This is a genomic window from Parabacteroides sp. KHUB-03, assembly GCF_056640975.1.
Genome location: NZ_CM153257.1, coordinates 865,112 through 922,782, shown reverse-complemented (window position 1 = coordinate 922,782; position 57,671 = coordinate 865,112). Strand labels below are relative to the sequence as shown.

The 57,671-nt window shown below is 42.8% G+C and carries 47 protein-coding genes and 4 pseudogenes (1 of these 51 cut by a window edge); 20 read left to right on the top strand and 31 right to left on the bottom strand.

What is annotated here, in order from left to right; all coding sequences use genetic code 11:
* A protein-coding gene (locus ACYIB7_RS04005) for a S1 family peptidase (RefSeq protein ID WP_480338183.1) crosses the window boundary here: on the top strand, positions 1–1,801 show its 3' end. It extends 2,315 nt beyond the left edge of the window; only the last 1,801 of its 4,116 coding nucleotides appear in the window; the start codon falls outside the window, past its left edge; it ends in the stop codon at positions 1,799–1,801.
* Positions 1,802–1,981: 180 nt separating this feature from the next.
* Complete coding sequence (gene bamJ / locus ACYIB7_RS04000) at positions 1,982–2,380, top strand: BamJ family beta-barrel-assembly machinery protein (protein ID WP_480338182.1); 399 nt, start codon at positions 1,982–1,984, stop codon at positions 2,378–2,380.
* Between the two features lie 652 nt (positions 2,381–3,032).
* On the opposite strand, the gene ACYIB7_RS03995 is transcribed toward bamJ, so the two are convergent.
* The 5 genes from ACYIB7_RS03995 to ACYIB7_RS03975 form a co-directional block, all read right to left on the bottom strand.
* Positions 3,033–3,413, bottom strand: a complete 381-nt coding sequence (locus ACYIB7_RS03995; protein WP_212124428.1) for a single-stranded DNA-binding protein — start codon at positions 3,411–3,413, stop codon at positions 3,033–3,035.
* 796 nt (positions 3,414–4,209) lie between these two features.
* Positions 4,210–4,497 carry an LPD28 domain-containing protein gene (locus ACYIB7_RS03990; RefSeq protein WP_480338181.1) on the bottom strand — a complete coding sequence of 96 codons (288 nt, stop codon included), beginning with the start codon at positions 4,495–4,497 and terminating at the stop codon, positions 4,210–4,212.
* Positions 4,498–4,507: 10 nt separating this feature from the next.
* Positions 4,508–4,840 carry a molybdenum ABC transporter ATP-binding protein gene (locus tag ACYIB7_RS03985; protein ID WP_195628809.1) on the bottom strand — a complete coding sequence of 111 codons (333 nt, stop codon included), beginning with the start codon at positions 4,838–4,840 and terminating at the stop codon, positions 4,508–4,510.
* A gap of 17 nt (positions 4,841–4,857) precedes the next feature.
* On the bottom strand, positions 4,858–5,037 hold the full coding sequence (locus ACYIB7_RS03980; RefSeq protein WP_480338447.1) for a ribonuclease P: 180 nt from the start codon (positions 5,035–5,037) through the stop codon (positions 4,858–4,860).
* A gap of 20 nt (positions 5,038–5,057) precedes the next feature.
* The gene (locus ACYIB7_RS03975; protein WP_008771327.1) at positions 5,058–5,351 is read right to left on the bottom strand and encodes a hypothetical protein; all 294 of its coding nucleotides are present in this window, start codon (positions 5,349–5,351) and stop codon (positions 5,058–5,060) included.
* A 1,163-nt stretch (positions 5,352–6,514) separates the two neighbouring features.
* On the opposite strand from ACYIB7_RS03975, the pseudogene ACYIB7_RS03970 reads away from it, so the two are divergent.
* The 7 genes and pseudogenes from ACYIB7_RS03970 to ACYIB7_RS03940 all read left to right on the top strand — a co-directional run.
* Positions 6,515–7,234 (top strand): annotated as a pseudogene (locus ACYIB7_RS03970) (helix-turn-helix domain-containing protein); the annotation flags it as partial.
* 103 nt (positions 7,235–7,337) lie between these two features.
* On the top strand, positions 7,338–8,450 hold the full coding sequence (locus ACYIB7_RS03965; RefSeq protein WP_480338180.1) for a tyrosine-type recombinase/integrase: 1,113 nt from the start codon (positions 7,338–7,340) through the stop codon (positions 8,448–8,450).
* Positions 8,451–8,624: 174 nt separating this feature from the next.
* Complete coding sequence (locus tag ACYIB7_RS03960) at positions 8,625–9,446, top strand: hypothetical protein (RefSeq protein ID WP_480338179.1); 822 nt, start codon at positions 8,625–8,627, stop codon at positions 9,444–9,446.
* A 100-nt stretch (positions 9,447–9,546) separates the two neighbouring features.
* A complete protein-coding gene (locus ACYIB7_RS03955; protein WP_480338178.1) occupies positions 9,547–9,924 on the top strand; it encodes a helix-turn-helix domain-containing protein in 378 nt (125 codons plus the stop codon).
* Between the two features lie 2 nt (positions 9,925–9,926).
* A complete protein-coding gene (locus ACYIB7_RS03950) occupies positions 9,927–11,000 on the top strand; it encodes an AAA family ATPase (protein WP_480338177.1) in 1,074 nt (357 codons plus the stop codon).
* A gap of 408 nt (positions 11,001–11,408) precedes the next feature.
* The gene (locus tag ACYIB7_RS03945; RefSeq protein WP_480338176.1) at positions 11,409–12,170 is read left to right on the top strand and encodes a phage integrase SAM-like domain-containing protein; all 762 of its coding nucleotides are present in this window, start codon (positions 11,409–11,411) and stop codon (positions 12,168–12,170) included.
* Between the two features lie 39 nt (positions 12,171–12,209).
* The gene (locus tag ACYIB7_RS03940; RefSeq protein WP_480338175.1) at positions 12,210–12,491 is read left to right on the top strand and encodes a site-specific integrase; all 282 of its coding nucleotides are present in this window, start codon (positions 12,210–12,212) and stop codon (positions 12,489–12,491) included.
* 638 nt (positions 12,492–13,129) lie between these two features.
* Here the strand turns inward: ACYIB7_RS03940 and ACYIB7_RS03935 are convergent.
* Genes ACYIB7_RS03935 through ACYIB7_RS03915 form a run of 5 tightly spaced genes read right to left on the bottom strand, consistent with a single transcriptional unit; the run spans position 13,130 to position 22,331 of the window.
* Complete coding sequence (locus tag ACYIB7_RS03935; protein WP_480338174.1) at positions 13,130–14,455, bottom strand: sigma-54-dependent transcriptional regulator; 1,326 nt, start codon at positions 14,453–14,455, stop codon at positions 13,130–13,132.
* The gene (locus tag ACYIB7_RS03930) at positions 14,430–16,751 is read right to left on the bottom strand and encodes an ATP-binding response regulator (protein ID WP_480338173.1); all 2,322 of its coding nucleotides are present in this window, start codon (positions 16,749–16,751) and stop codon (positions 14,430–14,432) included. The genes ACYIB7_RS03935 and ACYIB7_RS03930 overlap by 26 nt, the downstream gene beginning before the upstream one ends.
* 40 nt (positions 16,752–16,791) lie before the next feature.
* Positions 16,792–18,111 carry a TolC family protein gene (locus ACYIB7_RS03925; RefSeq protein ID WP_480338172.1) on the bottom strand — a complete coding sequence of 440 codons (1,320 nt, stop codon included), beginning with the start codon at positions 18,109–18,111 and terminating at the stop codon, positions 16,792–16,794.
* Between the two features lie 12 nt (positions 18,112–18,123).
* Positions 18,124–21,270 carry an efflux RND transporter permease subunit gene (locus ACYIB7_RS03920; protein WP_480338171.1) on the bottom strand — a complete coding sequence of 1,049 codons (3,147 nt, stop codon included), beginning with the start codon at positions 21,268–21,270 and terminating at the stop codon, positions 18,124–18,126.
* Positions 21,270–22,331 carry an efflux RND transporter periplasmic adaptor subunit gene (locus tag ACYIB7_RS03915; protein WP_480338170.1) on the bottom strand — a complete coding sequence of 354 codons (1,062 nt, stop codon included), beginning with the start codon at positions 22,329–22,331 and terminating at the stop codon, positions 21,270–21,272. Before ACYIB7_RS03915 ends, ACYIB7_RS03920 begins: the two co-directional genes overlap by 1 nt.
* Positions 22,332–22,501: 170 nt before the next feature.
* Here ACYIB7_RS03915 and ACYIB7_RS03910 point away from each other — a divergent pair, with 170 nt between their 5' ends.
* The 4 genes from ACYIB7_RS03910 to ACYIB7_RS03895 all read left to right on the top strand — a co-directional run bounded on the left by ACYIB7_RS03910 (position 22,502) and on the right by ACYIB7_RS03895 (position 28,936).
* Positions 22,502–23,407 (top strand): AraC family transcriptional regulator, encoded by a 906-nt coding sequence (locus ACYIB7_RS03910; protein WP_480338169.1) that lies wholly within the window; start codon positions 22,502–22,504, stop codon positions 23,405–23,407.
* A gap of 599 nt (positions 23,408–24,006) precedes the next feature.
* Positions 24,007–24,477 carry a hypothetical protein gene (locus tag ACYIB7_RS03905; protein ID WP_480338168.1) on the top strand — a complete coding sequence of 157 codons (471 nt, stop codon included), beginning with the start codon at positions 24,007–24,009 and terminating at the stop codon, positions 24,475–24,477.
* A 15-nt stretch (positions 24,478–24,492) separates the two neighbouring features.
* Positions 24,493–25,776, top strand: coding sequence for an ATP-binding protein (locus ACYIB7_RS03900; protein ID WP_480338167.1), 1,284 nt, complete (start codon positions 24,493–24,495; stop codon positions 25,774–25,776).
* Positions 25,777–25,819: 43 nt separating this feature from the next.
* The gene (locus tag ACYIB7_RS03895; protein ID WP_480338166.1) at positions 25,820–28,936 is read left to right on the top strand and encodes an SIR2 family protein; all 3,117 of its coding nucleotides are present in this window, start codon (positions 25,820–25,822) and stop codon (positions 28,934–28,936) included.
* A gap of 366 nt (positions 28,937–29,302) precedes the next feature.
* Here ACYIB7_RS03895 and ACYIB7_RS03890 read toward each other — a convergent pair whose 3' ends face one another.
* Both ACYIB7_RS03890 and ACYIB7_RS03885 read right to left on the bottom strand, forming a co-directional pair.
* On the bottom strand, positions 29,303–30,547 hold the full coding sequence (locus tag ACYIB7_RS03890; protein ID WP_480338165.1) for a site-specific integrase: 1,245 nt from the start codon (positions 30,545–30,547) through the stop codon (positions 29,303–29,305).
* Positions 30,548–30,566: 19 nt separating this feature from the next.
* Positions 30,567–31,796: a tyrosine-type recombinase/integrase gene (locus tag ACYIB7_RS03885; RefSeq protein ID WP_480338164.1), complete on the bottom strand. Its 1,230-nt coding sequence runs from the start codon at positions 31,794–31,796 to the stop codon at positions 30,567–30,569.
* A gap of 288 nt (positions 31,797–32,084) precedes the next feature.
* Between ACYIB7_RS03885 and ACYIB7_RS03880 the strand changes: the two are divergent.
* The 6 genes and pseudogenes from ACYIB7_RS03880 to ACYIB7_RS03855 all read left to right on the top strand — a co-directional run.
* Positions 32,085–32,261 (top strand): annotated as a pseudogene (locus ACYIB7_RS03880) (tyrosine-type recombinase/integrase); the annotation flags it as partial.
* A 12-nt stretch (positions 32,262–32,273) separates the two neighbouring features.
* The gene (locus ACYIB7_RS03875) at positions 32,274–32,918 is read left to right on the top strand and encodes a hypothetical protein (protein ID WP_480338163.1); all 645 of its coding nucleotides are present in this window, start codon (positions 32,274–32,276) and stop codon (positions 32,916–32,918) included.
* 323 nt (positions 32,919–33,241) lie between these two features.
* Positions 33,242–33,490, top strand: a complete 249-nt coding sequence (locus tag ACYIB7_RS03870) for a helix-turn-helix domain-containing protein (RefSeq protein ID WP_480338162.1) — start codon at positions 33,242–33,244, stop codon at positions 33,488–33,490.
* Between the two features lie 172 nt (positions 33,491–33,662).
* Positions 33,663–34,046, top strand: a complete 384-nt coding sequence (locus ACYIB7_RS03865; RefSeq protein WP_480338161.1) for a MobC family plasmid mobilization relaxosome protein — start codon at positions 33,663–33,665, stop codon at positions 34,044–34,046.
* A 3-nt stretch (positions 34,047–34,049) separates the two neighbouring features.
* The gene (locus ACYIB7_RS03860) at positions 34,050–35,111 is read left to right on the top strand and encodes a relaxase/mobilization nuclease domain-containing protein (protein ID WP_480338160.1); all 1,062 of its coding nucleotides are present in this window, start codon (positions 34,050–34,052) and stop codon (positions 35,109–35,111) included.
* Between the two features lie 2 nt (positions 35,112–35,113).
* A complete protein-coding gene (locus ACYIB7_RS03855; RefSeq protein ID WP_480338159.1) occupies positions 35,114–35,818 on the top strand; it encodes a hypothetical protein in 705 nt (234 codons plus the stop codon).
* 88 nt (positions 35,819–35,906) lie between these two features.
* Here ACYIB7_RS03855 and ACYIB7_RS03850 read toward each other — a convergent pair whose 3' ends face one another.
* From ACYIB7_RS03850 to ACYIB7_RS03810, 9 genes and pseudogenes are all read right to left on the bottom strand, one after another.
* Positions 35,907–36,605 carry a hypothetical protein gene (locus ACYIB7_RS03850; RefSeq protein ID WP_480338446.1) on the bottom strand — a complete coding sequence of 233 codons (699 nt, stop codon included), beginning with the start codon at positions 36,603–36,605 and terminating at the stop codon, positions 35,907–35,909.
* A 106-nt stretch (positions 36,606–36,711) separates the two neighbouring features.
* Positions 36,712–37,656, bottom strand: coding sequence for an aldo/keto reductase (locus ACYIB7_RS03845; RefSeq protein WP_480338158.1), 945 nt, complete (start codon positions 37,654–37,656; stop codon positions 36,712–36,714).
* A gap of 72 nt (positions 37,657–37,728) precedes the next feature.
* Complete coding sequence (locus ACYIB7_RS03840; RefSeq protein WP_480338157.1) at positions 37,729–38,580, bottom strand: flavodoxin; 852 nt, start codon at positions 38,578–38,580, stop codon at positions 37,729–37,731.
* Between the two features lie 116 nt (positions 38,581–38,696).
* Positions 38,697–39,704, bottom strand: a complete 1,008-nt coding sequence (locus ACYIB7_RS03835; protein WP_480338156.1) for an aldo/keto reductase — start codon at positions 39,702–39,704, stop codon at positions 38,697–38,699.
* Between the two features lie 32 nt (positions 39,705–39,736).
* On the bottom strand, positions 39,737–40,369 hold the full coding sequence (locus tag ACYIB7_RS03830) for a flavodoxin family protein (RefSeq protein WP_480338155.1): 633 nt from the start codon (positions 40,367–40,369) through the stop codon (positions 39,737–39,739).
* Positions 40,370–40,396: 27 nt separating this feature from the next.
* A complete protein-coding gene (locus ACYIB7_RS03825; RefSeq protein ID WP_480338154.1) occupies positions 40,397–41,047 on the bottom strand; it encodes an NADPH-dependent F420 reductase in 651 nt (216 codons plus the stop codon).
* 2 nt (positions 41,048–41,049) lie between these two features.
* Positions 41,050–41,914, bottom strand: a pseudogene (locus tag ACYIB7_RS03820) (aldo/keto reductase).
* A gap of 61 nt (positions 41,915–41,975) precedes the next feature.
* Complete coding sequence (locus ACYIB7_RS03815; RefSeq protein WP_480338153.1) at positions 41,976–42,311, bottom strand: Dabb family protein; 336 nt, start codon at positions 42,309–42,311, stop codon at positions 41,976–41,978.
* A gap of 21 nt (positions 42,312–42,332) precedes the next feature.
* The gene (locus ACYIB7_RS03810) at positions 42,333–43,181 is read right to left on the bottom strand and encodes an aldo/keto reductase (RefSeq protein ID WP_480338152.1); all 849 of its coding nucleotides are present in this window, start codon (positions 43,179–43,181) and stop codon (positions 42,333–42,335) included.
* Positions 43,182–43,312: 131 nt separating this feature from the next.
* Between ACYIB7_RS03810 and ACYIB7_RS03805 the strand changes: the two genes are divergently transcribed.
* Positions 43,313–44,146 (top strand): AraC family transcriptional regulator, encoded by an 834-nt coding sequence (locus tag ACYIB7_RS03805; RefSeq protein ID WP_480338151.1) that lies wholly within the window; start codon positions 43,313–43,315, stop codon positions 44,144–44,146.
* 210 nt (positions 44,147–44,356) lie between these two features.
* On the opposite strand, the gene ACYIB7_RS03800 is transcribed toward ACYIB7_RS03805, so the two are convergent.
* The 10 genes and pseudogenes from ACYIB7_RS03800 to ACYIB7_RS03755 all read right to left on the bottom strand — a co-directional run bounded on the left by ACYIB7_RS03800 (position 44,357) and on the right by ACYIB7_RS03755 (position 57,642).
* The gene (locus tag ACYIB7_RS03800) at positions 44,357–44,809 is read right to left on the bottom strand and encodes a hypothetical protein (RefSeq protein WP_480338150.1); all 453 of its coding nucleotides are present in this window, start codon (positions 44,807–44,809) and stop codon (positions 44,357–44,359) included.
* A 648-nt stretch (positions 44,810–45,457) separates the two neighbouring features.
* Positions 45,458–46,480: pseudogene (locus ACYIB7_RS03795) on the bottom strand (virulence RhuM family protein).
* Positions 46,481–46,486: 6 nt separating this feature from the next.
* Positions 46,487–47,734, bottom strand: coding sequence for an AbiH family protein (locus ACYIB7_RS03790; RefSeq protein ID WP_480338149.1), 1,248 nt, complete (start codon positions 47,732–47,734; stop codon positions 46,487–46,489).
* Between the two features lie 9 nt (positions 47,735–47,743).
* Positions 47,744–48,454: a M48 family metallopeptidase gene (locus ACYIB7_RS03785; RefSeq protein ID WP_480338148.1), complete on the bottom strand. Its 711-nt coding sequence runs from the start codon at positions 48,452–48,454 to the stop codon at positions 47,744–47,746.
* A complete protein-coding gene (locus ACYIB7_RS03780; protein ID WP_480338147.1) occupies positions 48,454–51,648 on the bottom strand; it encodes a type I restriction endonuclease subunit R in 3,195 nt (1,064 codons plus the stop codon). The genes ACYIB7_RS03785 and ACYIB7_RS03780 overlap by 1 nt, the downstream gene beginning before the upstream one ends.
* The gene (locus ACYIB7_RS03775) at positions 51,645–52,835 is read right to left on the bottom strand and encodes a restriction endonuclease subunit S (RefSeq protein WP_480338146.1); all 1,191 of its coding nucleotides are present in this window, start codon (positions 52,833–52,835) and stop codon (positions 51,645–51,647) included. The genes ACYIB7_RS03780 and ACYIB7_RS03775 overlap by 4 nt, the downstream gene beginning before the upstream one ends.
* On the bottom strand, positions 52,832–55,438 hold the full coding sequence (locus tag ACYIB7_RS03770; RefSeq protein WP_480338145.1) for an N-6 DNA methylase: 2,607 nt from the start codon (positions 55,436–55,438) through the stop codon (positions 52,832–52,834). The genes ACYIB7_RS03775 and ACYIB7_RS03770 overlap by 4 nt, the downstream gene beginning before the upstream one ends.
* A 68-nt stretch (positions 55,439–55,506) precedes the next feature.
* Positions 55,507–55,728, bottom strand: a complete 222-nt coding sequence (locus ACYIB7_RS03765) for a helix-turn-helix domain-containing protein (RefSeq protein ID WP_480338144.1) — start codon at positions 55,726–55,728, stop codon at positions 55,507–55,509.
* A gap of 327 nt (positions 55,729–56,055) precedes the next feature.
* Positions 56,056–57,318, bottom strand: a complete 1,263-nt coding sequence (locus ACYIB7_RS03760) for a type II toxin-antitoxin system HipA family toxin (RefSeq protein WP_480338143.1) — start codon at positions 57,316–57,318, stop codon at positions 56,056–56,058.
* A gap of 3 nt (positions 57,319–57,321) precedes the next feature.
* The gene (locus tag ACYIB7_RS03755) at positions 57,322–57,642 is read right to left on the bottom strand and encodes a helix-turn-helix domain-containing protein (protein WP_100788733.1); all 321 of its coding nucleotides are present in this window, start codon (positions 57,640–57,642) and stop codon (positions 57,322–57,324) included.
* Between the last annotated feature and the right edge of the window lie 29 nt (positions 57,643–57,671).

Below are 57,671 nucleotides of genomic sequence, written 5' to 3'. Positions count from 1 at the left end.
AGATTTATTGTGGACACGTTATGTGAACCAAATATATGAGAAGTATGGTGATAATTATATCAAGGATGTATTTTTGAGATTTAATCCGACATTAGAGACAAATAACCAAGAACGGGAATATCTCATATGTATCAATTGGATGCTCAGCTCTTCGCATCCAAAGTTTAGAGCAATTATTATCCGCAAGCTTAGAAACATACTTCAAATCCGCCAAACTTTAATTTTATGGCTTATTAAAATGTTTGAAGATATCAATGATCCTTACGTATTGGCTGGACTTTATTGTGCAGTATGCGGTGTCGTGCTTACTTCCCGAGACAAAGAATTACCGTCTCAAATAGCCGGTCACATATATAAACATTATTATGAATCTTATGAAACTGTTCCACAAGACTTAATAGTTCGTCAGTGGACCTTGAAAATTATAGAATACGCATATCATCTTGACAAATCATGCGACTATTGGAAACGCATAAAAACGCCATTCAAAGCACAACCAATCGACGACAACGCTATCCCAGAATACGATTATATATCTAAAGGCTTTTTTGGTTTGCAACAGGGTTCTATTATGATGTATAATTCTATGTTTAGTTTTGAAGATTTCAATAGATATATCATTGGTACCAACAACAGAAATTTCAGCAATGATTATTTTCAACGAACAGAAGACGGAAAGTACCAGGGCGTTTCACTTAATAATATCATGGCTGAAATGACTTACTATATTGTAAATGTATTTTGCTGGAATGACAAATTAGGATATTTAGACAATGGCAAATATTCACGCAACAGATTTCACAATGAACTGGAAAGAATAGGTAAAAAATTCCAGTGGTTAGCATGGTATAGGGTTAATGCACATCTTATGGATACTTGTTATACATCAAAAAAACAATACTACTATAAAGACACAGCCGATGAGAAAGATATAACTTATAATCCATATCCGTGGAACAGTGCAGAAACGTCTCGTTTTGACCCTACTCTTGATATAAAACCAAAGTATTTCCCGACTACTAGATTATTTGGAATAGAAAAACAAACCATTAAATATAATCAAGACGAAGACTGGATTAACAAAAATAATATTTTACCAGAATTCAGATATGAAGCCACATTTCAGGATGGTTTTAAATATGTTATGCTAGTGGGGTATGACACTGCAAAAAAGGATGGGAAAGAAACATTTTTATTTAGCAACGCCTGTTTTGTTAAACAAAACGATTCAGAGCTTTTTGCTAATTGGGCAAAAAAACAAAATTTCTATGGGCGATGGATGCCTGAACATCGTGGAATGACGGGATTTTTATGGAATGATTATCCTTGGGCTGATGTATACAAATCCTCAATTGAACATGAAATCTGGTCTAAACCAAATGATTGTCCTTGTGATATACAGTTGTCATATGAAGCACAGTTGCAAGAAGATTGGGAAGGTATAGACGAGAATGACGAATTTTTAAGTACAGTATATATGCCATGCGCAGAAATGATGAACCAGATGGGGCTATATTGTTCTGAAATACGAGGCGTGATAAAATTAACTGATGGCAGTATTGCAGCATTGAATACAGACCATGAGAATTGCATAAATGGCCTCTTTGTACGAGAAGATATACTTAATGATTATTTGATACGCAATGGCTATATTATGTTCTATTATGTGTTGGGAGAAAAGGTTCTCAAAATAGGGGAAATGAACTCTAAGATGAAAGATCTTTCAGCAGCATATCAATATCAACATAATTGTAAGATTATAACAGTACAACCAATGAGAGTTATAGAAAGAGAGAGATAAAGATACTTAAATGAACCCTGAAACAAAGATTATGTAATAAGAATAATAATCGTGTAAAGTGTTTACCAAACAAGGAATGCCGCCATCTAAATAATATTCAATCTACGTACAATTGTTAGAAAATTCCATATATCAACATAATTGATTATCCAACAATTAAAGAACAATACGATGAAATTTATGAATAAGCGAGAATACGCGATAGTCAACAAGGATTGGCTGGAAGCGAAATCCAAAGAAGATGGAGTGAAGCCTCTCCCGAAAGGAATCTATTACAAGGTCATCAGCGAGGGAAAGAACAACGGCAGACATCCTACGTCCCGCAGTATCGTCACCACACACTACACGGGGTGGACTATAAACGGAAAGAAGTTCGACAGCAGTCGTGGTGGAATACCAATAGCATTCCGTTTGAACGAACTGATAGAGGGCTGGATTATCGCAATGCAACAGATGTGTATCGGGGACAAATGGGAGATTTACATCCCTGCCGAAATGGGATATGGCAAGTTCTCGCAACCCGGCATACCCGGTGGATCAACACTCATCTTCGAGATAGAACTTTTCGGAATTGCATAGGTCAAGAATAACCGTATATCTTCTCGAAAAAACGTTTCATCCTATTGATATTTAACATTATACGCTCGTTTATGTCGCGATTTTTTCGTATCTTTACGAGTAGTAATCAGAAATAAATCAGTGATATGGGAGACGTAATCATTACAGTATTGGGATTGTGGGTGTTCATCAAAATCGTGAAAGTGATATTCGGAGGCTGGAGCAAAAGCGACTACCAGCGGGACAGGTAAGATTCAACCAACAGAATGCAGCCTATGACAGTCGTTCATGTCTGGCATAGCGAGGGACTTAAAAATCAGTATTTAATTCTCCCTCTTGTCGAAAATATCAACCCAAGCAAAGGGCGGGCAGTAAACGAGTTTCTTCTGCAAGCCCGATAAATAACAAAATGTTTTGCCTACCGGGAGAAAACGAAGTCTTGGAGCGGTTGGCAAATCTTTTTGTATCGGGCGATTTCGGCAGAGTGTCTTGCGAAAGAGGAGCAACGTGCAACATTGCGCAGCCGAGCAAGTCTCTCGAAGAAAAATAGAAGAAGCCGTTTACGGGATGGGTGAAAACTTATAATGGGCAACCCATAGATGTATAACAGGTAAACATACGAGCAAAAACAAAAGCGACCGAAGCCGCTTTGTTTGTCGGAACGAGGCAGGAGTTATTTCTTGCCTTTTTTCGTTTTCTTTTCCGACTCCGCAGGAGTTTCTTCCTTGTCGGGTGTCTGGTAGAACTTGTTAGCGACCATGACGATGCGGTTGTGTTTCACGCCGTCCTTGTCAATCCATTCTTCGGGTTTGAAGTAGCCCTCCACTGTGAGCAGGGTACCCTTGGTGATTTGGGCAAGCGAATCGGTGTTGGCGTTGTTGCGCCAGGCTTCCACGTTGATGAAAGCGGACACACGTTTTGTTTCCTCGCCACTCTTCTCCTGACGGCTTACTGCCAATGAGAAGCGTGCCACGCTTGCGTTTGCGAACTGACGGATTTCTGCGTCCTTACCTACGAATCCTGATACTGCGAAATTGTTCTCAATCTGTTTCATGTTACAATGCTTTAAGTTGTTAATTAAATTATTTTTACGCTGCCAATATAAGTGAGTGCAGTTACAGGGTTGCGACAAGGTTAGCAATCAAATACTCTTTATTTTTGTCAGCGTAAGCCGTCAAAACCTCCGGCCCGATAAAGGAAGATTTGTGAAGTTACACCATTGACCAAGGCCTTCAGCCGTACCCGGCTGCATACTAACTTTGCAACGGAAAAATGAGGAATAACACGACCAAAAGCTGTAACGATATGGATTGGTGAATAAACAAGTGAGCGAGGTTCGCAGACAAAGGACAGTATCCGTCCGCAGACACGAAGTTTCAGGTACGCTTCGGCTGTAAATCCAAAAGAAGCAGAGTGATGAAGCGAGGAATCCAGTATGTCCTCTCAATGTGGATGCCGTAATACAGAATCCGTTATGACGCTGCAAGCCAAAGGTATTTTGCTATGGAAGGGATAGCCGAAGAACAGAATGGCACACGATGATCGCGGAAACCTGCATCAGAATAGCCGCGTTCTACCTTACCGACAGAACCGGAGAAATCAAGGCAAAGAAAACAAAGGCAAGAAGTCCGGTACTCGTTGAACAAAGCAGCCCGGTCGCCATTGCGAAATATGAAATGCCATATATACAAAAGGAGACTTGACTGTCAAAGATGAATATATAAGAGGAAGAACGGCTTGCCTTGCAAGCTCCAATTATAAAAGTTGATGCCATTGGATATGTATTTCCAAATGGCATGGACACAGCAATGTGGTGCATTGCCCCACATTGCCGTTCTGCCAGATGTCGGTCAGTTCAGGTATGACCATTCTTTTATCTCCAGTTCCTCGCCACAAGGGAAATCAATGATAGGGTCACAAATGAATGTACCACAGAAATTGACCACTACACAGCCATTTTTCAGAGAGGCTGGTTCACTCCAATCATTGTCCGTATGTCGGATATGATACCACAGTTTACCCTTGGGCAAGGTCTCGGTGGCAATCCGCAAATCAATAAATTCGCCCTCAATGGTCTTGCCATTCTCCAAAGTCAGAAGCATAGGCGATTTGCTTTCTTTTCTGTAATCGTACAGCATAATCTTTCTTTTAATCTGTTATCTCAATTATTTCATCAATCCGACCGCAAAGGAATGTCCGTAAAGCGGTCTTGTCCACAGCATAATATTCGGCTATATGTCCGTATTGCTTGACAAAGTAGCGTTTCAGTATGTCCGAGAAGTCAAAACGGTAGCCCATTAGCGGAACAGCCCTTTTGAAATAGGTGTTGCTGTTCACGTTGTCCGTAAGCCAATTCTTCTGTTGTCGGCTCATTGGCGTACCCTCATTGAGTTGCACTCTTAATTGATAGACCTTGCTGTCTTGCAGGGTTGAAAGTTCGGGAATATCCCAATCCACAAACCTTGTCGCTATCGGTGTCATCATAAAGCAATCCTCCATTAGTCATAGATTAGCACTTCATCCCGGTATTCCACCACCTCCTTGCCATTGGTGAGCCTTACCACTATCTCGTTGCCGTAGTCTCCCACGACTTCACCCTCTGTATGCCCCTTGTAAGGAGTCAGTAACGTGCATAAGCACCCGATAATGTCCGTATCTTGTTCGTTTTCGTAATACATAGTCAGTGAGTTTTTAAGGGTTATCGGTATGACCATTCTCCATTAGAGAACACTTGGAAGTTCACATATTCGTTACATAGTTCGTGTGTCAGCACTCGAATGTAGATTTTGTCTTTGTCCTCCAAAAGAGAAATCATCTTGTTTATTTCTTTTTCGGGATAGTCCCATTTTGACGAAAACTCGCCCTCGATACTGTCTTCCGACCTGTCAAGGTAACAGTCGCAAAATGTGTCTTCCAAAAAGTTCTCCACCTTATCAAGGTCTTTCTCGTTCTCCGTACTTGCGTAGAAGATGTTAGTCGCATAATTTGCCATAATCGCTTTTGATTTGATTTTTTACTTTTCCCTCTGTTAGCATCAACTACTTTCGGGTTTGATTAAAATTATGTCGCTTTGTAAGGTGTCCCGGCTCTTCCTGCAAGGCTTCACAGACAAAATACAACCTCAGTTGAAAACCGAGTGTGGAGATTTTGGCTTGAACCGATAGGCTTGACCTTGCAGGGAAGAAAGACGGGATATATACCTTTGCGACACAATTCTTATCTGCCAACCCGAAAGACGATGTGAAGACGAGAAAGGATAGTAAGTGTGCAACAGGAACACTATAAACGGCAAAACGCATTTCAAACAATAGCGAATAAAAAGAAGGATTTGCTGACGAAAAGAAAAAGCAATCAAGAGTTTAGAAATTGAGAAAATCAAGCAGTTTAGTTTAGAACTTGATTAGATATACAAAAACCAAACTAAACCTATTCCATTATTACTTTACTCACGTTATTGGAAACCGCATCAAACCTAACTTTCGTCCGAGGAACAGGCGAGGGACAAACAACAATACAACGAGGGACAAATTATGTCCCTTGCATTTCAGCATGGTTTTTCAGGAATGTTTTTATAGCTTTTTTCTTTTGGTATGCAAGATTACGGCTTTTAGTGTTTATGAAATAATACAGAATCTAACTCTACATCCGAGGGACAAGGAGAGACAAAGCAAAAATAATTGCGAGGGACAAACCGTATCTCTTGCAATTCAACACGGTTTTTGGGAAATGGTTTTATTGTTTTTCTTTCTTTTGGTATGCGAAATTTTGTCCCCCGTTTGTCCCCCAAAAATATTCTTCAAAAATTTATATATTGATATACAGCATTTTATATGGCAGAAATATAGTTTGCGTGGGCAAATAAACATTCTGCATCGGGAAATGATATATCGCAATTAACCGCAACGAATTAGAACCAACTATAATGAAGTCGCTGAAATTCAGTGGCTTTTTTATTTACCCCAAATCCAGTTCATAGCGATTGGATAGTGTTGTTCACCATATTTTTCTACCGTATTTCTACCGCGAAACAAATTGGGGTTTGTCCCCGATGTCACACTGAGGTAGTCAACAACATGTGTTGACAATGGTTTACATAGGTAGACAAAAAGCGAAATTAAAACTATATGGTTTCATTAAAAATATGGAGAAAACAACATGGAAGTAAAAAGAATTTGTCAATGGTGTGGCAAGCCATTCATTGCGAAGAAAACAACCACTAATTATTGTAGCCACCAATGTGCCAGTCAAGGCTACAAACACCGAATGAGAGAACGAAGACTCGAACTTCGTGAGTTACAGGATTTGATAGAAGTAAAAAGTAAACTTGACCATCAAGACTACTTTACTTTTGCACAAGCCGCACAGTTGATGGGTGTTTCTCGCCAATACATTTACAAGCTCGTAAAAGAGGATAAGTTGAGAGCTTCAAGAATCAGTGCAAGGATGTCAATCATTCGCAGAGCCGATATTGAGCTGATGCTTAAAACGCGCCCCTATGAACGAAGAAGAATTAAAGATGACCTTGATATAACTGAGTACTACACTGCCGAGCAAATTTCCGAAAAGTACAAAGTATCGCAAAAATGGATTTGGGCATATACAAGAGAGAACAATATCCCCAAAATCCGTATTCGCCAGTTCAACTATTACAGCAAAAAGCATATTGATACTGCGTTTGCCAAATACAAGACAGACGATGCACTGACCGAGTGGTACACTCCTGATGAGATTGAACAAAAGTATGGGATGAGTCGAGTTGCCATCCGCTCCCATGTCTATCGTAACAACATCCCGTCCAAAAAAGAACACGGTCAGATATTCTACTCAAAGCTACATTTTGATCTATCCAAGCAGACTGCCGAAGATAATTCTTCGGTTTAGGCAGACCAGAAAATGATTCTAAAAATGAGCATTGTCTGTGTCAAGCCATTACGGACATTTGCAGCAAATCAAGTATAAACTAATAATAATTGTAACTATGTTAGAATGTAAAACAGTAACATTGAGAACACGCCCTTTGAAACATGGGATGCTTTCTTTCTATCTGGATTATTATCCGGGGTATCGTGACCAGGAAACAATGAAAACCATCCGTCACGAAGGATTGAACATTTATATTTATGCCAATCCTAAGAATGAACGTGAACGCAACTTCAATGCAACTATGTCGGAAAAGGCGGAAGCCATCCGATGCCGACGCTTTGAATCTATCGTTAATGACAGGTATGATTTCTTTGACAGGCACAAACTCAAAGCGGATTTTCTGGAATACTACCGCAATCAGCTTCGCAAGCATGACCAAAAGTGGGAATTTGTGTACCACCATTTCTACAACTTCGTTCATGGCAAATGTACTTTTGAAGAAATTGATATTGACCTTTGTAATAAGTTTCGTGAGTATCTGCTAAATGCCAAGCAACTCAGGCGTGACGGTCGCATTTCAAAGAACTCTGCTTCCGGCTATTGGTCAACATTCAGGGGACTTTTGAAAATCCTTTATCGCAATCGGCTAATCAAGACCAATATCAATGACTTTTTGGATAAAATCGAAACAGAAGATACTCCAAAAGAGTATCTAAGTGTGGAAGAACTATACAAATTGGCAGAAACACCTTGCAAAAAGCCAATTCTGAAGACAGCAGCATTGTTCTCATGTTTGACCAGTCTCAGAATCAGCGATATACTATCGTTACAATGGCATGAAATCGTTGACTTTGCAGCCGGAGGAAAATGTGTCCATACAATTACCCAAAAGACCAAGACGGAGGACATCATTCCTATCAGTGACGAAGCCCTGCAATTAATCGGCTATTCTCCGGAAAAAACCGGATTAGTATTTAAAGGATTGAAACGAAGTTGGACACAGCAACCCATGAAAGAGTGGATTCGCGAAGCCGGTATTACCAAGAATATCACTTTCCACTCCTACCGAAGAACATACGCAACACTTCAAGGAGCAGCCGGCACAGACATACGTACCATTCAAAGTAACATGGCACATAAAAGTATTACCACGACACAACGGTACATGAAAGTTGTGGACAGCAACAAGCGTGAAGCCAGCAACAGAATCTCTTTAATCCGCAAGTAAGAATTAAGGTACAAATAATCTCGTTTTTATCGCTCAGAGTATGATATTTTGCATAAAATCATACTCTGAGCATATTTTTTCTTAAATTCTGAACGATTATCCATCGCAAACTGCAACTATTTGGAAATCTGCATATAAATTTGTCTTATTGTAAAACTCAAACAGTATCAGTTTATGACGAATAGTATTAAAATCTCTCCTCAAAGAACCAGTTTCATACTTTCAGTAAGTGTCATCCTTTACTGGGCAACAGACTCCTATTTATATCTTAGTTGCCATATCAACCTGATGGAATATTCCACTCCAGTTATTCTATATATTACGGCAATGATACTCGCCTGTGGAGTACTTAAGCATTTCTTCTTCCGATTCATTACAAAGAATGAATTGAGTTTGTCTTTTGGCAAGCAAGTAAAACCTCTTCCTGTTGAACTAACTGAACAAATTAAGGAGATTGAACCGGAGTGTCCAAACGACAAGGACATAAATCCGGTAAATTTAGTTGCAGAAAGTGTTGTAACACAAGATTATATGGATAATTATGAAGTACGTATGGCTGAAATTGAACGTAAAAAAGCCGAAAGGCAGGCGGACATTAAGCGTGTCATTCATGAATATACCACATTTGTAATGACGGAATTTCTCTCAAAAGAAGATCTTGAAATTATGCATGAAAACATAGAGTATTTTGCGCACGGACAGTCTGATTTATACAAGCCAATCCGTTCAAAAGTAGATAATTCCCTCCGTTCTATCGACCTAATGCATTTCGTATGGAATATCGGGGAGAGATTGAGCATTTCTCTTATAGACAGAGCAACATTCATACATACGATATTCCCACATGAACTAAAAGATGCTTCGATTAAATATCTGGCTAAAAATCTTCGGACAAGAGGAATTTGCAAAATAGCCCTTGATATTCCTAAAACCGGAAATTATCACTTCAAATGTATGAAGAATGACCCTGAATCGGACTTAGATTCAACCAATTAGGATTATTCAACGCAGATAGAAATATTATTGCTTTCTGAGGTTTGTCAGCGTTACATCATTGTGTTGGTTTGCAGCATGTTAAACAAAACAATGTTATATCATGCAAAGAAACAAATTAACCTTCAATGACCTACCGAAAGTGGTAGGCGAACTATGCGAGAGAATCTCAAGTATGGAAAACCTGCTGACAGAAAAACTTCATCAGCAGCATAACGAGGTAAAAAAGGACACTCATGTGCCTATGACCGTCGATGAAGTCTGCGAGTATCTGGGTATCTCAAAATCATCCTTTTATTACAAAGCCAAACATGGAGGTATTCCAATCATTAAACAAGGCAAGCACCTATTTGTCTATCGTGATGAATTGGACAAATGGTTGGAAAGCGGACGAAAAGGAGACACGCCTATAAGCATAGAGGAAGAACACGCCCGAATGCTTGCAGCTACACGGCACAAAGCCAATCCTAAAAACTGGTGAGTATGGAAACGATAGCACCCAATCAAGATCTCGCTCAGGTCGCCACAAAATGGCAAGACACCATGCTCAGTTTGGAAAAGGTGTACGAACAGGAGCCGGAAGTTCTGAAAATAGGCGGAGTGGCTATCGGGACATTGGGAAATTTCAGTGCATCCATTGGCAAGGCAAAAAGTAAAAAGACTTTTAATGTATCGGCAATGGTGGCAGCAGCTTTGTCCGGAAAGGAAGTCCTTAACTACACAACAGATTTTCCCGATGGAAAGAACCGCATCCTTTACATTGACACAGAACAGAGTCAAAACCACTGTATGATTGTGATGCATCACATCATGAAACTGGCAGAGTTGCCTGCCAATCAGGATTGTGACCGTTTCTATTTTCTCGCTTTACGCAAGTTCAATCCGAAGGAGCGTTTGGCCATTATAGACGATGCCATCAGTCAGATTGAGGGGCTCGGCTTTGTCGTGATTGACGGAATCCGCGACTTGGTTTATGACATCAATTCACCAAGTGAAGCCACCTGCGTAATATCCAAACTTATGCAATGGACTGACGAATACCAGATTCATCTTCACACCATTCTTCATCAGAACAAAAGTGATGAAAATGCACGAGGGCACATTGGCACGGAAATCAACAACAAAGCGGAAACGGTCATTCAAATCGAGAAAGACAAAGACAACAGCAACATCAGCAAAGTGGAAAATGTGCATACACGTTCCAAAGACTTCCTGCCATTCGCTTTTTGCATCAATGACCAATCACTTCCCGAACTTCTGCCGGACTATGTGCCGACAAAGAAGAGCGCAGGTCGTCCCAAGCAGGAACCATTCTCCCCTTATAAGAACATTCACGAATCCATCCATCGCAAGGCTCTCGAACTGGCTTTTGACGGAAAAGAAACTATTTCTGGATATAAGGTTTTGGAAGAAGAACTGACTACTGCCTACGAACTGGCAGGAACGAAATTGAATCACAACAAGATTGTGGAGCTAATAAAGTTTCTCACGAACAAACGGATGGTGGTTCAGGAAAGCCGTGGCATTTATCGGTTCATGCCGGATTACCACTATTGACGCTCCACTTGACTTTATTCTAAAAGTGTCCATTCGTATATAAGTCAAAGTCTAAGTGCAACGACTGGTTTCATGATAATCTACGGAACTGGTCGCTGCCATTTTATTTTGCAAATTTATTGTGGATAATTCCTTTGGAATAGGTTGTTTTTTAAAGCCACAGGCTTGCCCGTTGTACAGACATTATCTTGTATGGGGAGCCTAATTTCCGATGTATGAATTAAAATGAAAGAAAGAGTTAAGCAACTGCAAATATATTTCTTATTTTCAATGATTTATATCAAACAGTGTAATTCCCTTTAATTCTTGGAAAATCTCATTTTCGACGTATTTTTGTTACTCGTTTTTGTTTCTTGATTCGAGAAAACAGCCTATATTTGCAGTGCAATCAGATTCAGCAGCATTCGTATGAAAGACAAGAGAAACAAAGATACGCAAAAGTCACCTGTCAAGATCAGATTCAAGACAATGAAGAACGGGTATCAGTCCATCTATTTGGACTGTTACTCTGGCGGTCGCCGCAGTTACGAGTATCTGAAACTCTACATCGTGCCGGAAACCGATGACGAGGCAGTTCGTCAGAATGCCGCCGCCATGCGGAAAGCGGAAGCTGCACTCAAAAGACGGCTGCGCGAGTTGAAGAAAGGACCGTCCACAAGCAAGCGGCTTGTGCAGGAATGTACATCACCAAATGACATAACTCTCTCCGAGTGGATTGTCCGTTTCAAAGAGATACAGCAAAATCGCGGCGTAAAAGACTTATACGCAATAGAGCTACTCAGCAACATCATTTCAGGCATGAGACGCGGAGATGTCAAGGTTAAAGAGATTGACAAAGAGTTCTGTACGTTGTTCATCGAATACCTGACAAGCGAATACAAGACAGCAGACGGCAGGCCGCTTGCCTCGAAAACCGTATTCAACCGCCAATGCACATTGGTAACGGCTCTCAATGTCGCCGTCCGAGAGGGAATCATCCCGTCCAATCCGATGAACCGGCTGTCGCGTCACGAGCGTGTAAAGGCGAGCAGAGGGAAGAGGGATTACCTGACTATCGACGAGGTAAAAGCTCTGATTGTGACACCTTGCAAAAACGAGCTTGTCAAATGTGCCTATCTTTTCGCCTGCAACTGCGGTCTGCGGTTGGGTGATGTACGAAAACTGAAATAGGGCGATATTGCCGTCTCGGATGATAAATGGATGTTGTCGGTGATGATGAACAAAAGCGAGAAACCCGTACATATCCCATTGGGAATACAAGCCCGGCGATGGTTGCCGAAACCCGAGAAAGGAGAGAAACCGGACACAGACAGCCTTGTCTTCGAACGCCTGCCAAACGACACCCATATCAATGCCCATCTGAAAGCGTGGGCAGAAAAAGCCGGAATCGAAAAAACAGTGACCTATCACCTTTCAAGGCATTACAGTTTTTCTTATTCTTTGGAAATAAGCAAATTAAAAAGCTTTATCCTTAAACAGGTAACGATTTAGAAACGAGCAAAGTTCTCTTCTTTGTCCACTTTTGCATTTTAAAGAACACTTATGGATACAAAGATAATAGTTATATTCCATATTATAGAATATAAAGCAAAGAAATCTGATTCTGTTTAAGTTCTTATCCAACCTTTGAGCTACTCCTAATCCTCGTATCCGTCATACTTGTGGAAAGTTATATGTATGATAATAGTTAGACCATCCACGTTAAAGATTAAGAATAAACCTCCTATGAAATCTTTGCTTGTAATTCTTTGTTCAAATCAAACTTCGTCCATTTGGTGAATATATGCTTACGTTGCTTAGCAAAAGTAATAATACGTTTTTGAATATCATTTTTTCAATGGTCATTTCTTTCAAAAACGAAATCTTTTTACCTCTAACAAGATGTGGACAAAACATTAAATCAGGTGTCATAATATTCAGTGCTGCGTTTCGAAACCTTTTTGTAAAAGGCTACCTCTATATATACTCTTGAATTCTTTATAAATCAGATGGCTCCCATAATAGCATAATAAGACTTGGTACACAAGCACATTATATTAATACTCTTTCCAAGGTATTATTTTAGAATATCTGGGTGGAATTGGCATATTGCTTTTTAACAAAAAAATCCTTGTACAAATCGGTTGAAATCAGTTTCCAAAGTTTAATTTATATTTTTTTATTTTCCTGTACAATGTTGCTGGATTGATGTTTAACATTTTAGCAGCTTGTTCCCTATGTCCGTTACAAACTTTGAGGGCGCTAATGATACTCTCTTTTTCCAATGTTTCATCTTTTAGTGGCAAAACTATTGGTCTGAGAATTGAGGTATCTTCATGCTGGTTAATCTCAATATCCAAACCTTTTACATCCAATATCGGAGTTTCCGCAACAAGCACGGATCGTTTGATTCGATTCTGTAATTCACGTATGTTACCTGGCCATGAATAGAAAAGCATCTGTCGGATAGCATCATCTGTAAATCCTCGTGTTTCCCGCTTCAGTTCTTTTGAGAAACGTTCACGAAAGAACTCCGCCAGAGGGAGGATGTCTTCCGTGCATTCCGCCAGCGAAGGTTGTCTGATTTCAAACTCGTTGAGGCGGTGGTACAAATCCTCTCTAAACCGTCCCTCTCTGATGGCCTGTTGTAAATCCTCGTTTGTGGCTGCTATTATTCGCACGTCCGCGATTCGTTCTTTTCCGCTTCCTATCGGAGTATAAACATTTTCTTGTAACACCCGAAGTAGCAGAGATTGAATATCATATGACATAGTGCCTACCTCGTCCAAGAACAATGTTCCACCTTTCGCCATGTCAAAATAACCGTTTTTTGCAGTGTCTGCTCCAGTAAATGCTCCTTTTTCGTAACCGAAAAATAAAGAGGCAGCCAATTCTCGTGGTAATGCCCCACAGTTTACCGCTACAAACGGTGTATTCCAGCGTTCACTATTACTATGGATAGTCTGTGCCACAGATTCCTTTCCGGTTCCATTGGCACCGAGTATCATTACGGACATATCCGATGGTGCAACTAATTTTGCATATTTTTCTACTTGTAATATTTTGGGACTTATACGATGAAACAATGGCTTTTCTTTTTTTCGTATTGTGGCTAACGGTCGGAATATTTCTTCTGCCAGTTCCAGCAGATGTTCTCTGTGTACCGGCTTGGGTAAGTAATCTATAGCTCCCAATTTGATGGCATGTACCACATCCGGAACGGATACATATTCGGTCGTGATAATAAACGGTATGTGTTTTTTCTCTTTGCGCAGCCATTCTAGCAAAGAGATGCCGTCCCCTTCCGGCAGGCGTACATCCGAAAGTACCAGATCGAATTGAGTTTTGCGTATCAATGTACGGGCTATAGGCTCATTCATGGCTGTCATTGCATCATAACCGGCCTGAGCGAACCAATCCTTTTGCATTTGGGACAGACTCATGTTGTCTTCAACTATCAATATTTTCTGTTTCATGGTTCATTTCATTTTCCGCTTCCGCAATCAGCAGGACGGTATGGTTTATAACCCGTTGCGTGTATTCTCCCACCGTTCCGTCATCTGCCTTGCCGTCATGCAGCACGTTCCGGTAGGAATGTAGCAACTTGTCCGTTTGCAATAATTCCCACATCGGCAACATACGGTGTACGATTCCCCGCAACCGTTCACGGTCGTTGCCAGCCTTGCGGAGTTGCCCTATATCTTTGTGGGATTGTTCGATGAATGCCCGAAGCAGTTTCTTTTTATCTCTTACGTCTGCCGTGAGTGCGGTAAAATTCACACCAGCGGATTCCTTTTTTATATTGTTAGCAACCGAGACAATAAGGTCGAGTAATTCGTGCATTGAAAACGGCTTGTAGATACAGGCCGTAAATCCGGCAGAGATGAAAACAACTCTTTCTTTATCGCCCCGTGCGGTCATGGCAATGACCGGAATCGTACGCGAGTTGCCAATATTAGAATTGCGAAGCAGTTCCAACAAGTCGAATCCGTTTGTTCCCGCCATCTGTATATCTGATAGAAGCAGGTCATAGTCCGTTTTGCGCATTTCCCCGACCAATGCACGGGTATTCTCGCAGGTCGTGCAGGAAACTCCGTTGCGTTCGAGCATTTCCTTGACAATTTCGAGTTGTAACGGATCGTCATCAATAACGAGAACACGTTGCGGAAGGCGTGCAGACAGGTTCTGCATTTGTACCTCGCTCTCCACTCTTTCATCTGTCAGCGGCAGGGATAGCGACACACGGAACGAACTGCCTTTACCGACTTCACTGACAACGATAATTTCTCCTCCTAACAGAGCGACCAGCCCTTTCGTTATCGACAATCCCAAGCCGAATCCTTCAATGTTCGTATCGGGAGATGAGCGCTCGAAAGGATCGAATATGCGTGCCGCCGTTTCCTCGCTCATGCCGATACCCGTATCTTCGACGGTCAGCAGGAGTGTTCCATCCGTATAGTGAGCTATGAAACGGATGTTTCCCACTTCTGTAAACTTAACCGCATTTGCAAGCAGATTCGTTGCAATCTGCTCAATACGGTCGGCATCACCACAAACCGTAACGTCCGTACCTTTGAAATCACAATGAAAGAGAAGTCCTTTATCGTTAGCGGCGTGGGCAAACCCCGTTGCGATACGTTCCAGCAGACCGGAAAGCCGGAAAGGTATATCATTGCGTATTTCTTTAGCCTCGTTGAGCCGATACAGATCCAACAGATTGTTCAGCAGATGCAGAATATGTTTACATAACATACTGATATTATTCAGATGCCCGTTACGCTTTTTACGGTCGCGTATATCCATTGCCAGCTCCGCACTACCGTTGATAATGCTCAACGGGGCGCGAATGTCATGGGAAATCGTTAGGATGATTTTCTTACGCATATCGAGTAATTCATGGTTCTGGTTAATAATCTCTTTCAATCTTCGATGCCCTGCTTCCTTTTGTCTAATATCCCGTTGAATGATGATATGAGAAAAGACAAGTAGCAAAATGGCTACTCCCAATACGTAAGCCAACAATCGAAAGGAGGAGTACCTCATATCGGCAATTTGTTTTTCTTGAACATCGAAAAAAAATTGTGCCTGCCTGTCCAAAAAAATGATAAGTTCCGATAACTTACGGTTCAACTGTCTGTTGTGCAAACGAAGGCTATCCACTTGATCATTAAAATCAAAAGTCGATTTACCTATTAGGGTAGTTATTTGCCTGTTCAGTTTATGAAGTTTTTTTGATGGTGGATATATTTGTATTGTGTCTTTTTGCCCAAAAAATCCTGCAATACCCTTTTTGCGTCGTACTTCTATGCGGGGCTCAATTGTATTTGCAACGACCGTCGGCAGTCGGTTAACAATTAAACTGTCAACAATCTTCCGTTGCCGGGTACTCTGCATGATATGCTGCAAATACGTTTCTTTAATTGCAAGTAACATTTGCAAACTATCAATCTGTTCAGGTTGTACGAAATTACCACTGTCCTCTTTCAACAATTGCAAAAGACTATCCACCGAAAGACGACAGGAATGGTATATTCGATACTCTTTATCATTCCAGTCGATGGCAGATTCTCCCATCGTGGCAAGTAAGGTAATCTGACGGCGAACAGTATTTATATTTCGGCGAATAGAGCAAATTTTAGATGTATCGGTTTCAATTTCTTTCGTTCGATTACGTTCATGTAATAAAATGGCAGCCATACCTCCTATGACTGCCAATAAAGTTAGATTACCAATGAGTATTTTTACGTGTAATGATATTTTTTGTTGTATCATAAATTTGCTAATATAACTTTCCTTTGAAGCAAGATAATAATCAAAAATTCAATAATCCCGTAGCTCTCAAATATTCCGTTTCGTAGATTTTGTATTGGGTTTGCGCTTCGATCAAATTACTTTCGGCCTGCTGCCATCCGGATTGTGCATCGAGCAAATCGGTTAACGGAGCCATCGATGCCGCATAACGGTTACGCATCACACGTAGATTTTCATCTGCTTGCCGCAGCCCTTTTTCTGCCGTATGTATAAGCCTGTAACCGTCTTGTACATTGCGGATTGCCTGTTGTACCTCGATATTGAGCAGACGGGTGTTTTTTTGCAGGTCAAGTTCTGCATTACGCAATTCATATCGTGCCTTGCGTACCTTTTTGCGGCTTTCACCCCAATGGAAAATCGGAATTTTCACAGCCAGCATAGCCAATCCCATTCCATCCCGAAACTCCTGTGAATAAGGCTTCATCGTACCGCCACCGGCATCGGCCATGCCGTTGAGTTTGAGGTTGCCGAAATAGGAGTAACTGACCGATAGCCCGATCGTGGGCAACATATCGGCGCGTACCATGCGAATCTGCTCTTTTCCGGCTGCAACCTGCTTTTCGAGCAGGTGTAATTCAGGACGAGAATCCACGTCCGGCACAAGTGCGCCGGGTTCCGATACGACGAATGTCGTATCGGTAGCCTCTATCGCCGTATCGAAATCGACACCCACAATCCGGCAGAACGACATTCGGCACAAATCGGCTCCATTCTGTACCTTTTGCAACTGATAGCGGATGTCGCTACGTTTGGCTTCGATACGCAGCAGGTCGTTTTCTGTCGCCAGCCCCGCAGCGAGTGCCGTTTCCGTTTGACGGTAAAGCGTATCCATTTGCGCATGATAGCTTTCCAACATACGCACTTTGCGTCCGACGGCAATATAAGTCCAATAAACATTGTCGGCCTCGACAAGCACATCCATGCGAGTCATACGAAGTTGCTCGGCGGCAGCCTCCTCGCCGATACGGGCCAACCTATGTCCGGTCGTGATCTTACCTCCCATATAAACAGGTTGTGTCAGATTAACCCCGGCCACATAAGTACCGCGCATACGCAGTTCCATCCCCATCATGTCCATATCGGGAAGCATATAAGCACCTATCGCCGAACCTTCGATCTTCGGGAGAAAAGCCGTTTGCGCTATTTTCCGGTCGAGTTCCGCTTGCCGGAGCGTATTGTCCGACTTTTGCAATTCTTCGCTATGTGCCAATGCCATTTCGCGGCATTCTGCCTGCGAAATCCGAAGCTGTTGTTGTGCCGAAACGCCGGAAATAGAGAATAAGGCGACACAACATGAAATAACTATATTTATCTTATTCATTTGATTTTCGTTTTATATCTTAGTAGGTTTACGAATACGGAACAACGTCGCATAGAAAAGGGGCAACAGGACGAGCGTGATAATCGTACCGACAGTAAGACCGCCCATGATTGTAATGGCCATTGAGCTGTACATCGGATCGCTGACAAGCGGAATCATGCCGACGATGGTTGTCAGCGAGGCCATCAAAACAGGTCGCACACGCGATACTGTAGCCTCGACGATAGCCGTGTAGGGAGACGCTTTTTCTTCGGTTTGGAGTCGGTTGATTTCATCCACAAGTACAATGGCATTCTTAACCATCATGCCGATCAATCCCAACATTCCGATGATGGCCATAAAGGTCATCGGCTGACCGCTCAATAGCAGCGAAGGGGTAATACCGCAGAACACGAACGGGAAACAGAGCAGGATCAGAATGACTTTACGCCAACTATTGAACAGGAACAACAGGATGGCAAGAATCAGGAAGATAGTTATCGGTACGAATTTCATCAAGTTGCCAATGGCTTCCCCTTGCACCTCGCTTTCGCCTACCCAACGCGTCGTATAGCCTTCAGGCAATGGGATGGCTTCGATTTCATTCTGAATGGAGGCTACGACTTTGGCGGGAGTGGACTCATCGCAATCGGGATTCGGATCGCACTCCGCTTCGATTACACGTTGTCCGTTAAGGCGCAGTACGAGGTCTTCGTCCCAATCGAACCGCAGGTCATTGACGACGTTGCCAAGCGGCATGGCACGGAATACCTTGTCTTGTAATTCGCTCATCGCTTTACCTCCGGCAAATGCCCCTTGTAATTCTTCGTTCGACAAGTGTACATTCATCATGCTCCATACGGGAATGTCTTCGAGTTTTTGAATCCGGCTTCCGTTGTCATTGCGGACTTGTAGATTCAGCATTACCATACGTTCTTGATCGTTCAGAGTACCGACCGGCATTCCGTTCGTGGCGGCCAGCAGGGCATTGGCCACGTCTCCGCGCTCGATTCCCGAACGCAGGGCATTTTCTTGTACGTATTCTGCCACGAACGCTTTGCCTTTCGGTTTCCAATTGTTTTGTACCGAATAGTTATCCACGTAAGGCGAACGACGCATGATGGCTTCGGCTTGTGCGCTCAAATTGCGCAGTACAACCGGATCGGGGCCAGCAAACTCCACCTCGACGGTGTGCGTGGTCGAAGTCGAGAAGTTGTATTTGCGAATGCGGATATAGGCCTCGGGATATTGTTCGCGCAGTTGTTGCCGTACCGTGGGGATTTGCTCCAGCACGGTGTTGTAATCCTTGCAGTCCACGATCAGTTCTCCATAACAATCACCGCCCGAAGTCATCGGACGTACCAGACAGTAGAGAGCGGGAGCACTGCCTTGGCTGATCGCTACACGTTCGATGTCGGGATTGTCCGAAAGTCGGGCGCTCATTTCCAACAATTGATCACGCACTACATCGGCATTGGTTGCCGAAGAAAAGAAACATTCGACAACGAACTGCTTGTAGCCGAAATCGGGGAAAAAGAGGTTCTTGACGCGCGTCATTCCGAAAAAACAAAGAGCCAGCAGGGAGAACGCCACAACGATGGTTGTTTTTTTGTAGCCGATCAAGAAATCGATGGCACGACGAACGAAGCGGTGTACGGGCGAGTTCATGACCGCACCGGAATCGTTTCCGGTCGATTTTCCCCACTTCGGCAACCATGATTTGGTACAGACAGGAACCTGTATCAAAGCCAATATCCAACTTGCCAGCAGGCTGACGCATAATACTAAAAAAAGGTCGCCGGCATATTCTCCGGCCGTATCGGGCGAAAAGTAAACGCAGAGGAACGTCGAAGCGGCAATAATCGTTGCTCCCAACAGCGGCATGGCCGTATTACGCCCGATGCGGTAGAGATAGGTTTTCGGCCCCAAGCCCCTTTTTTTATCGATCAGGATACCGTCCATAATCACGACGGCATTATCCACCAACATCCCCATCGCCACGATGAATGCGCCGAGCGAGATACGTTGCAGCGTCGTGCCGCAGACAAGTAAAATCGGAAAGGACACGGCGACCGTCAGTACCAGTCCGAATCCGATGATTAGTCCGCTACGCAATCCCATCGTGAATATCAACACTAAAATAACGATGACAACCGATTCGACGAGATTCCACATAAAGGAGGAGATGGCTTCATCCACCTTGTCGGGTTGAAAAAAGATTTTCTCGGTCTCGAATCCGACGGGAACGTGTTTCATCGTTTCGGTTAGCCGGGCATCAACGGCTTTACCTACATCGGGAACGATGGCTGACGATTCCATCGCTATACAGATGGCCAGCGCGGGCTGGTTTCCGACAAAAAAGCCATTCTGTTGCGGTTCGGCATAAGCCCGTTCCACGCGGGCAATATCGCCGAGGCGGATTCGTTTCCCATCCAGCGTCCGGATCAGCAAATTGCGAATATCCTCCTCGTTTTCGACAGCCGAATCGATGTAGAGTGCAATCCGCTCATCGTCACTACGGTATTTTCCCGCATCGACAGTTTTTCCGGCTGTTTGCAATGCGGACATGATTTGCGCGGGAACAATGCCGTTGCGGGTAATCTGCTCTTTAGAGAGGATGATATTGATCACTTCGTCGCGATTACCTATGATGTTGATGCGTTTGACACCTTTTACGTCGAGCAGTTCACGACGGAGGTATTTGGCGTATTTATACATTTCGGGATAGTCGTATCCGTCGGCCGTCAGTGCATAGAAAATACCATATACATCCATCATATCATCCACCACGACCGGACTGTAACACCCTTGAGGAAGATGTGAAGCCGCGTCATTGACCTTACGTCGCAGTAAATCGAAATGCTGTTCCAACTCCTTTTCCAGCACAGTCATCTGAAACTCGACGGTAAACATGGCAGAACCGTTCTGACATTCGGTCTTTACCTTTTTCACATTGGGAAGCGCCCGCAACTCATCTTCCATCATCTGGGCTACTTTCAACTCTATCTCGTGTGCGCTGGCTCCCGGCCACGGAACCACTACCATCGCTTGTTTAGCAGATACGGCAGGATCTTCCAATTTAGGCATCTGTACGAATGCCAACACGCCAGCAATCAGTATCGCCGCCATGAGCGACCAAAAAAGCAATGGCCGCCGCATGAAAAATTCAGTTATCTTCATTACAGTAATTCTCCTATATTGGTTTTACGCGGTTTTTTGGTAACACGTACCCGCTGTCCTTCCTGTAAAACATTCACTCCGGCTCGAACGATACGCTCATCGCCCGTCAGTCCTTCGATGACGACGGCACGACCTTCGGCATCCGTTCCGTTCAGCACGACAGTACGCTTGGACACGGTAGAATCTGCCCCGAATACCCACACGCACGGTTTATTCTTATCATTGTCGTGGAAGACGGCGCACAGTGGTACGGTGAATCCGGTAATGGAAACCGCATCCGTAACAACGATCCCGATCTCGGCATTCATGCCCGCCGTAAGTCGCTTATCGGATTGCTCCGTAAAAATCAGGCGCAACTGATAGAGTTGATTACCGTCGGCTTTAGGCGTGAAGTTCGACAGTTTCATTGAAAATTCTTCTTCAATACCCGCCACCTTGCAATAAAAGCGAGCAAAGCGGTCGCGTTGTCTGTATTCGCCGACCGGAATATCTGCTACGACCTCCATGTGCGATACATCCAACAGCGTAAACAGAGTTGTTCCGGCATCGACCATCTCTGCCGGAGAAAAATTCACGGACTGTATATATCCGTCTTTCGGCGCATAAAGTTTCGTGTAGTTGAGCTTGTTCTTGTTCACCTGCAACTCTACGCCTAACTGTTTCAATCCGGCAACGGCCTTTTCATAATCGTTGGTCGAAATACTTTTTTCATTGAAAAGTCGTGCGGTACGTTCTACTTCGTCTTCGAGTTGGTCGTATTGTATCTGCAAAGCCTCGACGCCCAGCCGGTAGTCTGCGTCGTCCAGCTCGGCGAGTAATTGCCCTTGACGGACATAATTGCCCTCCCGCACATGGATACGCTCAATTTGTCCGGCAGTCTTGAATCCGAGGCTGATCGTATGCGCCTCGCGGACGATACCCGAATGGTTTATTACATGGGTGGATTCCAATAATACGGGTTCGGTCAGTGCAACGCTCCGTATTCCGGAATTTTCGTGCGATGCTCCGCCGCAGGAGCTGAGCGTTCCGGCGACGATAACCATTGTAATCAATCTTTTCATTGTTTCGATTCATTTTTTAGTGATTGTTCTTTATTTCGCTGCAAAGTTCCTGATTTATCCGATACTTCGTGTCCTCTAATGGAATACAATTTTGTTCTAATGGATAATAAATAGGAATTATATCGACTAAAATACCTAACTTTGTTCCTCGAAAAGTTAAATATGAAAATATGAAACAGGCTTATTGGGATTTTGATTTGATCCAATTGTCCGCAGAGGACACAGCAGTTCATTTGAATAAAGAATTCATTTTGATCGACAATTTCGATGAAATTTCGGAACAAGTAAATACGAATCTTGAATTCGTAAATCATCCGGTCAAGCTCTCCTTTACGATTGCGATTTTTTGTCTGGAAGGTCGGATGCGATTTCAAATCAATTTGCAGGATTTTGAACTTCAGGCCAATGATCTTCTGGTCGTTTCCAAGGGAACTATCGGCGAATATCGGAGTATGAGCGACGATACCCGGATTGCCGTGATCGCCTTTTCATCCGAATACTTTCAGACCGCTCTCCAAATTGAGGCGACAATGTCCTTGCAACGCAAGTTATACTCTTCGCCCCTTTACCATTTGACGGATAAAGCGATGGAAGAGTCGATAGCAATCTACCGTTTGATGAAAGCAAAAATCGCGGAAACGGACAATCCGTTTCGCAAGGGGGCATTATTGGGATATACGCAGGTACTCACTTACAATGCTTACAAATACCTGCTTACATCTACTTCCGACGATGAGAAACCGAAAGAGAATGCCAACCGACAACAGGAACTTTACACACAATTTATCCATGAAGTACAGAAAAGCTACACGAAAGAGCGCAGTATTTCCTATTATGCGGAAACGTTGTGTGTTACCCCCAAATATTTATCGCAAGTCATTCATAAAGTAAGCGGTCGTTTTGCGAGCGATTGGATTATTGATTTTGTTATTCTCGAAGCGAAAGCACTGCTCAAAAGCCGCAAATATACCATACAGCAGATTGCCGATATGCTGAACTTCGCCAATCAGTCTTTTTTCGGAAAGTATTTCAAAGACAAAGTCGGAAGTTCGCCCTCTGAATATCAAAAGGCGTAAATAAAACAGCCGCATCTGTTGCGGCTGTTCGTGTGTCATAGTTTCATGATCTTACCAGATTGTCGTTGTCCGTCCGATATTCCCGGCCTTACGACAAGCACATGATTGCGGACAAAATCATCGTTTGTGTTAAGCTTAACGGATGATAATCGTTGTTCATAGTGTAAGACAACAGATAACATCCAGCCTTGAATCGAATTCACTTTTATCGTTTTCAAAAGTAGCCTATGATGTTCAATCATTCATAGCGGAATATATTCTAAGAATATTGTAAGCCCGTTAAGCTATAGAGAGTTAATAAATAATTCCTATTTTCCGCTTTCAAGCGCAACGACTTCGGAGTGGAGCCCGTCCCGAGCCTTCAGGCGAGCGGCAAGTTGTTTCGGGATGCCCGAATTATTTCGGGCGGCTTAGAACACAACTTGCCATCGTCGCTTGACGATGAATTTTTCTGCCGAAAAACCGAAATGCTCAGGTCAAGGGGGCTCCGTACGATTTGCCCTCGTATTTTTTATGTGCAGGGAGGCTCTTGCCGGCGGAAATACGAGGACATATCCTTTTCAAAAGATCGGTAGCTCCGGCACAGGACGGTAAAAACGATGATAAGCGGTGAAACACCATGTCATTTCCGAGTGATTTACATGGTCAAGGCAACTGTAGCCGGTTACAACTATGGTTGGTTGTATTTGTGGTTGGTTATAACCATGATTGCAATCATGGTTGCTTGCATTGTTGTTTGCTTACATTATTTGTCGGTTGCATGGTTATTTGCAACCGGAAACGGTTGTGTGGTTGCATGGTTGTATGGTTGTGTGGTTGCAACCATTACCGGTTACATCCATGATCGGTTGCATTCATTATTAGTTGTAACGGAGCGGGAAGCACTTGGAGCAGTCGTATTAACCAGATTCCGTTACAGCCTCCCGATTCGGGCAAAAAGGGACACCCGGCAGTCGGAAAGCAAGCTGATTCTGCCGTGTTCTTCATTCGTTCATTTTATGTGCGCAATCTGTTTGTCTTTCGTTCATTTTATGTGTATATTTGCGGAGTATTTCATTCATTTAATGTGATCAGATAGTTTTGTTATGAACAGATATGCTATAAACGAACTGGTTAGGTGGAAAGATGCCCGTAGACGCAAGCCACTTATAATAGAAGGCGCAAGGCAGGTTGGAAAGACCTGGCTCGTCAAAGACTTTGCCTGCAAGCATTATGATAATATTGCGTATATAAATTTTGAGGAGCAGATATATCTGCGTGACCTCTTTGAAACGGACTTTGACGTGACAAGGATAATTTCCGCCATAGGAGCGGCTGCCCATCAGAACTGCATACCCGGAAAGACACTGATTTTTCTCGATGAAATTCAAGAGGCTCCGAATGGCGTTACCGCGTTGAAGTATTTTTATGAAAATGCGTCTGATTATCATATTATTGCAGCCGGTTCCCTCCTGGGGCTGGAATTGCACAGGCAGACCTCTTTCCCTGTCGGCAAGGTACAGTTCATGACACTTCACCCCATGAGTTTCCTGGAATTCCTTGATGCGGTCGGGGAACAGGCATTGGCGGGATTTATCGTAAGGCATGATTGGGAAAATATCAGGCTCTTCGGTCCCAAATTGAAGGATCTGCTCAAACAGTATTATTATGTCGGAGGTATGCCGGAAGCGGTTCTGGCATTTAGCGAGACCCGTGACTGGCTTGAAGTCAGGGATATTCAGAATGAAATACTTGAAAGCTATGACAGGGATTTTTCTAAACATGCCCCGGAAGAGATCGTCCCGCGTATAAGACAGTTGTGGAATTCTCTGCCGGCCCAGCTCAGTAAGGAAAACCGTAAGTTCCTGTACGGGGTTGTCAAGGAAGGCGCCCGGGCACGGGAATATGAGATCGCCCTTCAATGGCTTTTCGACGGTGGTCTGATTCACCGTGTCAATAACGTGTCTGCACCCCGTTTGCCATTAAAAAGCTACGAGGACAAGTCCTCTTTTAAGATTTTTGCCGTGGACATCGGTTTGCTGGGGGCCATGTGCGGGCTGGATTCGGATACCATAGTCAGGGGTAACAGTATTTTCACGGAGTTCAAAGGAGCGTTGACGGAGCAATATGTCCTGCAACAGCTTAAATTGAAACACGAACCGTTCTACTGGTCCAAACCGAATGCCCGTCAGGAAATAGACTTTCTTTTGCAGGCCAACGGCGGTATCATCCCGATTGAAGTAAAGGCGGAAGAAAACCTCAAGGCAAAAAGCCTCCGGCAGTTTGTCCTGGACAATCATCCCGATACTGCATACCGCACCTCCATGTCCGATTACAGGCAGGAGGAATGGATGACTAATATGCCGTTGTATTGTATCTCTGTCATATAGTTGAATATCTTTTGGAAAAGAAAATTTAATTACCTTTATGTAAATGGAAAATCATAACGTATTAGAATATGGTGAATTTATAAGTTCTGTACGACAGAACCGGGACTCTAAATTTGGTTTTTTGCTTGGAGCTGGAGCCTCATTGTCTTCAGGTATACAATCTGCATCAGATTGCATTTGGGATTGGAAAAGAGAAATATACTGTAGGTATAATGAAAACCACCGTATAAATTTTCCTGACGCACGTTCTAAATTTGCTAAGACACAAATCCAAAAATGGTTGGATGCGCAAGGAGGTTATCCTGCATTAGGAGCAGAGGAGGAGTATGTCTTTTATGCCGAAAAAGCCCATCCAATCGCTTCAGACAGGGTTCGTTATTTTAATAATTTATTTCACGACAAAATGCCTTATATCGGTTATCGGCTATTATGTTTATTAAATAAGTATTCGATAGTAGAATCTGTCTGGACAACTAATTTTGATGGCATGACAGAGAGAGCGGCTCACCAAATGAATATTAAACCTAAAGCCATAACATTAGATAATCAACAAGATATCTATAGGACCATATCGAATACAGAGTTAATGTGTATTTCGTTACATGGAGACTACAAATACTCGACATTAAAAAATACATCTTCTGAACTTGATAGCCAGTCTGAAGTATTTTGTCAGGTTATGACTTATTATTTCACTACAAGGCATTTGGTTGTATTAGGTTATAGTGGTCGGGATAACTCATTGATGTCTGCCTTAAAAAATACGTTTACCACTTCTGGGGCCGGCAGATTGTATTGGTGTGGAATAGAAGATTCTCCTTCTTCTAAAGTTCTGTCTTTGATGCAAGACATCAGGAATTCCGGTCGCGAAGCTTTTTATATTCGGGTCGAGAGTTTCGATAAAACGATGGTATCATTGTCGTTGGCTTTGTCTGATGGGAATAGGGAGATGTATGATGTCGTGATGTCTGAGATGGCGAAATATCGAGAGAACGTTAAACTTGAACCATTTAAAGTGAATGGACGTTGTGCCCGTTATTTGCTCCGTGATAATCTATATCCGATAAAACTACCGGATTCTTTATTGAAAGTGGACCTTAAACCTGGAGTCACCGTTGTTGATATCCGAAAAACTCTCAAAGATAAGCCAATTTTCATTGCCGAACAAAAAGGAATTCTCTATGCCATCGCTTCATATTCAGATTTGGAGTCTGAATTGAAAGGATACTTTACAGGTGATATCGTAAGAACTCCTGTTTCATTGAAAGACATAAGTGCTAATGGAGCTTTCAAATCAATATTTTTAAAAGCTATTTTATATGGACTTAGCAAATTGACGTGTCTTAATTGTTCTTTCGGAAAAAGATTAATTTGGGGAGACGAAATTTTTAAGAACGTGAACGGGATGCCTGTTTTATATGCTCTTTCTATTGGATTAAATTTCATAGAAGGCAAAGAGTACGCAGCCCTGTCTCTGCGTCCTGAACTTTTCTTTACCGATAAGAATATGCCTAAAGAGCAACGACAGGAGTTATCTCGTCAGTATTTTTCTAAACTATGGAATAAAAAATATGACGAAACACTTAAAGAGTGGGAAAATATCATATTTAAGGGCAAGCATTTGAAGTTTTGCATTCCTGATGGCAACGAAAGATTTCAATTCCAAATAAGCAATAACAGTTCGGTATCCCTTTTATTTGGAAAAGATCATGATCTTGCAGTCGCCATCCCACAACAACTCAGCAGCAGGATACTTTTTAGAGGCGGAGTTATACCAGAACCTCTCCTCTGTTTTCCCTCGATTAATACGGAAAGGGATAATTTTGATTGGAATCAAATGCGGGGATTAGTTAAAAACAAGCCCACAGATTATTGGAAAGATGAAAAGTTCTCCATCGGAGTATTATTAAGCGTGATAGCTCCTATAGAAAAATCGGCCAAGTTTGCTGGTTTTATTTCCAATCTATCGCGAAACTTATCGCCAGTAAAAAAAGACCACGATTATCTTGTAGACTATCCCGGATTTAATAGCGCATATCACACCCAATTATTCATTCCTTCTCCGGGAACAGATAATTGGCAGTATTCAAAATTATATTATGCTTCCGCATATGAGATTGCTTCTGACATCACGCAAAAGATTAATAGACTGGCAATCAATGGGCAATCCGTCATACTTATTTTTATCCCAAAGGAATGGGAGAAATTCAAGACATTGGACCATAAGGGCGAAAAGATAGATCTTCATAACTATATTAAAGCTTATTGTGCCTCGCGTGGCATCACAACTCAATTAATTGAAGAAAAGACTCTTGCTAATATAATGTTATGTGAGAAAATATGGTGGTTGTCTTTAGCTATATATGTTAAATCTCTACGGACACCATGGACATTGGCATCTTTAGATGAGAACACCGCCTATGCAGGAATTGGATACAGCATATTATCTAAGGTAGATAATGAGCGACATGTAGTCATGGGATGTAGTCATATTTATAATCGTTTGGGAGAAGGGCTAAAATACAAATTGCAAAAGGTAAATAATCCTATTTTTGATAGAAAGAATAACCCTTATATGTCTTATGAGGAAGCTTACAAGTTCGGGACGATGATTCAGAATTTATTCCTTGAGTCCATGGATAAACTTCCAAGCAGAGTTGTAATTCATAAAAGGACACATTTTAGAAATGACGAAATTAATGGAATAAAGGATTCATTGAAAGCTGCCGGTATAGAAACTGTGGAATTGCTAACAATCGAATTTGAAAGTGAACGAAAAGAATTGCCGTATGACATAAACCGTCATGGAGTGGATATTCATAATTATCCTATCAAACGTGGATCATATATTGTAATATCTGATAACACTTTTTTGCTGTGGACTCATGGTGTTGTGTCATCTATAAGAAATGAAAGTTTATCGTACTATCCTGGTGGAATTGGAATACCTGCTCCGCTAAAAATAACCCGATATTCAGGCAGTAGCACAGTGCAAACAATTGCGACTGAAATATTAGGATTCACTAAGATGAATTGGAATTCATTTAATTTATATACTAAATTGCCGGCAACTATCGATACCTCCAATACATTGGCACAAGTGAGCCACTTGTTGCGCCATAAATCCGAACAGACATTTGATTATCGGCTGTTCATTTAAAATGATAAAATCAATGGAAAGAACTATCGAATAGGAAAGATTATATTGAAAACGGAGAGGAAGAAACGTGCGCCAACCCCGACTGTTTCTTGGAGGTGAGGGAGTTTGCCGTCTGGAAAAAAATACGCCGGATCGGGCTTTAGTATAAAGCCGACCTTCCCCCGGCATCCTTTCACAATACCTTACATCCCGTATGACTGTTCCCGTCGGATCGGTCGTTTCCGCTGTACCCCGGACCCTGCCCGGACTTCCGACGAGAGGCAAGGTTTGCGGGGCAAATACGCTCGGCGCCGCCGAGGAAGATTTGACACGCAACGGCTCCGCCGCCTGACCTTGCATACTCTCGGGAGTACGGGTTATCTTGAATCACAGCGGAACACGGCCGGGACGGTTTGTTGTTTTTTCAGCCGGGCTGCCATTGCCGGCCGGCGTATTGCGTCGTTCCATCAGCCTGTCCATGTCTTCCGAGATTTTATCATCGGTTACTTTGGCATAGCCCTGTGTGGTTCTGATGTTCGTGTGCCCCATCATCTTGCCGATACTCTCGATCGGTACGCCGGCCGAAAGCGTCAAAGTACCGAACGAATGGCGGCTCGCATGGTAGCTGAGATTCTCTTTCACTCCTGCCACTATGCCGATTTCATGGATGCAGTACCACAGCCTGTCACGGTTAGGCAAAGGGAATACAGGTCTGCTGTCATCGGCTGTATTGTACAGAGACAATATCTGTTCAGCTACGGGGTGTAAAGGTATAAAGGATTCCACGCCGGTCTTCTTTCTGTCTATACGGATAAACCGTCTTCCGTCCGCGGTCGTTCCGATATGCGGGGGATAAAGCCGTTTCACATCGACATACGACAAGCCCGTGAAGGCTGAAAAGACGAACACCCTCCGTGTAAGCTCCTGCAACCTCTCCGGCATGGGCTGTTCCATAATCCGTTGCAGTTCCGCCCTGCTGATATGTTTCAGTTTGTAGTCGGGCTTTTTCTCGTATGGGACATCCGCAAGCGGATTGAAACGGAGAACCTCCCTGTCCACTGCAATATAGATAAGCCGGTTCAGCCATGTAAGGCAGTGGTTGACATGTCCCGCTCCGCAACCTTTGGTTTTCAGGTAGAGCTTATACCCCCAACCGAAATCTTCGGTAATATCCTCAAAAGCGATGTCCCGCATTCCCAACGACAGCAGATACTCGTGCAGGTACGCCTGTGAGGATTTGGACTGGCGGTAAGAGGAAGTCGAGTTTATCACCTCCGAGCGGATTCTCAGCCTTTCCCGTTCCTCCTCTCCGGCTTTCAGCAGTGTAGTCGGTATGGCAGCCACGCAAGTAATCTCGTTCTTCAGCATTTCTGCCGTTACCATACCTGCATCCTTCAACAGATTGGCATACGAGGTCTCTATCCTGGAACGGAGCTCGTCAAGGAGGTGGTTTGCCCTTGCACCCTTTACTTCTCCTGTCTTGGCGTTCCAGTCTTTGGGATTGCAGTAACAACCAGTGGCAAATACGCTGCTCTTGCCGTCGATGGTAATACGGCATAATATGGAGGTCGTTCCGTCCGCCTTTACCTTGCTGCGGTTGATGTAGTATAGAATTGAAAATGTACTTCGCATAATAGAATTGTTTTAACGGTTAAAGAATGAGTTTCAAATCCTTTGTCGCCTCGATGTATTTGTCCATATCCTCGAAGAGTTTCTTCGGGGTCACACGGGCATACACTTGGGTGGTTCTTATATCCGCGTGCCCCAACATCTTGCTGACGGTCTCGATGGGTACGCCGTTTTCAAGGGTCAGGAGGGTCGAGAACGAGTGCCGTCCCATGTGGTAGGACAAAGGCCCTTTGATACCCGCTTTCATTTTGATGCTCGTCAGACACCATTTCAAGGCCTGGTAAGGGATTACGGGAAACAGTGTAGCCCGTGTGTCGTCATGATATTTCTCGATGAGGGCTATCGCTTCGGGCAACAGCTTCACACGGCTCAGCTGCCCGTTCTTCCCCCGGCGGTATTTCAGCCACAATGCTCCGCTATCGTCCCTTGACAGGTTGTCGGGAGTGATTGCTACTACATCCACGTACGAAGTTCCGGCATAACAAGCGAAAAGGAACATGTCCCTGACAATGGAGTGTTCCGGACGGCATCCGGTAAGCTCTATATCCCGTATCTTCTCGAAGTCTTCCCTGCTCAGTGCTCTCGGTGGCGTTTCCTTCTGTTTGGGTAATTTGTAGTGCTCAAAATAAAATTTGTCCGAATGTCCCTCCTTGAAGGCTATACGGCAAATCTTCTTCAGGATAGCTAGATAATGGCGCACTGTCTGGACGCCCAAGCCTTTTTCTATCACGACATACTCCTGAAATTCTCGGATGAGCTGCTCGTTGAGCTGGCAGAAAGCAAGGTCGGATACTTTGAACCTGCTGCTGACGAAATCAGCGAGACGGCTGCGGGTATAGAGGTAGTTGGGCAATGTGCGGTGCGACACATCAATACCTACGCGTGCCCTGATTTCCTCGATATGCCTGTCGAAGAGTTTAAACAAGGTCATCTGCGTATCCTTGCTGCCTTGAAACAGGTTCTTCACATCAGTTGCATCGAAATCGGCCTTGCGCTTCAAAAGGGAATCGAATGCGGAGTTTACAGCCAACAGCAGCTTGTCGATTTTCGCATTGGCTTCTACCACTTCCCTGCTTTTGCCGTTCAGACGGCTTTCGCGCGGATTCCACAGTTCGGGAGTGCAGGAGAGTTTGCAGCTGAACTGCGCCATCGTCCGGTTCACAGTGATGCGACCCATGATCGGGGCTTTGCCCGACTTGTCCGGTCCGCTCTTTTTCAGGTAGAGCAGAACCTTGAATTTTTCAATCTTCATACGCTTATAATTTTAGTGGCAAATTTACCTGTTTTATAAGCGTTCTTTGGTGTGTAAAACTATGACAATCAGTGTAGTATATCGTTGTTTCAAATTGTTTAATCTGCTTCACGTTACCTTATCTCTTTCGGTAACTGCCCGGCTAACGGGGTGGTAACTGAACATCTGCAACAATCCTCACATTCTTGCTTTTTGTTTACTTGGCAAAATATGGAAAAGCTACTATTTATCAACAGAATACGTTGCATCTTCTTTTCATTTCCATTGCTCGTATTGCTGCTTTATTTGCACCTTTCCCGTCACACGTTCGCCACAATGCTTCTGACGCTCGGTGCTGACCTTTATACCGTATGCAAGCTGCTCGGTCACTCGGACGTGAAGACGACGCAGATATACGCCAAAATCATCAACAAGAAAAAGGACGACGCCATCAGCCTCATTGATGCGGAGTTCGCAAATACTTAACAAAGAAAGAAGATGAAAGATTTACCCGAAGATTTCAAAATGAACATTCTACTGCCCGGTGCAGTATGGCTGCTTATGTCCTCCTTTATAGGCTATGCCGTTGTTGCCCGGATGGAGACGAGTGCAATTACCGTCATCCTCTTTATCGTGGTGACGCTTGTCGCATTCATCGTACCGATGGCTGTCTATATGGAGTATCGGAAGAAGATAGAAGAGTGTTTTTCACGGTGCAAACAGAAAGATACACCCACCGCAGAAATCCAGTGTGCCACAATGACTGAAACGGCGAATATCTTGCCACAGAACTTTCCCGATGCACTGAAAGGAAGAAAAACCCTCGTCTTGCTGGACGCATTGCGCCGGGAAGGATTCTTGAACGCAGAATACCGCCCCTGCAAGGAGTGCAACGCTACGCAGATGGCGTTCATCGCAAACAGCCTCGGAATGATCTGCAACATATCCTATCAATGGAAGACCTTCGGCGGCTACTGGCAGCATCCCAACTTGCGGCAGCTCTTGGCCACGAAAGACCGCCGAGGCTCCAAAATGGAGAAAGAGGACATCATTATAGACCTGCTCAAAAGAGCCGCCGAATCTGACGGGGAGATTTGCAACACGAACGCCTACCGTTGTTGGTTGAAAAGCGTACAGAATTAACCCCATCCGCACTATGACCTCAGGGTATTTTTGCGTTTATCCGCACTTTTACCCTCTATTGTAACAAAATAATCGCCTGTCGTTCGGATGTCAGGCGTGTCAATTTCACCGCGCTTTCGCACTTTTTGCTTCCCATCACCGTTTTCGACTGCCTTCGATTGTATTACAGCACCGTTCCGTTCTGTTTGCTACCTTCTTTTCCCTCTGTTTTACACCGGGTTGAAAACCTTTTTCTCCTCGATAATCGTGCCTTACTTTGCAACGTCTTTCAAACCGGAAGATGGCTGTCGCAGCCCAGATTATTCACATAAAACAACGGAAATATGGACAAGACGAACCAACTGATTCCGACCGCCGAAGCTGCGGAATTCCTCGGCATCAAGGTAAGCTATCTGCACAAACTGATGATGCGCCGCGTCATCCCTTACTACAAGCCCAACGGCAAACTGTGTTTTTTCGACAAGGCGGATCTGGAGGCATGGCTGAAGAATATCCGCGTCGCCTCACAGACGGAACTCGACCAGCAGGCGCAAGCGTATATCGTAAACCGTGCGAAAGGAGGCAAGCCATGAACGGCAGAGATACCGCCCTCATAGTGGCATCCGTTTCCGTTATGACACCTCTATTCCATCGGTGGCGTGTCGGTAATGGCGTGTGTTCGGGGAGCAAGTATAGGTTTTGTGTCCCACAAAACCGCCGGACGTGCCGGAGAGCCGCCGGATACGGCAGCAGGAAGGAGGTGGCATGACGACCCGAACACAACTCCAAACCAATGACCGTGAACGGAAGAAAGGCGGCCGTCCGAAACTACCCGACGGCGAGAAGCGCGACTGCCCCGTGAAGGTCTATTTCGACCGGGCGAACTACACCAAACTGGCACGCCGCAGCAAGCGGACGGGGCGGCCGCTTTCCGAGATTGTCTATGAACTGGCAGTAAACGGATATGTCAAGGAACCCGTGTCGCAGGGTGTGGTGCATTGCCTCCGCGCACTGGCAGGAATGGCAAATAATCTGAATCAGTTGGCACACCTCGGACATATCCACGGGGCGCAGCACATCGCCGACGAGAACAAACGGATGTCCCAAGAGATAAGCGGTCTGATTGTAAAACTCAACGAACAGTTATAATCCATGATGGCAAAGATACGCAGCGGGCAGGGATTCGCAGGACTGGTGGATTACGCCAACGACATCAAGAACAAGAAAGCAGACATCATCGCTTCCGAAGGGGTGGATCTGACATCGAACAAATCCATCACGGCGAGTTTCAACTTGCAAGCCAAGAGCCGCCCTTCACTGAAGAACTTCGTCGGGCATATCTCCTTGAGCTTCGCACCGGAGGACACGCCCAAGCTGTCGGACAGGCTGATGGCCGACATAGCCAAAGAATACCTGCGGCGTATGGGCATCGTGAACACGCAGTACGTCATATCCCGTCATCACGACAAGCCGCATCCTCACGTGCATATCGTTTACAACCGGGTGGATAACGACGGCAACACCATTACCGGCGACCAAGGTTTCCGCAAGTCGGCACGTATCACCCAAGCCCTGACGAGAGAGTACGGCCTTACCTTTGGTAAGGACAAGAGGAAGGTGAACCGCGACCGTTTGAAAGGTAAGGCGGCCGCCAAATACCGCATATACGACGTAACCAATGAAGCGTTAAAGGAGTGCCGCAGCATGGAGGCACTGAAAACCGCCTTATCTGCACGAGGTATCGGGATGAACATCGTCTGCAATGCAGAGGGAAAGGCCAAAGGCATTGTGTTCACCTGCGATAATATATCCTTTGCCGGCTATCAGATAGACCGTTCCATGACCTACGCCAAGCTCTGTCAAAGGATGGGCATAGTGCCGGATATTGTCGGAAATACTACGGTCATATCTGCATCAGACGACCGGATGGGACTGAGGAATTTCTCTTTTGGTCAGCAACAGCCCGATACATCAAAGGAGGCGAATACCTGTCTGAAAACGGAGGCTATGGATTCCCTAATCGGCACAACCAATACGGATGCGGCAAATAACAACGTTTCGACTGGTAACAGTGTCGTGGCTACGATAACCGCACTTGCCCTACAACCTCACATCATTCCGACAAGCGGCGGAGGTGGCGGCAGTAGCGATAACCGGGACTGGAACGACGAGGATAAAGAGAAGAAAAAGAACCCATATAAACGGAGGAGATAACCATGACAGGAAGAAGACCTACCCCTCTGAAAGACGAGCCTGTTACATCACTTGACGAGCTACAAGATTTACTGACGGAGAACATAACAGCGATGAATGCGCTGAACAAGGCATTGAACAACCGTACCGACGCTCAAGTCGTCAATCCGGAGGAGATAGCCTCGGCTGCAAAAAATGCTGTCAGGGAACTGTTGGAACAGCGGCAGCGCAAGTTCGAGCAGGAGGACGAGGAGGCCAAAGCGCGTGGCGCACTCACACCGCAGGAGTGCTACGTGAAACTTTCGGCGGACTATGCCGACGTGCTGCAAAAGTGCATGATAGTATGCGACACCTACCGGCATATTGAGGAAATCGCCAAACGGCAGGAAATCCGCAGCGGCAGAATTGAAGCCAAATTGGATGCTCTTATCACCAGACAGGACATTCAGGCAGAAGAGATGACAGAAACAAGGTTTCCACCTTATCCCAAGCGATTCAGAGGTATGTTTGCATACCTATTCAAAGATATACCGTTATACTGCTTGTGCCGTGCATACTATTCTCGCTATGTCCGGCAGTTCATATGGATATGTCTATTATGTATATGGTTGATTACTATTGTGACCACATGCTTTATAGCATATGATAATGCTACGCTTCGGAAAAATAGACAGCAGGAATTATTGCGACGTGAGCATGTCGAATACGCTCCCACATATACAGAGTAGCATACCATTAGCGGCATTTTAACACAAAAGCAACAACATCTAACAAAACGGATATTGTTGCTTTCGCTTATTGCAAAATACGTTATAACTATCTATTCAGTTGACCGATAAATTTCCTTATGGAATAAGAAACCGAATCCACATTATTCCTTGCAATGGAAAGAGTTGATGAAAGGCTCGATGCGGAGACAAACCGCTTGCCGTCTTTGGATAACAGGAATTTGCCTTTATCGAGAACAGATTGCCAATGTGGTTGTATAAGTGAATTTTCAAGGAGTGCATCGAACAGAACCGCTATTCGGCGGATATTGTTTACCCGAATACAGAAACCCTCCCGGCAGGAAAAGAGTGCTTCCATATCATCAATGTGAAGCATAGAAACGCAAAACAGATGATAGGTATCGGCACAAGACACGATACCTGTCATCTGTTCTTGAGTGAAGTTGCAACCAAAAGAAAGGGGCGGAACGTAAGTTGGCTCATCAATACAGTTTTTGCCTGCTGTCGGCAACGATTCGGAGGTGTCATACATCCTTTTCAACTTCACACACTCTTCAAACGAAAATGAGGTTGCCGTAAAAAGTTCTTTGATATACATGGAGCAATCAAGCAGCAGCCCCTTTATAATATGGATGTTCATTTCGTGGCAGTTCCGGCACACTATATTATCACAGTTGATGTATCGGTGACTATTGATGAAATCATACACATAGCGGCTGTACCGCTTGCCATCCGCAATCACATTTTGAAGATAGAGTTCTCTCGCTTCGGAGAGCAACTCAAACAGTTCTTCTGCTACATCCTGTTCGGTAGAAAAGTGAGTCTGATGTTGCCTCTCTTCAAAAAAGAGAGGACTTTTCGATTTGTACTTTCATATCAATTTACTTAATGACCTAAACCATTGCTTTCTCCCAAGCCCCTCTCGTATCCACGCCGGTACTTTCTGCCGCTGCTTCAATGGCTCGGATTTCTTCTTCCGTAAGTACAACTCCGGATGCTTGTACCGCATCTTCTACCTGCGCTGCTTTTGTCACGCCGATAATCGGTGTCGTACTTTTGGCGATAGCCCAAGCCAATGCCACTTGCGCAGGGGATATGCCATGCTTATCGCCCACGCTGCGCATGACAGATACCAGCTTTTCTATTTGAGGGAGCAACGGGTTATACGTGTCGCCACGCTGACTTCCTTCGGGCAGAGGATGCGCCGTGTCGTACTTGCCGGAGAGTGCGCCTTGTTCCAACACCATGTAAGCCCAAAATGCTATGCCCTGTTCCTTGCAATAATCAAGGATACAGGCTTTCTCCGATGAACGGTAGAGCAAGCTATAATGATTCTGTACTGCCGACAGATGGAATCCTTCTTTGGAGAGAATCTCCTGCGCTCGCTTGATTTCGGCAAGGTTGTGGTTCGATACGCCGACTGATTTCACTTTACCGCTACGGAGTAACGGGATAAGGAACGGTGTCCAGCGTTCCACGTCCGCCGGGTTGTGAATCCAATAGATGTCAATCGTCTCCGTACCGAGGCGGTCAAGACTTCCGGCAAGCATTTCCTCTACGGGATTGGTTACGTCGGCTGCTATCTGCGGAGTGAACTTTGTGGAGAGGGTAATACAGTCACGTTCATACGCTTTGGCAAGTTCACCCAAGATGGATTCGGAAGACCCCATACCATAAACAGCGGCAGTGTCCCAAAGGGTAAGTCCTGCGGTCATAGCTGCGTTGAATACCGGTTTAAGTTCCTTTGTGCCGAGGTTATTCCCGAATACTTGGTCGCCTCCGGCGGCTCCTGTGCCCCACGACCAAGTGCCGAGGGCGATGGTTGGCTGTTGTCTCATTTTATTCTTGATTTGAAGTGGTTATTCTGTTAATTTCTTTTTTTGATTTTGTATTCTCTTACCTTTCGACGGCTATCGTGCCAGCCCTTTTTCTTGCAGCCATTTCACTATATTCTCACCCTCTTGCCGCAGGCTGTCATGTGAGGAAGAAAGGGGTGTCAGCACAGTGGCATCCGGCTCCAGCCGGCGAATATTCTCGATGGAATTGGTACGCTTACCACTTCTTCCATAGGTGTAGAACGGGATAATGGTTTTGCCCGAAAGGTCGTACTCATCAAAGAAGGTATAGAGTGGCATGGGAATGTCAAAGAACCAATTTGGATAGCCTACGAAGATGATGTCATACGCTTCCATATGGTCAATGTGCGTAGCCAACTGCGGTCGGGCATCGGCATCACGCTCACGTTGCGCTTCGGCTATCAGTGCGGTGGCTTCGGTATATTCCTTGTCATTCACAGGTTCAAGCCAAGTAGTTTTGTTGTCGGTATCTTCGGGCGTAATACCGATGTGCGAGAACCAATTATCGGGCGAAACTCCATGCCAATGCACCACGTCAGGAGCAATCTCTACCACATCGCCGGGCAACATCAATATGGCAGGCTTGCCTTTCTCCTGATAATATCCCTTACCGCCTACGGCAAGCAGGATTTGTCCTTTGGAGTGGCTGTGCCAGTTGTTGCGGCACGTAGGCTCAAAGGTTACATTATATACCCGGCTACTGGTTTGTGCATCGGGCGTAAGGGGTGCAAGGTAGGATTCGCCGGAAAAGAACCGGGCATTCACCGCCGGATTCTTATCGCCTACTCTAAAAGCACTCAATGGGGGAACGTCATCATTTTTCATTTCTTGTGCAATTAATGGATTTTCGGCAAAGCGCATTGCAAGGAATGCCGTTGCCATGATAATTACTCTTTTTGTTCTCATATTGATTCTATTTATACTAACCGCACGTAAGTATTCTTTGTGGCGGTATGCCATATTGTTTCTTGAAAGCAAATACAACATCAGAATAATGGCAAAGGATAGGATTTGCCACAGCGTTATACTTTTGCATTTCCGGGTACAGTTCCCAACTTCTGAATGTCTTTGCCGCAGCGTGAGCCGTGAATTTCTATCTTTGACAGTTCCATATTGAGTTGGCGGTGCTCATTATCGGAGAGTTCGATGTCGGCAGCTCCAAGATTTTCAATAATACGTTCCTCTCGTCTCATGCCGGGAATGGGGACGATAAAGTCGCCACCTTTCAACACCCATGCGAGGGCTATCTGTGCCGTGGTGCAGTTTTTGACCGCAGCAAACTGTCCTATAAGGTGCAGCAAGGGTTGGTTTGCTTCCATATTTTCGGGAGAGAAACGAGAAATCACTCGGCGCACGTCATCGCCCTTGAACTCGGAGGCTGGTGTATATTTACCACTTAAAAAGCCGTTACCCATCGGTGAGAAAGCGACAAAACCGATGCCCAGCTCTTTGCAGAGAGGTAGTACGTCATTTTCCCATTGGCGTGCCATCATGGAGTATTCACTCTGTACGGCGGTAATTGGAGTGACCGCATGAGCCTTGCGAATCTGTTCTATTGTTGGCGAGGATTGCCCCCAAGCCCGTATTTTGCCCTCTTGAATGAGTTTGCCCATGACAAATGCCACTTCTTCTTCACTGCCTTCCTCCATCAGATGTTCCGTGTAGAGGTCAATGTAGTCGGTTTGCAGGTGTCGCAAGGCACTCTCTATGCTGCGACGAATACCAATCTCACTTAGTTTTCCTTCCGGAAAATCGTTCTCCGTTCCGGGTAGGGGTGTTGGCCAGAACTTGTCGGAGATAACCACCTTGTCGCGCGGCAGACCTTTCAATGCTTTTCCTACAAATTCTTCATTCTTAAAGTAGGAGTACATTTCGGCTGTGTCGAAGAAGTTGCAGCCCAAGTCGAATGCTTGATGTACCAATCGAATACACTCCTGTTCATCGGGTGCTACACCGTAAGCGTGTGTAAAGCCCATGCAACCAAGACCGATTGCGGACACTTCCAAATTTCCAAGTTTCCTTATCTTCATTTTGTGAAATTTTTGTTATATACCGCATTTATCTACCGGATATAATTCGTGAATATACCTTCTTCTTGCGGTGGAGGCAGCAATCCTGCTTCCGATGCAATAGATTTGCACTTCAGTATATAGGCCATGTTCTTACCTATAATACGCATATTATTCAAGCCCTCTTTGTCTTGTAATACCTCTTCTGCATTGCCACCGAAAGCGCAGCTATTGAAACGGGAAGGGACAATAAGCATTTCAATGAAGAATTTATAAAGTTGGGCAAATGCCGAGGTCGTGCCTGACCGCCGGGCTACGGCAATGGCGGCAACAGGTTTCAAACGGAATAGTTTACTGTTACCTATACAGCCCACATAGAATATGCGGTTCATAAAGGATACAAGATTTCCATACGGTCCATCGAAGTGTGTCGGAGTGCCAAAGACAAATCCATCCGCTTGTTCTGCCAGTTTTAAGAACTCATTTACCTTGCCGTCATCGTTGATTACACATCTGCCTTGCTTGATACAAGCGGCACAGCCACGACAAGAAGCTATCGGGTTGATACCTATCTGAAAAATCTCGGCTTCAATGCCCTCTTGCTCCAATGTCTTTCGGATTTCATCTAATGCCGTATAAGTGGCTCCCGTCTGATGTGGAGAATCGTTTACTAAAATCACTTTCATGCTCATGTGATATTAATTTATTATCAATCATTGTCTTATCAATCTGAATCCCCATCGCATATGTCCTAACCCATTGAGTGCCGCAGGCCAAAACGCGCCAAGCATTTCAGTGTATCGTGACATGGATATATCACCTAAATCCAAAGTGTCGTTCCAACCGAAATCGGCCAACAGTTTCTCCACTTCCGCTTTGGCCTCCTTGTCGTTTCCGCAGTAGAATCCCGTAATGGGTTCGGATAGTTCGCCGGGATGGGTCATTAGATAGTTGTGCAAGTAGTTCAGTGTCTTTACGACTTTTGTTTGCGGTAGTAGTCGTTGCGCTTCCTCACCCAATGACGTGGTATCGCTTAATTGTGCGTCAAGCGAAATATGCCCGTCTTTATAGATGTAGGGGTTTGCCAAATCAATAAGCAATTTACCATTCAGGTTTTCTTTCCCGGCTGCATTAAGAGCTTCTATCGAATGGATACCTCGCACACAGTTGAATATCCGTTCACCGAAACGCGCAGCATCGGCAAACGTGCCGTGCGCTGCCTGTTCTCCGTGGCGTTTTGCCCATTCAGCCGCTTGTGGATTGTCGGCCGTGCGTGAACCAAGCATAACAGCATGCCCGAGTTCAATCAACTTGCTTGCAATAGTGCGGGCAACATCGCCACTTCCTAAAATTCCGTATTTCATGTTCATTTGTTTTGTGGGTTAAAATTCTTGTCGTATGCAAGAAGATACTCAGCCAGTTCGGGGTCATTGAAATCCGCAGCAAGTGCTTTTCCGGTATCCATTTTACGAATAAGTTCTTTATCTGCTTCGCTCAAACTGAAATCCTCAATGGCAAGATTGCTTGCCATACGTTCCGTGCGTGTTGATTGTGGAAGCACAATAATACCCTCGTCCGTCAGATACTTCAAGCATACTTGCGCATTGTCTTTACCATATTTTTCTCCGATGCTTTTCAAGGTTTCATTGGTAAAAAGCCCATTCATTCCACGAGCCAGCGGACTCCATGCCATGATATGCGTGCCGTATTTTTCTGCCAAATGGCGCATTTTGACCTGTTGCGAGAATACGTGTGTCTCCAACTGTACCACAGCGGGTTTAATGTCCATGTTTTCAGCCAAATCGACAAAACGGGCATCGTAGAAGTTGCTTAGTCCGATAGCACGGACTTTTCCGGCATTGTATGCTTTTTCCATTGCACGGTAGGTTCCGTAATAATCGCCGAAAGGCTGGTGAATGAGCAATAAATCGATATAGTCGCTTTTTAACTTTCGGAGCGATTCATCAATACTTGCCAAAGCCTTCTCATCTCCTGCATTGGAAATCCATACTTTCGTTGTTATGAATATCTCTGAGCGGGGGATGCCCGATTTTGCAATGGCAGAACCTACACCTTCCTCGTTGTAATAGGCTTGCGCCGTATCAATTGAACGATAAACCGGCTTTCAGAGCTTCCGATACATAATGTTCGCATTCTTCGGGTGTAATTTGCCAAACCCCATATCCAACCAATGGCATTGAAATGCCATTATTTAATTTTACAGTCTTCATTGTAAATAATTTAATTTGTATAATATGTTTATTGTTTCTATTGATAGAACTTGGTGTGATTTTATAGTGCTGTCAAGTCCTCCTTCTTCGGATATTCATATTCAAATTGTGCTGCAATAAATGTAGAACGGTTGAAATAAGTATCTGCTATGATACTCCCTATGTAATCCGTATGATAAGGATGTGTCATGTAAGTGTCGAAATCCGTTTTTGTGAGGAAATCCACAGTCATGACTACTTGGTTTTTCTGCCCAGCCCAACCAGTGCTAATTCCAATCTTAAGGTCGATTATACCGGGAATCTTTTCTTTCATTGCTTGCATATTTGCAAGTTGATGTTGTTTAGTGTCATCACTTACACCATCCTTGAATGTTCCGATAAAAATATGTCTAATCATATATTCTATGCCTTTTATTTATCAGTCATGTATCTTATGTAATCCGATTCCCTTTACTGTTGGTAAATCCATGTCGTCATAAATGGGGCTTTTGCCTGTTTCAAGTCCGGCGATAGCATCCATTTCTGCATCGGAAAGTGTGAAGTCATAGATAGACAAATTTTCTATCATGCGTTCCTTATGTACTGTTTTGGGAATGACCACCACATTACGCTGATTCAGCCAACGCAGCACAATTTGTCCCACTGTTCGTCCGTGTTTCCCTGCAATGGATTTCAGTATGGAATTATTCCAAATATCGTTCTGACCTTCTGCAAACGGCGCCCATGCTTCGTGCTGTATAGCCTCTTTCTGCAAGAATGTATTGGCGGCTTGCTGTTGGAAAAACGGATGTGTTTCAAGCTGATTCACGGCAGGCTTTATTTCGTTATGCAGGAATAGGTCTTGCAGCCGTTCATTAGAGAAACTGGTTACTCCTATGGCACGGATACGCCCCTCTTTGTAGAGCCGTTCCATTGCACGCCATGCAGCATAATAATTCCCATATGGCTTGTGCATCAGATAGAGGTCAAGGTAGTCAAGACCTAATAGCTTCATGGATTTGTCAAATGCCCGAAGTGCATTGTCATATTCGTAGTCTTGTACCCATAGTTTCGTGGTGACAAATATTTCCTCCCGTTTCAATCCACTATGTCGGATTGCATTCCCGACCTGCTCCTCATTGAAATATGAAGCTGCTGTATCAAACATACGATAGCCTACTTCGAGTGCATCGCCTACTGCTCTTTCCGTGTCATTTACAGGTATTTGATAAACACCAAATCCGACAGCAGGCATCATTACGCCATTGTTCAGTCTTACAAATCTCATACTACTTATATATTTTAAATTGATACTGCAAAATTACACAGGATAACTGATGCGGCAGTTGTCTAATGCGTGGTGATATTTTCATAATTCGTGGATTATTCGTAATTTTGCATTTGAATAACAGACGTATTATGGTTATGAAGCAGGACACATGGAATAAAATCGTATTTTTTAATTCGCTGACAGATCATCAGGCTACAAAATATCTTGACCATGTGTTGCATATCCTCTGTACAAGCGGTAATATGAGTTTTACATTTCAAAATGTGCGTTACAATATTGTACAGGGGGATTATGTTATTTTGCCCAATCCATCTCTTGTAACAAGCTTTTCCGAATCAGACGATTTTGAAGCTATCATTATGTGTTTTTCCGATTCATTCATTACCTCAATGGCAATACGCAGCAATTACGGCATTATCGGACATATGTCATTGTTGCAAAATCCGGTAATGAAACTTTCACCGCATGATTATCAAATCTGTCAGGAAGACTTAAATCATATTCTTAAGCGTCTCGATGAAAAAAAACATTTGTTCCGTGAAGAGATGATGGGGTATTTGCTTATTGTGCATATCCTCAATTTATACGATATTCATGCGCAAAATCAAGCATATTATAATATTTCGGAGCGTAATGCATCTATTCTGAAACAGTTTGTAGAAATGCTATATAATAAAGAATATATCAAGAACCGTAGTATTCCTTATTATGCATCATTGCTTTGTATCACACCCCATTATTTGACAGAAGTATGTAAAAAAGTAAGTGGCAAACCTGCCTCTTACTGGATAGACCGTTTTACTGCGCATGAAATAACCTGTTTACTTCGTCAAAAAGAAATACCTCTTAAAGACATCGCCAACCGGATGAACTTTTCATCGCTCTCACATTTTACCCGCTATGTGCAAAAGCAAATAGGAATGTCTCCGTCAGAATACAGGTATCATGTTAGAAACCGCTGAATTAAAACAAAAATAAAAAAGATATTTGTGAGAAAATTAAATCATTATTATATGATTTTTATACCTTTGCATTCAGATAAAGCGTTCTTTTGATTTAATGCAAAATGCAACAAGAATAAGCAGTTCGCTTGTTTCTAAATCGTTACCTGTCAAGAAATAAACTCTTGTAAGTCGCACGTTTTCAGCAAGAAAGAAAATTGAGAATGTCTTTCAGCGTGGTATCGTATAATTGACACGGCACAGGCATACCACAACGAAGAAGGTGTCCGTTCCTTCGTATGCCTTTCCTTTGGCTGTAAAACGGAAATAAACCGTCGCGGCTTTGCCATAACTAATGTCAGTAATTATCCCTTCGGTAACGTATCCCCTCTGCGACAGGGCATCTGCTGTTGTCTTATGATTTTCCGTAATCCAATAAAATACGGCGGCGCAGAGAAAAAGAAATCCTCCGATGACTAAGATACCGCCCCTGTTAGATTCCGCTTTCCTTGATTTGTCTCCTGCCTTATAGTTCACAGCTATTTTGCAGGTGACAAACCATCCGCACAGCACCGCAGCTACGGTCGAGATAATCCTGACCGTATGGTTTTGGGAAAACAGCATGACGGCTACAGACGATACCAACAAAAGTATTGGCAACAGATATGTTCCACGTTTCCTCATACCACATTGAACTACAATGCAAAGTTACAAAAAAGTGCCGTTCGTCCTGCCATTGGCGAACAGATATTTTACTGTTTTTCAACAGGATAAAATGAAGTACATTTGTTTTTATGATAACACGTATAGAAATTCCTTGGCCTTTATGAAAATAGATAGTTGCTATTTTGATACTAAAATGTTACTTAAAAAGAGCATAAGGCAATATAATAACCTGTAATAAAGTAATATACAATCATCTTTATAGATAAGAGCCTAATACCCCAAGCGATAAATCGCTCGTGAGAAGTTGCCAATCCCAGGCAAGCAAGATATGGCTTTATTGCGATTATAGAATACCTTAACTCTCCACGCAATCATGTTTTGGATGGGCTTGTAATACCCTTGTAGCCTCTGTTTGACAATTACCATCGGCAAGCGTATTTCAGTAGTGCTTTTACGAACTCTTTTATGAACCCTACTGGTTCTTTTATGAACTCTTATGTGAACTCTTTTCTTGCTTTTAAGTGGTATCCTGGAGTAACGCCGGCCACCATAAATGCAGATAGTAGATGATGAACACAGAACTATTGTCCGAACGCTTGCCAATTTAATGACATGAATCTGCCATATCCCAAAGGCGATTTTGCCAACCTCAAAATGACATTATAATTATTCAATATCCGATGCAGGAAGACTATTATCTTCAAATCTATCAAAGTCAGATTGGAAAAGACGGTCTTGAATAATCCTGTACTTTTCAAACTCAGATTCAGCAAACTCTTTGGCATATTCGGCAGAAACCTTTCCACTATCCTACAATATCGGACTATCAAATAGATTAATGAATTTGTCTATTCGCTTTGTCCAATCTTCCATTGTCATAGGTATATGACGCATAGCCATACTCTCTGCCATATCAAGCGATGCATTGACTATTCTGCCCATTTCCTCCAATTCTTTTTCTCGCAAATAGTTCTTAGCCACAGACACATCTGTTTTGACAATTTTTCCATTCGGAGCATTTTCCCAAGTGTTCAATCCCATGTGCTCCTTATTCGCATCGGCTCGTTCAACTATCAACTCCGCTGCGGTATGCCCATGTACGGCATAGTGTATTTTGTTCTGCACCTTCTTGAAAAATAGACGAGTTGTCGGAGCATCTTTGTTATAGTCTATTGCCGTAGCATAGATATCCGTGAGTTTCTGATAAAAACGACGCTCACTCAGCCTTATCTCCCTTATTTCGGCAAGCAAATGCTCAAAGTAATCCACACCTAAGAAAGCTCCGTTCTCCATTCGCTTATGGTCAAGCACATATCCACGGATGGCAAACTGCCGGAGGACAAACGTACACCACTGCCGGAACTGAGTGGCACGAACAGAATTAACACGATATCCGACACTGATAATAGCATCGAGATTATAGAAAGTCGTGTTGTAATTCTTGCCATCCGAAGCAGTTGTTTCCATTTTGGAAATAACTGAATGTTCGTCCAACTCACCACTCTCAAAAATATTTTTAAGATGCTTGCTGATTGCAGGTACTCCTACATCAAAAAGCTGTGCCATCGCCTTTTGGGTTACCCAAATGGTTTCATTCTTATACATCACTTGAATCCCACCCTCTTTGCCTTCAAGCATAAATATGAGAAACTCTGCTGTGCTATTTCGTATTTCTATATTTTTTGCCATATAAAATCATTTAATATATTGTGGTAATGGTTCACAAAACATTTTATTTACGATCCTATCACGCATTAGCTTCATGTCCGTAAAATTACGACATATATTTTGTGCTATTTCCAGATAGTTATCTGAGCCATCATCTTTTTGATAATAATATGGCTTTATTGAAACACAGTTTTTATGTTCAAACAAGGTGTTTAGCAGCGTTCTGTCCGAGTTACCACAAGAATGCCCCATGATATAAACTTGATATGGAGCAGATTCAATGAACTGAAGTAAATTACGATATTTTCCCGACTCTAAATACTTTATAGATTTGATGTTTCTTAAACACTCATTATCTGATTGTTTAAGGAAATCTTTATAATCCTCATCAAGCTCATCACCATAACCAAATATTATGCTATTAGGATTATTCAAGTCTCCATGAATATGATTTATAGCTGCAACTTTCAGCCCCCCATATTTGTCTGCTACTTCAGTATAATTAAAATTAAGTAACATAATATTCTCAGGAATTATTAAATCCTTTAGGTAAATTTCTTCTATCTCTGACGAACCTATAAACTGCTTTCTGAGCTGTTTAATATCCTCTGTCATAAAGTGCCTATCGGAACCTTCATAACCATATCTACAGAGTAACTGTTGGTACGCATTGTCTTGTTGGATTAAATAATCTACATAGTCATAGTAAACCTGTAATTGTGAAATACTAACATCGTCTTTACGAATATTTCCATAAATTTGACGTTGTATCTCCTTATTGCACTTTATATTATCAGTTGTGATAGAAGAAAGATATTGAGCTAAAAGTTCCTGAGTATAATGTAATTGCTTGTTGAGTTCAGAAATTGTATAATCACAGTTGTCTGGATTTATAATTGAATTTCGCAATAAATCATAATATTCCTTTTCTATGTCAACCCATCCTTTGGCCTCAATAGAAGTGCATATACTCTTAAAAAATGGAGACAATGAAAATTCAAAGGACTTAGAATCATTGGCAATACAATCAATTATCTCTTTACCGGACGGTTTGTTAAAAAACTTAGGAAGACAAAATGCAAAGACATTCCAACAGTGATTGTAGTTGTCTGAAGTAATTTTGATAGAACAAAGACAATCCTCTGATATAGACGTAAGATTTCCGGTAAAAGAATCGACTCGTTTCTCCCAATACCAGTTTATGAAATCTTCATATCTAGTAGGAAGCCCATGTGCCAAGTCAAAGCCGTTGCCGATAAGTATAATTCGATTCATAAGTGTGCGTTATTCTTTGTATGGTAGTGCTACAAATGCATTAAGTTTTTGGCGCAAAGCACGCCAATTCGGAAGACGTTTGGTCATCAACATCTCAAAAATTTTGTTATGATTATCGACTTTAAAATGACAGAACTCATGCACAATCACAAACTCAATACACTCACGTGGTACTCGGGCAAGTTCAAGATTAAAGATAAGCAGACGTTTTGAAAGAATACAACTGCCCCATTCAGTTTTCATCTGCTTAACCTGCCATTCAAAAGGATTCTCTTCAAGTTTATTAGCCCAATATTGGAGCATTAATGTCAGTTCCTTTTTAAGATGCGATCTATACCAGGTACGCATTAGTTCTGCTCTTGTTTCAATAGAAGTGCCAGGTTTCAAAAACATATAAAGTTTGTTACCTTTAAGTTCCATACTATTTGCATAGTGAGGCAACTCTTCTACAATTAGTTGATGCCGTTGACCAAATAAATAATGACTCTCGCCCGATACGAATTGCCGTTTCGTTTGTCGAGGTTGGGCAAGCACTTCCTCTATCTGAGTACGAAGCCATTCCAGTTTTTGCAAGACAAAATTTCTGGCATCATCATCTACCAGATAATCAGGCATAGAGATATGTACCCTCGCATCTGGAGGATAGACAGCTAAATGCAAATTTTTAATGGATTTGCGTTCAACCTCAATTTCAATATCTGCTACTTTTATGATATGCATTAAAACTCAGGATTATTTATTACAATACGGAGAATGTCATCTACATCAAATGGTTTAGATGCAGTGAATGATTCTAAGGCCCTACGAAGCTTAGCTTTCTTTACATCATTCGTCCTAAATCCTTGCTTAGCATTAACTTTGATAAGTTGATAGACCTCCAGAGTTAATGCAACATCTTCGCCGAGATTATCAAATAATGCTTGTTTGCCTTGAGTGTCGAGTCTAGGGTCGAATGTACGATTTCCAAGTTCACGAGCCAACTCAGCTATTGCTTTGAGATATTCCTTATAGTCAAGAACTCCTTGGCGATACTCTGCGAGCAGTCGATTTATGCGTTCTGAGAATTTTCTATATTCTTCTGGATTACTCTCACGTTTACGGTTAACTACACGACGAACATTGGCAGTAATCGTTGATGCGACACCATCCTTTCCTCCAAGTGCTTCCTCAGCCTCATGTTCTGCTTCCTCTGAGTTACCGTCAAGCACAAGGTCAAGAAATGAAAAGTCTTCAAGCATGGCGAGTACCTTTGAGGGCTTGGCATCTATATACATATCAAGTATGTTTCTCATCTGCTGATCATATAGTTTCATGTCAACAATATCTCCGGCACGGCGCATTATGGCATTCCGGATATTATCAAAATTCTTGATACGCTCAAATATAGTCTGCGCCTCTTCAGTCGTATAACCAGCTCTTTCCATTTCAAGCGCAATTGCAGAATAGCGGGTCACAAGAATTTTTACAGCATTATAGAAGGCTTCGCGTATGGGGGCACTTCGGATAGTTGCAGCTTCTTCTTCATCAGGCTCTGTGCTGCGTTGGTCGAATACAAAGTAATCAAAAAATTCGTTGGTCGTTTTTGGATGAGCAACAGGCTCACAAAGATGCTCTACACGTTCAAGTGCCGTGTCCAAATCGCGCTTGGCATTCTCAAATCGATCCGTTAACAATCCTTTCACATCTTCCTTGTCGTAATCTGAAAATGCTCCAGTAGTGTAATCATTGACCGCATCTTCAATATTCTTAAAAAGCTGTTTGTAGTCGACTATATACCCGAACTCTTTTTCTTCATGCTCGTTGTTTGTACGGTTTACGCGACAGATAGCTTGAAACAAATCATGCCCCTCCATTTTCTTATCAAGATAGAGATAGGTAGCCGATGGAGCATCAAAACCAGTAAGTAGTTTACTTACCACAATCAGAAGTTTCATGTCACCTGGATGGTCGACAAATTGAGTCTTAGCCCATTCCTCAAATTCTTCGGGAGTGCGGTCCTTAAACATCTTTTTAGCCATCTCTGCTTTATATTCAGCCTCGCTTTGTGTTTCGCCCGAAGATGATTCTTCCGGACTCGCATCTTTACCGTTAAAACTTGAAACGACTGCACAATGTCCTTTAAGTTGTGTTTCCTGAAAGACCTCCCAACAACGATAAGCCTGATAAATGCTATCGCAAACCAGCATTGCATTACCCCAACTTTCCCGAAGGCATGATATGAGTTGCATGTCCTTTACAATGTCGGCTACAATCTTACGCACGCGGTCACGACTCGAAAAAAGATTCTTCATTACAGCCCATCGGCTTTTTAACTCTTCTTTTGCTTTTGGACTGAGATTGCGTGTAATGTGTTCAAAGAGTTGGTCAACGGCCTGTTCGTTTTCAAGATTCTGCTCTATTTCGCGAGCTTCATAACGTAGGTCGAGAATCACCTGATCCTTAACCGCCTCATTAAATTTATATGTGTGGATATAATTGCCAAAGTTTTCTCTCGATGTAAGTTTACTCTTTTGTTGTTTCAGCAATGGAGTACCGGTAAAACCGATGAGCATAACATCATCGCCCATAATTTTTTTCATGGCTTTGTTGAGTATACCACCTTGTGTACGATGACATTCGTCAACAAAGACAAATATATTGCCTTTAGCCTTAAAACCTTGGGGCAGTTTTTCGGCAAGTGCAGCCATATACTGTTCAGGAGAGCGCTTTCCTCGGAGTTTCTTCTCCTCTAAAGAAAAAGCAGATTCCTCCTGTCCTGCAATACCGAATTTATGGATAAGGGTACAAATCAAATTAGGTTCAACTTCTGACAGCATCGAAAGAAGATGATTTCCGCTTTTGGCACGAATTGGTTTATGACCGGCATCTTTGAATCCATTCTCAATTTGTTTGTCGAGTTCATCACGGTCGGTGATAATAACAACACGCGGGTCATTTGGCATATTCTCCAATATCCATTGAGCCAACCATACCATCATCAAACTTTTGCCGGCACCTTGCGAGTGCCAGATAATACCACTTTGCTTATTGCAGATGCGTGGTTTTGCTGCCTCGAATGCAAAATATTGGTTTGGACGACAAACTTTTTTAATACCTCCGTCATATACAACGCAGTCATGGATAAGACGCAACATTCTTTTCGGCTCAAGCATCTGAAGCAATGAACGATCAAGTTCATTAGGTAATTCTGTTCTTGGAAATAGCTCAGGAATTGGTTCGGGAGTGGACGTATCATTGGGATAACTTTGACCCGTTGGTTCCTTCCAGCGTAACCAAAACTTTTCCGGAGTCAGTATTGTACCATAATACACTCCTTCACTATCGTTTCCGGCAAAAAGAAATTGAGCAGGTACAAAAAAATGGCATATTTCATTATCTCTACCATTATTACGAATCTGTTGGCGCACACCGTCTTTAACACTAACAGTTGATTTCTTCAATTCAATAACTCCAAGTGCCATTCCATTGACATATACTACTATGTCAGGACGCCGTGTATGGTATTCTTCTATATTACGGCGAACTGTCACCTCCTCTGCCAAAGAAAATATATTGTCGGCCACATTATCCTCGGACCATTCAATAATCTTAACAGTTTTGCTTTGTCCGTCATCTCCTTGAATATTTACTCCGTAGCGCAGATAGCTATAAAAGTTCAGATTGCTCTGAAACAACGTGTCCTTATCATGACATCGGCTTATTTCCAAATCGAGCAAGCGAAGAACTTTATCAATCTCCGTATTTGAGGCGTGTTGTGTATCTTTTATAAACTTTCCGAGAATTTCAGGAATAATTGGAAGGTTGTCGGCATCCTGTTTATATCCAAGATACTGATAGCCACAATAATCGTAGAGGAGATTAACAACACGATTTTGAGTTGTGCGTTCCGAATCTACTAATGGTATCGTGTTCATATTAAACGAATTTTTCCTGTTAATAACTGCTGCATCATGCCTTGACGGACTGCAATATATTTATCCCTTTTTGCCTCTATTGCTTCAACTCCATCATTCATGTCAGACAGAATATTGGCAATGGCTTTTTGTTCTTGCATCGTTGAAGGTATATTTATTTTCATTTTTGCAATCATATTTCTTCTGACGGAATCTACTGTTGCTTTTGCTGATAATGCAATAACTCGATTATAAAAGAAAAATGAAAATAGAAAATAAAAGAATTTTACATCTACATCATCAAAGTCGTACATTAAATAGCATCGTTGATGTAAATCAAATTTTCCATTGACATAATGAAACACCTTTCCTATTTGGCCATCCCCAATAGTTATAACACCTTCACAATCGAATATATAGCTATTGCTTCTCATGACTGTGGCCGACCGAATGTAAAATGGATATATACCTGATTCAATTTGATCTTGAGTGTTACTCTCTCCTGTGGTTATTTTACAACATTTTTCAACTAAAGTATTCCTCCACGGATGGACGAAACCTGGTAATCTGCAATGAGCGGTTAGGAGCTCTTGCATAGTCCCCTGCATTATAGACCGTTTCTTTTCAATCAGAGTATCAAGTTCACGAATTAACTTATCTACATCGCTCAATGCTTCTGCAATTCTCGTTTGTTCGTTAACGTCTTTTGGTAGAATAACAGAATGTTCTCCTAATATTTTTGTATTAATTGATGGCATCCCCAATCCAACAGCAGCAGAAATGATACGCTGTTTTGCTGAATAACTATTTAAATGATAGCCTAAATAAGATGCGTTATAACCAAAAGTATTTCGGACTCTTAATAATCGTCCAGAGAATAACCAACCTTCTTCGTGTTCGGTTACAACACTATTTCTGTCAACAGAACCGACTCTACTATATACTATATCGCCTGTCCGTAAAGAATATTGAGCCAAACGTTTCTTATCTCTTTCCCCAACCAATGGTGTGTTCGTAGCATGAAGTATGTACGGTTCACCTAAATGTTCGACAGTAATAATTGGTGTACCATAACGAACATAATCAGATGCGTGTAATGAAGAACCAAAGGGACCTGTTTTAATGTCGCTTATAGTTCCTAAACGGAAAACCGCCCAGTCCATAGGAATCAATCCCAACTCTGTTTGTTTGAATTTAGTTTCAATCATAATTCAAAACCCATTTTAGCGAGGTGAGAATTTACTTTTTCTTCAAGATCTCGTACTGAAGCGTCAATGTCGGATAAGCGGTGAGCATAACGATCAACAAGAGCAGTAACTTGTTGTTCAATATCCACGGTTACATCGAAAGCCGCACTAATTGCTCCTCCAACTATAGCAGTATGCCATTTGTCATTGACAACCATACCCTTAATTTCCGATTCTTGTAAAGTAGGATATTTTGCAACAACAAGTTTGGTCAACTTTGATATCTTTTGTTTAACATCGGTCTTAGCATCAGCCAACTCTCTGTTAAAGTCAATATATTTTTTATATAACTTAATGGTATCATCTGGCAATGCCGCATAATTAACAACTTCCTTCAATCGATATTTAATTGCACTTACACTCATGTCGCTAAGACAATCGAATACATTCCGATTTTTGGCGATAATAGCTTCGCGTTTCTCTTTGCCAATCTTTCCTTTTTCGTTAATAGCAAGATATGTCTCTAAAACATCTTTTTCTCCCTCCAAAGGTTTAGGACATATAGCGTAGATATATTTACTTATGATTTCGGTAACAGTATCGTTAAGTTCCTCGGGGTATTCCTCCTCCATCTGTTCTATCTCACCTTTGAGTTGTGACACACGCTCTTCAGCTTCATTGACCGCATCGTTCTCTTCCTTGAAATAATGATTGACAACAACATGAACCGGCAACAAATCGCAATTGTAATCCCTGAAGGTGGGATTCTTTTTAGGGACAAACTTTACCTCTTTAGATTTTTTATCGGTTGTAAGAACATCACACGACAATTCTACCGTCCAACCATAGCGAGAAATCAGATAACAATCATCTTGCATGGCTGAGTTCCAATAGTTGAGCAATATGTCATATATCGTGTATTTGCCAACAAGCCCATCAATTTCAGAGAGCATCTCAAGGAGTGACTCACTCCAGTCTGCTATAAGTTTTTTAGGCTGGCATCCGGGAGCAAGCGCAAACATCTGTTGTGACACAAGTTTATACCATTCTTCTATTGCATCAGAGAAGAATCCACTTAAAGTACTGAATTCCTTATTGTGTATAATAGTGTTTGGAATCTCGTTGCGTCCGACGCGCAGTTTATAATAGTTTTCCTCCAATGGCTCAAACAGCTCGTCTTTGAGTGTTGGACAGTGTCGCCAAAGATAAGAAAATCCATCTTCTACATCTTTGACAGGTAATCCTCCGTTTAGTTTGAGGTGAGCATAAAGATCTTGCTGAATTTCAGTATCGACTGGTGTTATATAACGTGACACATTGAGATTGCAGTCATTTCGCTCGTTGGTAATTTCGGTGTAAGGTACGAATCGGGCAAAATGAGGTATGGCTTCCTCTTTATCATCAAGGTTACCGTTCTTTTCGAGATTTTCAAGCGTTTCCCATGCATCAAATATGCGACGAATATCCTGTTCACGAAGTCGATTCTTTGCTCCATCTTTTGCGAATCCTGAGCGAGCATCAATCATAAAAATGCCTTTTGATGTCGAAGTCTTAGCTTTGTCAATAATGATAATGCAGGCAGGAATTCCAGTACCAAAAAACAAGTTTGTAGGCAGACTTATGATGCCTCGGATATACCGTTTCTCAATAATTTTCCGTCTAACAGCTTCTTCTTCATTACCACGGAACAAAACTCCGTTTGGTAATATACAAGCTCCGCGCCCTTGCGAATTGATTGACTTGATAATGTGAAGCAAAAATGCGTAATCTTCATAGCCAACAGGAGGAATAGGAGGTAGATTGTCTGAATTTCCCCACCGACCGAAAGTGTCATTGATTTTAATTTCTCCCTTTATCCATCCTTTCTGAGAGAATGGAGGATTGGCAACGACATAGTTGAATGTTTCCAGTTGATTTGATGTTGATTTGAAGAATGGCTTTTCAATAGTATCTCCGACTTCTAACTCCGGGTCGTCATAACCATGAAGATACATATTCATAACCGCCATACCTCGTGTTGCACCATCTAGTTCCTGACCAAATATAGAAACACCATCGCGATGCTTGGAATATTCCGCAGCAGCACGAAGCAACAATGATCCCGAGCCGCAAGTCGGATCATATATGGAAATCTGCGGCCGATTGTCTTTATGTATGCCAATCAGACGAGCCATTAAACGAGAAACCTCAGCAGGAGTATAAAACTGACCTTTCTTTTTACCACTCTCTGCGGCAAAATTCTTCATCAGATATTCATACGCATCTCCGATAAGATCGTCATCGCCAGCACGGTTCTTACTAAAATCAAGAAAATCTCGCTGAAAAACAGAAATGAGGCTTGTCAATGTATCAACCTTAGCTTTCCCTGTTCCAAGTTTAGTTGAGTCATCAAAATCAGCTTCGTTGATAATGTGATCCAATCTAGGATTCGCTCGAGCTATGGCATGGAGTTTCTTCTGAATCTCCTCGCCTATATTGGTTTTCCCCTTAAGGGCAACGATGTCATTGAAAGAGCATCCTTCTGGAAGGTCAAAGAATATATCTGAATCAGATTTAACTTTGTCGCTGATATACTTCAAGAACAGCATAGTCAATACATAGTTCTTGTATTGACTCGCGTCCATGCTTCCGCGTAGGATATTGCAACTTTCCCAAAGTATGCTATATAATTAAGTCTTCTTTATTGCCATAACTAAATTTTTGTCTCACCATTTATGAGCTGACGAGGGTCAATATTAAGTAATTCTGCAACTTTAACCAACACATCAAGGGATGGTTGTGACTTATTGGAACACCATCTTGAAATTGTATTCTCGGACTTACCCATTTGCTCTGCCAACCATCTATTGGTTCTTTGCTTTTCTGCAAGTACCACTTTTATTCTATTCAGCATCATTTGTTGATTATTCGACATTAGTATTTAAATTATCCTCGTTAAATTACAAACAAAAATACATCTAATTCTTCATATAGCCAAGTATATAAGCAACAAAAACATCATTTAAAGGAATGACTACAATTGGCATCAAGCTATGCACAAAAACACATTTACCGCTTTTATCTATTTCATCAATGAATTTCATCTTTCAAAAAATTATGCTACACAAACATTATGTTCGCTCAGCATAACACAAAGCTTCAATCGCATCTTATTATTCAATCACATACAAATCAACCATCTATCTCGTATCGTTTGGCAATTTGGCGCATTTTTGCTTGGTAATTTGGCACACTATAATAGTCATTCCGCCTTATATCGCCCATCCAACACTCCGGCAAACATAGCCACTTCTCTCTTGGAAATACTTAATCGTGTTGCCAATTCGCGCCATCCTTTTACAGCTTCAATAACCTCCGAAATAATCTTTTCTGCTGTTTTACGGTTTAGCATGTAGTCTTCGCAAGCATCCAGCAAAATACTCAGCTCTGCTTTATTAGAAGTTAATGAAACAAGCAAACTTTGATACTCACTTAGCGTGGGATTCATGTCATATGCAGGAGATAGTGTCCAACCTTTTGCAGTCAAAAGAAAACCGTGATTGCGAAAATGGTCATCAGTATTGCCGATACAAATATTGAAAGCCACACGGCGGTATAGTTCCTGTAGGTTTCGCTCCACATCGGTACAGCTCTGAATAATAAAGTCGACTATATCCAGATAACCATGCCCGGTAGTTGCATTATCTCCATCACTCAATCCCAACAAAGTCATGGCAGATGCAAAATGAATACGTTTGCTATCATTAGTTCTATCAAAGCGTTGTGACAGCAATGTATGATATTTTTCTCCTGTAGCCAACACTTTGGTTTTTGCTGCGTTTATCCCTGCTTTTATAGCAAGTAAGTGACTAAAATGCTCCCAAAGCCCAACATCATAGTCATCCTTACGAGACGGAAACTTGGCAACATAAAGAGTTTTGTCCGTATCTGTCACATTTGCTTTAGGTCTTGCACCGCCCAATGATGTTCCCGGTTGCACAAGTTGTGCAATCCATTTTCTATCGGGGAGCATATTATTTTCTTCGCTTTTCTCAATCTCAGCACTGGCTGCAATCAGTTCCCGAATATCTGTCAAAGGTGGAATTTTCAACGATTCACTCACATTGATAAATTCGTCATCGGGATCTTCCTTAAAACGGAATCCGCCCATTCGAGAGAAATCATCGATACCAGTTAAGAAATCGAAAGATGATAATCTCCGTACTGATCGCTTTTCTTCCGCTGCTACTAATTGCTCACGACGCAACAACAAAGTACGTCCCCAACGATCCGGCAAAGCATCGGAAAAACATCCGAATATATCCTTGTCCGGTTGTGTATATTGTTGTCCTGGGTAATTGTTCAGGTCGTCACTCAAAAACAGATCGCTGTGCTGCCTTAACCATTCATTATTGAACGTAAAACTATAGCTGTCCGCACCACGAAGAGACTCATAGTCTAATTCGCCAATGAGTTCCACTTCTTTGAGCCAACCGAAATCGGCATATACATACAACTTTTTCATAGATTATTCTTTCTTGGATGCACGTTCTCTTGTTTTCAAACTCAAATCTTGCAAAGCTTTTCCCATTTTATCTTCTTTGGCGAGCAATAGAATATCATCGTCAAGTTGCAATGCGTACAAAACACGTAGATAGATCCCTATTGCAACAGTAGGAATCCCTTTTTCTATTCGGGACACAGTAAGCGGTGAACAGGTAGCCCGTTCTGCCACCTGAGCCACACTCAGATTCCTACGTAAACGAGCTAGCTTAATCTGCTCGCCTACAATCTGCATCTTTTGCTCCAATTTTCGGGGAAGTTTGGTTCCCATTGTATTCTTTGTCATAATCAACCCTTCATATAATATGTAAAAAT

Coding starts and splice junctions, on each gene's coding strand:
- ACYIB7_RS03780 (WP_480338147.1), bottom strand. CDS start 51,648: ATGAACACGATACCATTAGTAGATTCGGAACGCACAACTCAAAATCGT.
- ACYIB7_RS03825 (WP_480338154.1), bottom strand. CDS start 41,047: ATGAAATACGGAATTTTAGGAAGTGGCGATGTTGCCCGCACTATTGCA.
- ACYIB7_RS03920 (WP_480338171.1), bottom strand. CDS start 21,270: ATGAAGATAACTGAATTTTTCATGCGGCGGCCATTGCTTTTTTGGTCG.
- ACYIB7_RS03900 (WP_480338167.1), top strand. CDS start 24,493: ATGAACAGATATGCTATAAACGAACTGGTTAGGTGGAAAGATGCCCGT.
- ACYIB7_RS03990 (WP_480338181.1), bottom strand. CDS start 4,497: ATGCTGTACGATTACAGAAAAGAAAGCAAATCGCCTATGCTTCTGACT.
- ACYIB7_RS03890 (WP_480338165.1), bottom strand. CDS start 30,547: ATGCGAAGTACATTTTCAATTCTATACTACATCAACCGCAGCAAGGTA.
- ACYIB7_RS03985 (WP_195628809.1), bottom strand. CDS start 4,840: ATGACACCGATAGCGACAAGGTTTGTGGATTGGGATATTCCCGAACTT.
- ACYIB7_RS03775 (WP_480338146.1), bottom strand. CDS start 52,835: ATGATTGAAACTAAATTCAAACAAACAGAGTTGGGATTGATTCCTATG.
- ACYIB7_RS03815 (WP_480338153.1), bottom strand. CDS start 42,311: ATGATTAGACATATTTTTATCGGAACATTCAAGGATGGTGTAAGTGAT.
- ACYIB7_RS03915 (WP_480338170.1), bottom strand. CDS start 22,331: ATGAAAAGATTGATTACAATGGTTATCGTCGCCGGAACGCTCAGCTCC.
- ACYIB7_RS03895 (WP_480338166.1), top strand. CDS start 25,820: ATGGAAAATCATAACGTATTAGAATATGGTGAATTTATAAGTTCTGTA.
- ACYIB7_RS03765 (WP_480338144.1), bottom strand. CDS start 55,728: ATGTCGAATAATCAACAAATGATGCTGAATAGAATAAAAGTGGTACTT.
- ACYIB7_RS03770 (WP_480338145.1), bottom strand. CDS start 55,438: ATGGACGCGAGTCAATACAAGAACTATGTATTGACTATGCTGTTCTTG.
- ACYIB7_RS03945 (WP_480338176.1), top strand. CDS start 11,409: ATGAAAGACAAGAGAAACAAAGATACGCAAAAGTCACCTGTCAAGATC.
- ACYIB7_RS03755 (WP_100788733.1), bottom strand. CDS start 57,642: ATGACAAAGAATACAATGGGAACCAAACTTCCCCGAAAATTGGAGCAA.
- ACYIB7_RS03910 (WP_480338169.1), top strand. CDS start 22,502: ATGAAACAGGCTTATTGGGATTTTGATTTGATCCAATTGTCCGCAGAG.
- ACYIB7_RS03930 (WP_480338173.1), bottom strand. CDS start 16,751: ATGATACAACAAAAAATATCATTACACGTAAAAATACTCATTGGTAAT.
- ACYIB7_RS03905 (WP_480338168.1), top strand. CDS start 24,007: ATGATAAGCGGTGAAACACCATGTCATTTCCGAGTGATTTACATGGTC.
- bamJ (WP_480338182.1), top strand. CDS start 1,982: ATGAATAAGCGAGAATACGCGATAGTCAACAAGGATTGGCTGGAAGCG.
- ACYIB7_RS03955 (WP_480338178.1), top strand. CDS start 9,547: ATGCAAAGAAACAAATTAACCTTCAATGACCTACCGAAAGTGGTAGGC.
- ACYIB7_RS03950 (WP_480338177.1), top strand. CDS start 9,927: ATGGAAACGATAGCACCCAATCAAGATCTCGCTCAGGTCGCCACAAAA.
- ACYIB7_RS03785 (WP_480338148.1), bottom strand. CDS start 48,454: ATGCATATCATAAAAGTAGCAGATATTGAAATTGAGGTTGAACGCAAA.
- ACYIB7_RS03965 (WP_480338180.1), top strand. CDS start 7,338: ATGTTAGAATGTAAAACAGTAACATTGAGAACACGCCCTTTGAAACAT.
- ACYIB7_RS03925 (WP_480338172.1), bottom strand. CDS start 18,111: ATGAATAAGATAAATATAGTTATTTCATGTTGTGTCGCCTTATTCTCT.
- ACYIB7_RS03855 (WP_480338159.1), top strand. CDS start 35,114: ATGACAGGAAGAAGACCTACCCCTCTGAAAGACGAGCCTGTTACATCA.
- ACYIB7_RS03845 (WP_480338158.1), bottom strand. CDS start 37,656: ATGAGACAACAGCCAACCATCGCCCTCGGCACTTGGTCGTGGGGCACA.
- ACYIB7_RS03865 (WP_480338161.1), top strand. CDS start 33,663: ATGACGACCCGAACACAACTCCAAACCAATGACCGTGAACGGAAGAAA.
- ACYIB7_RS03935 (WP_480338174.1), bottom strand. CDS start 14,455: ATGAAACAGAAAATATTGATAGTTGAAGACAACATGAGTCTGTCCCAA.
- ACYIB7_RS03760 (WP_480338143.1), bottom strand. CDS start 57,318: ATGAAAAAGTTGTATGTATATGCCGATTTCGGTTGGCTCAAAGAAGTG.
- ACYIB7_RS03975 (WP_008771327.1), bottom strand. CDS start 5,351: ATGGCAAATTATGCGACTAACATCTTCTACGCAAGTACGGAGAACGAG.
- ACYIB7_RS03790 (WP_480338149.1), bottom strand. CDS start 47,734: ATGAATCGAATTATACTTATCGGCAACGGCTTTGACTTGGCACATGGG.
- ACYIB7_RS03960 (WP_480338179.1), top strand. CDS start 8,625: ATGACGAATAGTATTAAAATCTCTCCTCAAAGAACCAGTTTCATACTT.
- ACYIB7_RS03980 (WP_480338447.1), bottom strand. CDS start 5,037: ATGTATTACGAAAACGAACAAGATACGGACATTATCGGGTGCTTATGC.
- ACYIB7_RS03810 (WP_480338152.1), bottom strand. CDS start 43,181: ATGAGATTTGTAAGACTGAACAATGGCGTAATGATGCCTGCTGTCGGA.
- ACYIB7_RS03995 (WP_212124428.1), bottom strand. CDS start 3,413: ATGAAACAGATTGAGAACAATTTCGCAGTATCAGGATTCGTAGGTAAG.
- ACYIB7_RS03860 (WP_480338160.1), top strand. CDS start 34,050: ATGATGGCAAAGATACGCAGCGGGCAGGGATTCGCAGGACTGGTGGAT.
- ACYIB7_RS03875 (WP_480338163.1), top strand. CDS start 32,274: ATGAAAGATTTACCCGAAGATTTCAAAATGAACATTCTACTGCCCGGT.
- ACYIB7_RS03835 (WP_480338156.1), bottom strand. CDS start 39,704: ATGAAGATAAGGAAACTTGGAAATTTGGAAGTGTCCGCAATCGGTCTT.
- ACYIB7_RS03885 (WP_480338164.1), bottom strand. CDS start 31,796: ATGAAGATTGAAAAATTCAAGGTTCTGCTCTACCTGAAAAAGAGCGGA.
- ACYIB7_RS03830 (WP_480338155.1), bottom strand. CDS start 40,369: ATGAAAGTGATTTTAGTAAACGATTCTCCACATCAGACGGGAGCCACT.
- ACYIB7_RS03870 (WP_480338162.1), top strand. CDS start 33,242: ATGGACAAGACGAACCAACTGATTCCGACCGCCGAAGCTGCGGAATTC.
- ACYIB7_RS03800 (WP_480338150.1), bottom strand. CDS start 44,809: ATGAGGAAACGTGGAACATATCTGTTGCCAATACTTTTGTTGGTATCG.
- ACYIB7_RS03805 (WP_480338151.1), top strand. CDS start 43,313: ATGGTTATGAAGCAGGACACATGGAATAAAATCGTATTTTTTAATTCG.
- ACYIB7_RS03840 (WP_480338157.1), bottom strand. CDS start 38,580: ATGAGAACAAAAAGAGTAATTATCATGGCAACGGCATTCCTTGCAATG.